Source organism: Micromonospora sp. CB01531, from assembly GCF_001905095.1.
Lineage (GTDB): Bacteria > Actinomycetota > Actinomycetes > Mycobacteriales > Micromonosporaceae > Micromonospora.
In genome coordinates this window covers 1-56,970 of record NZ_LWLS01000083.1, presented here as the reverse complement: position 1 = coordinate 56,970, position 56,970 = coordinate 1, and the positions used below count along the sequence as shown (strand labels likewise).

The window sequence follows — 56,970 nt, the reverse complement described above, 5'->3', positions numbered from 1 at the left end:
CCCGCCCAGGCCTCTCGCCACACGCTCGGCCGTCCCGGCGCCGGGCGGTGCCGGTGCTCGCCGGACGGCGAGACGGGGCGCAGGGTGAGGACGAGGAGGGCGGCTGCCGCGAAGGTGACGGCGTCGAGGGTGAACGGGAGTGTCGCCGAGATCGCGAAGAGGACCCCGGCCAGCGGGGCGCCGAGGAACCCACCGGCGACCGCGGCGCCGGCCTGGAGGCGGCCGTTGGCGGTGGGCAGCGCGGCCGGCGCGACCACCGACGGGAGCAGTGCGAAGGAGGCCGCGTCGAAGACCGTGCCCAGGGCGGCGAGCAGGAAGGCGGCGACCACCAGCGCGGCCACCCCGGCCCGGCCGGTGGCGACCAGTCCGGCCAGGGCGGCCACCACGGCGGCCCGCAGCCCGTCCACCACCGCCATCGTCCGGCGGCGGTCCCACCGGTCCGCGTACGCGCCGCCGAGCAGGCCGAGGAGCAGCGGCGGGAGTTGGGCGGCGACGGTCACCGCGGCGATGGCCCGGGGATCGCGGGTGAGCGTGGCGGCCAGCAGGGCCAGCGCCGGCGTACGCAGGGCATCGCCGAACCGGGAGGAGACGGCGGCGGACCAGAGCAGCCGGTAGTCGCGGCCGAGGACGGAAGCGGTCATGTCGCCGGAGCCTGTGGCCTGAAGCGGGTCGAGGGTCAAGCAAACGTGAGGCAACCGACGGGTAACCGAGCCTCCACCTCGCCGCGCCTGAGGTCTAGGCTGGCCCGGTGGCGGTGGAACAGCAGGCGCGGGGCGCGGCGAACGGCGCGACGGGTGCGGGCCGACGCCGGTCCCGGCGGGACGAGATCCTGGAGATCGCGGTGGGCCTCTTCGCCTCCCGCGGCTATCACGGTGTGTCGATGGACGACATCGGCGCCGCTGCGGGGGTCACCGGTCCGGCCCTCTACCACCACTTCGCCGGCAAGGAGGCGATGCTCGTCGCCGCGCTGATCCCGGTCAGCGAGGGGCTGCTCGCCGGTGGCCGGGAGCGCGCCGCCCACCCGGACGACCCGCGCGGGACCCTGGAATCGTTGATCGACTTCCACGTGGACTTCGCGCTGGCCAACCCAGCGGTGATCGCCCTGCACCTGCACGAACTGGACCGCCTCCCAGACGAGCCGCGCCGACGGATCCGCCGGCTGCAGCGGCTCTACGTCGAGGAGTGGGTGACCGTGCTCACCACACTGCACCCGGGGCTGCCGGACGGTGAGGCCCGGGTGCTCGCCCACGCCGCCTTCGGTCTGATGAACTCCACCCCGTTCCTCGCCGGCGAGGTGGACCGCCGCCGCCGTGCCGAGCTGCTGCGCGGCGCCACCCTCGCCGCCCTCCTGGCCCCCACCGACCCCGCCTGATCCCGGTCCGCGGGGTGGGTCGGGGTAACTCGTGGGTAACCCGGAGGGCGTGGTTGGCTGACAGCGTCCCCACCCCTGGACGCTGGAGGAGAGCATGATCGAGTCGCTGCTGGTCGCCAATCGGGGCGAGATCGCCCGCCGGATCATCCGTACCGCCAAGCGGCTCGGGATCCGTGCGATCGCGGTGCACTCGGAGGCGGACGCCGGCCTGCCGTTCGTGACCGAGGCGGACGAGGCGGTCTGCGTCGGCCCGGCCAACCCGGCGCAGAGCTACCGGAACGTCGAGGCGATCCTCGCCGCGGCCAAGTCGACCGGCGCCCAGGCGATCCATCCCGGCTACGGCTTCCTGTCCGAGAACGCGGACTTCGCCCGTACCGTCGAGGCCAGCGGCCTGATCTGGGTCGGACCCGGCGCGGACGCGATCACCGCGATGGGCGACAAGATCAATGCGCGGAACCTGATGGCGGCGGCCGGGGTGCCGGTCGCGCCCGGCACCACCGACCCGGCGGCCGACCTGGCCGCGGCGGTGGCCGCCGCCGCTGAGATCGGCTACCCGGTGATGGTCAAGGCCGCGGCCGGCGGAGGCGGCATGGGCATGGGCGTGGCCACCGACGAGGCCGCGCTGCGCACGGAGTACGACAAGGTCCGCTCGTTCGCCGAGCGGATGTTCGGTGACGGCTCGGTGCTGATCGAGCGCTACTTCCCCCGGGTACGCCACGTCGAGGTGCAGATCCTCGGCCTGGCCGACGGCCGGGTGGTGGCCCTCGGCGAGCGCGAGTGCTCGGTGCAGCGGCGCAACCAGAAGCTGGTCGAGGAGTCCCCGTCCCCGGCGGTCTCCGCCGAGTTGCGCGAGCGGTTCCTGGCCGCCGCCGTGCGGGCCGGCGAGGCGGTCGGCTACCGCAACGCCGGCACGGTGGAGTGCCTGTTGGTCCCGCGCCAGCGGGACTTCGATGGTGACGGCTCCGGCTCCGAGGAATTTTTCTTCCTGGAGATGAACACGCGGCTGCAGGTCGAGCACCCGGTGACCGAGTACGTCTACGGCGTCGACCTGGTCGAGGAGCAGCTGCGGGTGGCCGCCGGCCTGGCCCCGACCTTCGACCCGGACGCGCTCGCGCCGCGCGGGCACGCCATCGAGCTGCGGATCAACGCGGAGGACCCGAAACGCTTCCTTCCCGGCCCGGGCGCGATCACCACCTGGAACGAGCCGGCCGGCGAGGGTGTCCGGGTCGACTCCGGCTACGTCGCCGGCAACACCGTCACCCCGTTCTACGACAGCCTGATGGCCAAGCTGATCGTCAGCGGGGCGACGCGCGAGGAGGCCGTCGAGCGGGCCAGGGCGGCGGTGTCCCAGTTCGAGATCGCCGGCCCGAAGAACAACCTGCCCTTCTTCGCCGAGCTGCTGGAGAACCCGGAGTTCCTCTCCGGCGACTACGACACCGGCATCGTCTCCCGCATGCGCTGATCCCGGTGCTTCTCGTTGACCAAGGAGTTTGCGTCAGCCCGGGTCGGATTTTGACGCTAACTCCTTGATCAACCCCGGCTGACGGCTGGGGTGACATGCTGGAGGGCACCCATCACGTAAGACCGTCACAGTGAGGTGACCCCTTATGGCGGAACTGCCGGACTTCGTCTCCATCCGGGAGGTCGGGCCCCGGGACGGACTCCAGAACGAGGAGCCCATCCCCACCGACCCCAAGGTACGGCTGCTCGACGCGCTGTCGCGTACCGGAGTGCAACGGATCGAGGCCGTCTCCTTCGTGCATCCCAAGGCGATCCCACAGATGGCCGACGTCGACGAGGTGTGGCAGCGGGCCACCAAGGTCGACGGGGTGCGCTACTCCGCCCTGGTGCCGAACACGCGGGGCGCCCAGCGGGCCCTGGCCGCCGGCTTCACCGAGATCGAGGTGGTGGTCTCGGCCAGCGACACGCACAACCGGCGCAACGTCAACCGCTCCACGGAGGAGTCCCTCGACGACATCGCCGAGCTGATCGACCTGCTGCACGGCGCGGGCGCGCGGGCCGAGGTGATCATCGCGACCAGCTTCGGCTGCCCGTACGAGGGGGACGTCGACGCCCAGCGGGTCGCCGGCATCGTCGACCGCGTCGTCCGCGACGGCGCCGATCGGGTGGCCTTCGGCGACACCACCGGCATGGGTACGCCCCGGCGGGTCCGCGAGCTGATCACCGCGGTACGTGACCGCAACGCCCACATCCCCGTGCTGCTGCACTTCCACAACACCCGGGGCACCGCGCTGGCGAACCTGCTGACCGCGATGGAGTTGGGCGTCACCGAGTTCGACGCCAGCGTGGGCGGCCTCGGTGGCTGCCCGTACGCCCCGGGGGCCAGCGGCAACCTGGCCACCGAGGAGGCCGTGCACATGCTGCACGACATGGGCATCGACACCGGGATCGACCTGGCCGCCCTGATCGAGGCCGCCGAGTTGGCCGAGGAACTGGTCGGCAAGAAGCTCCCCTCCGGCGTCCTCCGCGCCGGCCCCCGCACCCGCCTGACCCCCCTCCCCGCCTGAGCAACGCGTTGATCAAGGAGTTTGCGCCTGGATCCGGGCCCGGACAGACGCAAACTCCTTGATCAACCATGCCGGCGCAGTGCGGTCGGCCGGCTGCCGGCGGGGCGGGTGGCTGCCGTGGGCTGGGTCGCCGGAGCTGGTCAGCGTGCGCTACCCTAACGATCGTTCAGGTCGGTCGACGCGCCCAACGAGGCGCGGGTGGGCGAGGGAGTCGGCGTGACGCTCGACGGTGAGGCTCTGGAGCAGCTGCGCAAGCGCGCCAAGGCCGGCGGTGCGGACAAGTACCACGCGGCGAACGCCGCCAAGGGCAAGCTCTTCGCCCGGGAGCGGGTCGCGCTCCTGGTCGACGAGGGCTCCTTCGTCGAGGACGGCCTCTACGCCAACGCGCTGGCCGAGGGGCTGCCCGCCGACGGCGTCGTCACCGGCACCGCCACCATCGACGGCCGCCAGGTCTGCCTGATGGCGAACGACTCCACGGTCAAGGCCGGCAGCTGGGGCGCGCGTACCGTCGAGAAGATCATCCGGACCATCGAGCGGGCGTACAACACCGGCGTGCCGATGGTGTATCTGGTCGACTCGGCCGGGGCCCGGATCACCGACCAGGTCGAACTCTTCCCCGGCCGGCGCGGTGCCGGGAAGATCTTCTGGAACCAGGTCCGAGCCTCCGGCTCGATCCCGCAGGTCTGCGCCCTCTTCGGGCCGAGCGCGGCGGGCGGGGCGTACATCCCGGCGTTCTGTGACGTGGTGGCCATGGTGGACGGCAACGCCAGCATGTACCTCGGCTCCGACCGGATGGTCGAGATGGTCACCGGCGAGAAGACCACGCTGGAGGCGATGGGCGGGGCCAAGGTGCACTGCGCCGAGTCCGGCGTCGGGCACTTCCTCTGCAAGACCGAGGCCGAGGCGCTCGACGTGGTCCGCCGCTACCTGTCCTACCTGCCGGCCAACTGGACGCAGCAGCCGCCCACGGCGCCCGCGGTGGAAGCCTCCGAGAAGGCCGACCTGGCCGCGCTGGTCCCAGCCAGCGAGCGGCAGGCGTTCGACATGCGCCGGTACGTCAAGGGCGTGCTCGACGAGGGCAGCTTCTTCGAGATCCAGGCGCTCTGGGCCAAGGAGCTGACCATCGGCTTCGGCCGGCTGGACGGCGAGGTCGTCGGCGTGGTCGGCAACAACTCGATGTTCAAGGGCGGCGTGCTCTTCGTCGACTCGGCCGACAAGGCGACCCGGTTCGTGCAGCTCTGCGACGCGTTCAACGTGCCGCTGCTGTTCCTCTCCGACGTGCCCGGGTTCATGGTCGGCAGCGCCGTGGAGAAGCAGGGCATCATCCGGCACGGCGCCAAGATGATCACCGCGATCAGTGAGGCGACCGTACCCAAGATCTGCGTGGTGGTCCGGAAGGCGTACGGCGCCGGGCTCTACGCGATGGCCGGCCCCGGCTTCGAGCCGGACGCGACGATCGCGCTGCCCACCGCCAAGATCGCGGTGATGGGCGCGGAGGCCGCAGTCAACGCGGTCTACGCCAACAAGATCGCCGCGATCGAGGACGAGGCCGAGCGGGCCGCCTTCGTCAGCGCGAAGCGCGAGGAGTACGAGCGGGACATCGACATCGTCCGGCTCGCCAGCGAGCTGGTCGTGGACGCCATCGTCGAGCCGCACGAGTTGCGCGCCGAGCTAGTCCGCCGGTTCGCCGCCGCGCGCGGCAAGGACCGGCACTTCTCGAAGCGCCGCCACGGCGTCACCCCGGTCTGACACCCGCGCCGGGTGCGGTCACCTCCGCACGTGGCCCCGCACGACCCGTCCCGGCGTCACGAGCGCCCGGCGGCCCATCCACACAGGAGGATCAGATGGACTTCCGCCTCAGCGAGGAACAAGAGGCGCTGCGGGAGAGCGTGCGGGACTTCGCCCGCGAGGTGGTGGCGCCGGCCATCGCGGAGCACTACGAGCAGCACACCTTCCCGTACGAGATCGTCCGGCAGATGGGCAAGATGGGCCTGTTCGGCCTGCCGTTCCCGGAGGAGCACGGCGGCATGGGCGGCGACTACTTCGCGCTCTGCCTCGCCCTGGAGGAGTTGGCCCGGGTCGACTCCAGCGTGGCGATCACCCTGGAGGCGGCCGTCTCCCTCGGCGCGATGCCGATCTACCGGTTCGGTACGGACGAGCAGCAGGCGCGGTGGCTGCCGAAGCTGCTCAGCGGCGAGGCGCTCGCCGGCTTCGGGCTGACCGAGCCGGGCACCGGATCGGACGCCGGCGGCACCCAGACGCGGGCGGTGCTGGACGGCGACGAGTGGGTGATCAACGGCTCGAAGGCGTTCATCACCAACTCGGGCACCGACATCACCTCGCTGGTCACGGTCACCGCAGTCACCGGGACGAAGCCGGACGGCTCGAAGGAACTGTCCAGCATCATCGTCCCGTCGGGTACGCCCGGCTTCACCGTCGCCCCCGCCTACTCCAAGGTCGGCTGGACCGCCTCGGACACCCATGAATTGACCTTCGACGACTGCCGGGTCCCGGCAGCCAACCTGCTCGGCCAGCGCGGCCGGGGCTTCGCCCAGTTCCTGCGTACCCTCGACGAGGGCCGGATCGCCATCGCCGCGCTCGCCGTCGGCCTCGCACAGGGCTGCGTCGACGAGTCGATCAAGTACGCGAAGGAGCGCCACGCCTTCGGCCAGCCGATCGGCAACTACCAGGCGATCCAGTTCAAGATCGCGGACATGGAGCTGAAGGCGCACACCGCCCGGCTGGCGTACTACGACGCGGCCGCCCGGATGCTCGCCGGCGAGCCGTTCAAGCGCCAGGCCGCGATCGCCAAGCTGCACGCCAGCACCATCGCGGTGGACAACGCCCGCGAGGCCACCCAGATCCACGGCGGCTACGGCTTCATGAACGAGTATCCGGTGGCCCGCTTCTGGCGGGACGCCAAGATCCTGGAGATCGGCGAGGGCACCAGCGAGGTGCAGCGCATGGTCATCGCCCGCGACCTGGGCATCTGACGGCGGGCCGGCCCCGGCTTGCTGGCTTCGCACGCTCCGCGAAAGCGTGGTCCTTCCGCCTCGGATGACCACGCTTTCCGGTGAAGCTGCGCGCTCGGCCGGCTGTCGGATATCGGCACCCGACGGTCGGTTGGGCGACGATCTGGTGTGGCGGGTCGTACCCCGTCCGTAGTCTTCGTCCCCATGACCCCGGATCATGATCGCTCGCCGGGCACGGGTGGTCGTACCGGCCTGTCCGATCTGCTGCGCGGGCACCGGCTCGCCGCCGGCCTCACCCAGGCCGAGCTGGCCACGCGGGCCGGCGTCGGAGTGCGGACGGTCCGTGATCTGGAGCGGGGCCGGTCCGCGCGGCCCCAGCGCACCACCGTCGACCTGCTCGCCGGCGCGCTCGGCCTGACCGGCACCCGCCGGCAGGCGTTCCTCGCCGCGGCCCGGCCGGCCCCGCCCGCCGCGCCGCATCCGGCCGCACGGCACCTCCCGCTTACCGGCTCCGGCATCACCGGAAGCGGTACGCCGGTCGCGCTGCCGCAGCCGGTGCCGCTGATCGGCCGGGACCGGGACGTCGTCGAGGTGGCCGCCCTGCTCGCCGCCGACCATCCGGTGGTGAGCCTGGTCGGCCTGGCCGGCGTCGGCAAGACCGCGCTCGCCCTCACCGTCGCGTACGCCGTGGCCGCCGACCACACGGCCGGCGTGGCCGGTGTGCTGGTCGGCGAGGGCTCCGACGCGACCGACGTGCTGGCCGCCTCGGTCGCGGTGCTCGGCGTGAACCGGCCGGCCGACCTCCCCGGGCGGCTCGCCGGCCGGCCGGCGCTGCTGCTCGTGGACGCGGTCGAACGGGCACCCGGGCCGGTGGCCGAGGCGCTGCGGACGATGGTCGCCGCGGCACCCGGGCTGCGGGTGCTGGTGACCGGCCGGCGTCCGGTCGGCCTCCCGGGCGAGCTGGTCCGGCCGGTCGCGCCGCTCGACGTCCCGCCGGCCGGGGCGCTGCTGGCGGACCCGGCGGCGCTGGCCCGCTGGCCGGCGGCGGCGCTGCTCAGCGCCCGGCTCGCCCAGGCGCGCCGCGAACCGCCCACTCCGGCCGAGCTGCCGGCGATCGCCGCGCTGGTCCGGCGGCTCGGCGGTCTCCCGCTCGCCATCGAGCTGATGGCCGCGCGTGGCCGGATCCTCGACGTCACCGAGCTGCTCGACCGGTACGGCGACCGCGTCCTCGACCTCGCCACCAGCGGCCCTGCGGGCTGGGGGCCGGTCGACCGCGCCACCGGCACGGTGACCCTGCGCGAGGCGGTGGCGACCAGCTACCACCTGCTCGCGTCGGCCGACCGGGCGGCGCTGCGCCGGCTCTCCGCCTTCCGCAACCGGTGGTCGGTGGAGCTGGCCGAGGACCTGCTGGCCGACGGCGGACCGCGGGCGGACGCCGTCCCGCTGCTGGACCGGCTGCTCGAACTCGGCCTGCTCAGCGTCCGGGGCACCGGCCCGTTCCGGTTCCGCCTGCTGGACGCGGTACGCGACTTCGCCGCCGAGCAGGCCGCGGCCGAGGGCGAGCTGGCCCGAATCCGGCGCCGGCACGCGCTCGTCGTCACCGGGCTGGTGGTCCGCAACGCACCGGACCTGCTCGGCGTGGAGCCCTCCGCCGCCGTGCACCTGCTGGACGAGGCGACCAGCGACGTCACCGTCGCCCTGGCGCACGCCGCCGACGACGATCCGGTGACCGCGCTGCGACTGGCGGCGGCCCTGCCCCGGTGGTGGCGGCTGCGCGGGCGGGACGTCTCCGGGCGGCGGTGGCTGCGCCGGTTGCTGGACGACCCGCGTACCGCCGACGCCGACCCGGTGCTGCGGGCCTGGGCGCTGATCGGCTCGGCCCGGCTGGCCGCCGAGCACGGCGCGGGCGCGGAGGAGGTGCCGGCGGCACGGACCGCGTTGGCCGCCTTTCGCGAGGCCGGTGAGGTGACCGGGGAGCTGTGGAGCCGCTTGCTGCTCGGCATGCTGCTGCCCGTGGCGGGCGCACACGACGAGGCCCGGGAGCAGGCCGAGGCGGTGCTGGAGCTGGCCACCCGGCACGGCCGGGTACGCGAGACGGCGTTCGCCCAGACGTGCCTGACCTGGCACGACGTACGCGTGGGCGACCTGGCCGGGGCGCGCCGCCGGCTGGCTGCCGTGGACCGGCTGGCCGCGCAGGCCGGTGAGCAGCGGCTGCGGCTGCTGGCCCGGGCCAACCTCGCCGAGGTATCCCGCCTGGAGGGCCGGTACGCCGACGCCGTGGAGCAGGGGCGGCGGGTGGCGGCGGCGCTGACCGAGCTGGGCGACCCGGGGCGGCGCCGCCGGGTGCTCGGCACGGTCGGGCTGGCGCTAGCCCAGGCGGGACGCGGAGACGAGGCGTTGGCGGTGCTCGCCGAACTGCGGCCCGCGGTTCCGGTGCCGGCGCAGCGGCGGCCGTCCGGTGCCGGGCACCCGGACCGGGCCGGTGTCGCGGCGGAGCACATTCGGCCGGAGGATGCCGTCTGCGCGCTGATCGAGGGCCAGCTCGCGCTGCACCGGGGTGACCGTGAGCTGGCGGCGGAATGGTTCGCCGCGGCGGCCGAGGCGGCCGCTCCCGGCCAGCGCCGGCGGGACGTGATCGAGGCACTGGTGGGGCTGGCGGCGAGCACGGCCGACGTGACCGTACTGGACCGGCTCGACCAGGCTCGCCGAGCCAACGGGATCAGCCTGCTGCCCCCGGAAGAGGACCTGCTGTACGCGTTGGTGGCCGGCCGGGACCGCGGCACCCGCCGGCGTTGACCGACGGTCGACCGCTGGGGTTGCGCCGCCGGGTTGCTCGCACGGGAGGGCGCGGGGGTGGCGCGAGCGAAGTAGCCCCCTGGTGTTGCCCCTCGCTCATCCGCTCGCGCCGGCACCCCCCGGTGCGCCCCCGCTGCATCGGAACCCTATCCGTGACACGTGGGGGATTTGTGGCCGCTTGAGGGGTATGTTCGGTCGCTTAGCCGGTTCTGCCGGTCTTTCTGCCGGTGATCGCCCGGGCCGGCTCAGCAGCCGGCCGGAGCGGGTGCGGGCTCGCTGCTCCCAGCGGTCGCCCCCGGGTGGACCGCGTCGCGCACCCGGCGCAGCCCGTCCAGGAGGGCCTCCAGCTTTACCGGTTCGAGCTGGCCGGTGAACCACTGCTCGATGATCTGCAGGTGCCCGGGCAGGGTCTCGTCCAGCCGGGCCAGGCCGGCGGCGGTGACCACCGCGTACGAACTGCGCCGGTCGGAGGGGCAGGCCCGGCGGCGGATCAGGCCGTCGCGCTCCATCCGGTCGACCACCCGGGTCACGCCGCTGGTGGACAGGGAGGTCTGGGCCGCGAGGTCGGTCATCCGGAGCTGGTTGCTGGGTGAGCGGGCGAGTCGGGTGAGCACCTCGAACTCGACCGGGGAGAGGCCGTGCTCCTCGAACTGGGCGGCGAACCGGGCCGACAGCCCGGCGTGCGCCTCGACGAGGAGGCCGACGGCGGTGATCCGGGGATCGTCGAACACGTTCTGGTCCACGCCACCATCCTAGCAGTACTTGACATAGGGAATGTTGTCGTGCCTATAGTTGCTTAGTCAGTCGTTGGACTACTCAACAATCTCCCTGGAGGACAGCACCATGACCAGCAGCACCGAAGCGGTTACCCGCGACTGGGAGGGTCTCACCATCCCGGCTGCCGGCACCTACCTGCTGGACGCGGCTCACAAGCGGGTCGGCTTCGTCGCCCGCCACATGATGGTGAGCAAGGTACGCGGTGAGTTCGGCGACGCGACCGCCACGATCACCGTGGCCGAGGACCCGACGCAGTCCGCGGTGACCGCCACCATTCAGGCGGCCAGCATCGACACCACGCAGGCCGACCGGGACGCGCACCTGCGCAGCGGCGACTTCCTCGATGTCGAGAAGTTCCCGACCCTGGAGTTCCGCAGCACCGGCGTGAAGTCGCAGAACGGCAACGAGTTCGTGCTCTCCGGCGAGCTGACCATCCGCGATGTCACCCGCCCGGTGGAGCTGGAGGTCGAGTTCGAGGGCGTCGGCCGCAGCCCCTTCGGCCAGGACATCTTCGGCTTCTCCGCCAGCACTGAGATCGACCGCGAGGACTTCGGTCTCACCTGGAACGTCGCCCTGGAGACCGGCGGCGTGCTGGTCGGCAAGAAGATCAAGATCGAGATCGAGGGCGAGGCCGTTCGCCAGGCCTGATCTCCCCGTACGACCCCACGGGCCCGTGCCGTCATCCGACGGCACGGGCCCGTTCGTCGTCGGCCGAAGAGGTGCGATTTGTCACGTCCCGTTCACAGGTTGCCGGCGATGCGGCGGGGTGTGACCTGGGTAGGAGTCTTGACCTGGACCCCGCCCCTGGCTCCGTCGGCCGGGGCGCACTTAACGTGAATGGTTCACAATGCGTTTCGGGACGGTACGGTTCCGTTGCGCCTCGCGCCGGGAGGACAAATGGGCAGAGACGTCGAGCAGGGCGCCTTCTCCCGGGAGGACCGGGTCCGCTACCGGCAGAAGGTCCGGCGGTGCCTGGACGTCTTCGCGCTGATGCTGGACGACTTCGGCTTCGACGCCGACCGGCCGATGACCGGGCTGGAGATCGAGCTCAACCTGGTCGACTCCGCCGCCGAGCCGGCGATGCGCAACGAGAAGATCCTCGCCGACATCGCCGACCCGCTCTTCCAGACCGAGCTGGGCCAGTTCAACCTTGAGCTGAACGCCCCGCCGCGGCTCATCGAGGGCACCGGCTTCGGCGACTACGAGCGGGACCTGCGCAACAGCCTGGCCCGCGCCGACGAGCGGGCCAGCCGGTCGGACGCCAAGATAGTTCTGGTCGGCATCCTGCCCACGCTCACCGAGCGGCACCTGATCGCCGACAACCTCTCCACCGACGAGCGCTACCGGGCGCTCAACGACCAGATCGTGGGCGCGCGGGGCGAGGACTTCGAGCTGGACATCCACGGTGTCGAGCGGCTGCAGACGCACAATGACTCGATCGCCCCCGAAGCGGCCTGCACCAGCCTTCAGTTCCACCTCCAGGTCGCGCCGGACAGCTTCGCCGACTACTGGAACGCGTCCCAGGCCATCGCCGGCCCACAGACCGCGGTCGGCGCGAACTCGCCGTTCCTCTACGGCCGGCAGCTCTGGGCGGAGACCCGGATCGCCCTCTTCCAGCAGGCCACCGACACCCGGCCCGACGAGCTCAAGGCTCAGGGCGTACGCCCCCGGGTGTGGTTCGGGGAACGCTGGATCACCTCGATCTTCGACCTGTTCGAGGAGAACGTCCGCTACTTCCCGCCGCTGCTGCCCATCTGCGAAAGCGAGGACCCGGTCGAGGTGCTGCACGCCGGCGGGGTGCCCAGACTGGGCGAGCTGCGGCTGCACAACGGCACGGTCTACCGGTGGAACCGGCCGGTCTACGACATCATGGACGGCCGTCCCCACCTACGGGTGGAGAACCGCGTACTCCCGGCCGGGCCGACCGTGGTGGACATGCTCGCCAACGCTGCCTTCTACTTCGGACTCGCCCGCAGCCTCGCCGAGGCCGACCGTCCCATCTGGAGCCAGCTCACCTTCAGTTCGGCCGAGGAGAACTTCCACGCCGCCGCGCGGCGGGGGATGGACGCCGTCCTGCACTGGCCCCGGCTCGGCGAGGTGCCGGTGACCAAGCTCGTGCTCGACGTCCTGCTGCCCAAGGCGGCGCAGGGCTTGGACCGGTTCGGCGTCGCCCCGGTCGAGCGCGACCGCCTCCTCGGCGTGATCGAGCAGCGCTGCCGTACCGGGCGTAACGGTGCCGCCTGGCAGACGGAGACGGTGTGGGCGGCCGAGCGGCGCCGGGGCATGGACCGGGAGGCGGCGCTGCGCCACATGCTCCAGCGCTACGCCGAACTCCAGCGCAGCAACGAGCCCGTACACACCTGGCCGGTCGACTGACACCCCCGGCGCGGGCCCGCGTCCCGGGTCTGTCGAACGCGGGCCGGTACCCGGCCCGGCCGGCGGCGGGCCGGCCAGCAGGTCGCGGTGAGAATCAGCGGCTGCGGCGGCGGGACTTGGCCGCGGCGGTCAGCGAGGCGCCCTCCGCGCTGCCGTTCGTGACCTCGCCCGTCGCGGGGCCGTCTCCGGCGTCCATGCGGGCGGCCCCCGGCTCGCTCCCTCCGGCGGGCGCCGGCGTCCGCTGCGGCGGGACCGCCCGGCCACGGCGGGTCGCGCCGGGAGCCGGCGCCGAGGTGGCGTCCTCCGGTGGCCCGGCCGGCTGCCCGTCCCCGGGCGTCGCCTCGGCGGATCCCGTCACGTCGGCGGGGACCACCGGGACGGCCGGGCCCGCCTCGACGGCCGAGCCCGCCTCGACGGCCGGCGGGGCGAGGTCGCCCGGCTCACCGGTGCGCTGCCGGGGCACGATCGCCGCGGAGCGCGCGTCGGCCCGGCGGTCGGCCCGCTGGGCCAGCGCGGCCACCAGGGCCGAACCCCCGACTCCCGCGATCACGGCGTACGGGGCGATCAGGTGGGCGGACATCTGCTCGGCGGCGATCGCCGCGAGCCTCGGCACGGCCAGCAGGTACACCAGCGCCACCAGGAGCGGTCCGGCCGCCCCGGAAGCTGCCGCGCCGACCCGCTGCTCCGCCACCTGGGCGGTACGTCGGGCCGCCAGCGCGCCGATCACCAGGGCGGAGCCCAGCGCGAGCAGGGCACCGGGCCAGTAGAAGTAGTCCCGGATCCAGAAGCGTTCGCTGTCCGCGCTGATCTGCCAGATGCCGAGCTGGGCGGTGCCCAGGCCGCGGCCGGACAGCACCCCGTCCAGCACCGACACCACGGCGAGCAGCCAGAGCCAGCTCGTGGTGGCGACGAGGTTGGCGGCAGCGGCCCGGGTGTGCAACGCCCAGGTCGCGAGCAGCAGGCCGAGCAGCAGCCCGGCGAGGGCGTACCCGGCGGCGACGGCCTGCGGCGACGAGGTGTCCGGCACCCGGGCCGCCCGGGCCGGTATCGCGACCAGCAGCACGGTGATCAGCGCGCCGACCGCGGCGGCGAGGGCCAGGCCGAACTTCCGCGGCGTCCCGTCCGGCTCCTCGTCGGCCGTCCCGCGCAGCCGGTGCGCGCAGACCGCCCCGGCGATCACCGAGGTGGCGGAGATCCAGGTGGCCCAGGCGAGGCTCGCCACCCAGGCCGCCTCGACCCGGCCGGTCGCGGCCGGCGCCCAGTTGATGATGCCGAGCCCGTAGCCGAAGCCCAGCTGAGCCGCCCCGGTACCGGCGGCGACGCCGAGCGCGGTGGCGGTCGATCCTCCCCAGCCCCGTCTGGCCATGTCGGGGAGCGTAGCGTCCCAAGGTCGACGCGGCGAGTCGTGACGGAGCTCGATCTGCCGTAGGCGGGCTTGGCGACGCCGGATACGGTCGCCGTGATTGAGGCGGTGGAGGCGATGACGGACGACGGGTACCCGGGTCGGCAGCCCGGGGTGGCCGGCGACCCCGGACCGGACCGGACGAGGTTGTTCCTCGGTGGTGGCCTGGCGGTGGTCCTGCTGGCGGTGATCGGGGCGAGCGGCGGATGGATCCTCGCCGGGGACGCCGATCCGCCCCCTCCACCGGTCACGGCCGGCACCAGCGCACCCGCGCCGAGCGACCGTACGCCGACCGAGGCCACGCCCAGCAAGCCCGAGCGGAGCCCGACCGGCACCCGCACCACCACCCCGTCCGGACTGACCGTCCCCGATCTGGTGGGCACCGACTTCGTGCAGGCCCGGCGGGAACTGCACGACCGGAAGCTCGGCTGGCGGCTGGTCTTCGGCACCGGCTCCGGCCGCAACGTCGAGCGCACCAGCCCCGCGCCCGGTACGCCGGTCCGGCGCGGCGTCACCGTCACCCTCTGGGTCGCCGGTCCGCCGCCGCCGGTGCCCGTGCCCGACCTGATCGCCCAGGACTGCGGCGACGCGGCGAACGACCTGGTCGCGGCGGGACTGTATCCGCAGTACCGCACCGGTCGCCGGGGCCCGGTCACCGCCCAGGACCCGGCCGCCGGCAGCTCGGCCCGGTGGAACGATCAGGTCGCCCTCACCTGCGGCGACGACCCGTCGGCGGGGCCGACCGTCACCCCGCCCCCGGCACCGTGACGGCCGGCTCGCCGCGCTGATCCCGGCCGATGGTGCGGCCGACCGTTACCGTGGACGATCGAGGGCCAGGGCGCCCGTCCCGGTGGGGAAAGGACGTGCCGATGAGCGACGACCGCCAGGAGCCACCCGCCGGGAACGACGACGCCACCCGTCCCCTGCCGCCGGATCGGAGCGGTGGCGCGGACGCGACCGCCCGGCAGGAGCCGGTCGCCGCCGCGCCGGCCTGGTCCGGCCGGGCCGGGGTGCCCCCGCCGCGCCCCGCCGGCTACCCCGAGCTCGGCACCGAGTGGTACGCCGAGGAGCAGTCCGGGCGCCGCTGGTGGATGCCGATCCTGCTCGGCATCCTGGCGCTGGTGCTGATCGCGCTGATCGGGTTGGGTGTCTGGCTGGCGCTCACCGCGGCGGAGCGGAACTCCGGGCCGCCTCCCGTACCCTCGGCCACATCGAGCAGCGCGCCGGAGACCAGCGCGGCACCGACCACCACCGCGCCGAGCACGTCGCCACCGACCACTCCGCCCACCACCGCTCCCGCCCGGGTGCCGGTGCCGCCGCTGGTCGGGCTGCCGGAGGACGCCGCCCGGGCGGCCCTCGACCGGCTGAAAGTGGACTACCGCGTGGTGCGCCGGACGTCGGACCGGCCCGCCGGCACAGTGATCGAGACCGACCCGGCCGCCGGTGAGCTGGTCTCCGAGGACGATCAGGTTACGGTCGTGGTGGCGAGGGCCGGCGCGCCGACCACGGCCGCCGCGACCCCGACACCCGGCCCGACGGCCACCCCCACGCCCTGAGCGTCACCACTGCCGGCGTCTGGTGCAGATCAGGCCCAGGCCGGCCAGTGAGATGCCGAGGCCCAGCAGCCCCGAGTAGAACAGCGACCGGCTGAGGTCTCTCGCGTTCCGCATGCCGTCCGCGCCGGCCAGTACGCCCTCGCCGCCGCCCCCCGCCCGATCCGGGGTGGTCGGCGCACCGGCGCCGGTCCCCGAGGCGCCGGCCCGGGGCGTACCGGCCCAGCCCGGCTCCGCCTCCGGGTCGGCGGGCGGTGCGCTGCCCTCCCCGATCACCGTGATCTCCGGAGCCGGTTGCGGCTCGGTCAACTGGTCGGTGGAGGAGAAGGCGGGGTGGCGGACCACGAGCGCGAGTACGGTCGCGGCGCCGAGGAGCGTCAGGAGTCCGAAGGTGAAGCCGATACGGGACCGGTGGTGCCGCCGCGCGGCGGGCAGATTGACCATGACCATCCCAGGTTCAGGGTCCGGGACGCGCGGGGTGGAGACTTCGCCGGGGTGGGCGTACCGATTCTATGGCGGCGGCAGCTGCCGCGACCCGGCAATCGGGAGGTCAGCCGACCCGGACCGGAGTCCGGACGACCGGCCGTCGGGTCCGTACGGTGTGGGGACGTGGCGTCGGCGCGGCCTGGAGCTGCCGCAGCCCCGCCTGCTGTACGAAGATCGACCTTCGGTTGACCGCGTCCCCCGCCGCGTTCAACTCGTAGCCGTCGAGCCAGAGCCAACCGTCGTAGGTCGGCCAGTCGAGCACCCGGATCACCCGGAACATGATCGGTCGGAGGAACTGGACACTCGCCGCGCGAGTCACCTGCAGTACGTCACCGGAGCGGGGAAGCACATGGGCTCCTGGGAGGATCGGCCGGCGGGGAGCCGGCGGGGAAGCTGATCTGGGGGACAAGTCCGGCCCGGTGACGGGGTCCTGCCGCGTGGGCCGGCTGATCAGGTGGTGGTGTTGGTCGGGTCGTACCCGCGGTCACGGGCCGACGCCCGACCATCACCCGGCTGCTTCCGGTTACCGCTCCCACCGCCGCAGCCAAGCTGGCGTGCAGCGGCGGGGTCTTCATCCCGGGGCAGGTCGCGAGGCGCGGGACGGCTCCCCTCCCGCCGTCCCACCCCTCGTGGGATCACCACGCCGGGAGATCATGCGAAGACGGTGAGTAACCCGTGCCATATCGACAGAGTGCACCAGTGGCGTGCTTCATGCAAGTTGCACGTCGAGTTTTGCCGATACGCGAGCAGGACACGTGAACGGGACGCTTGAAGCGCGGGCCATCCAAACGGCACACTGGACGCCGGTTTCGCCCGTCGCGGCCGGTCGACGACCGGCATCACCCCCCTGCCGCGAACGACCGCCCGCCGTACGACGGCCGCGCCTCAGGCGGGTGTCGCACCGGGCGCGATCGACCGGAGGTGGTCGGGTGAGCGAGCGGATCGAGCGAGCCGTGACGCTCGGCGGCGCGGTGCGTCGCGACGCCGCGGAGTGGACCGAGGCGGCAGCGTGAGCACGAGCAGGCAGCATCCCCGTCCAGCGGGCCGCGGAGCGGCGTCGTGAGCGAGCGGCGCAGCCCGACCATCCGGCGTCGACGGCTGGGGGCGGAACTCCGCCGCCAGCGGGAGGCCGCCGGCATCACCATCGAGGTGGTCGCCGAGCAGTTGGAGTGTTCGGCCTCCAAGATCTCCCGGATCGAGACCGGCCACACCACGGCCACGCCCCGCGACGTGCGGGACATGCTCCGCATCTACGGGGTGGTCGGTGCCGAGAGCGACGAGCTGGTGCAGATCGCTCGCGAGGCGCGGCAGAAAGGGTGGTGGCACCCGTACAGCACGGTGCTGGTCGGGGCGTACGTGGGGCTGGAGGCGGCGGCCAGCTCGATCCGGGCGTATGAGCAGCAGGTCGTGCCGGGCCTGCTGGAGACCGAGGAGTACGCCTCGGCGATGATTCGGGCCGCCCGGCCCGACTTCACCGCCGAGGAGGTCGCACAACGTGTCCGTGTCCGCCTCGGTCGTCAGTCGTTGCTGACTCAGGACGATCCGGTCGATCTGTGGGTGGTGCTCGATGAGGCGGTGCTGAGCCGGCCGGTCGGCGGCGACGCGGTGATGCGTGGCCAACTGACCCGGCTGGTGGAGGTGGCCGAACTGCCGAACGTGACGTTGCAGGTCCTGCCCTTCGAGGCGGGCGCACACGCCGGCATGGACGGGACCTTCACGATCCTCAGCTTCCCCGAACCGAGTGATCCCGATGTCGTGTACGCGGAGAACGCCACGGGCGGGCTCTTCCTGGAGAAGAGCGACGAACTGCAGAAGTACAGCTTCATCTTCGATCACATCCGAGCAGCTGCCATTCGCCCGGAGGAATCCATCGCACACATCGCAAAACTGGCAGAGGAGCCACTGTGGAAATGGCGACCAAGGAGTTCCCCGTGGACCTGACGCAGGCGACCTGGTTCAAGAGCTCCAAGAGCGGGCCGAATTGTGACAACTGCGTGGAGGTCGCGTACGTGACCGGAGCGGTCGGCGTCCGGGACTCGAAGGACAAGAGGGGCCCCGCCCTGGTCTTCGCCCCGGGCGACTGGCACGCCTTCGTCGCCGGCGCCAGGAACGGTGTGTTCGTCCGGGACTGATCCGGCGACCGGACCGCGTGCATGGTCCCGCCCGGCAGCGTCGCCGGGCGGGACCATTCCGTGTTCCCGGCCGGCCCGCTCCGGCCACCCGTCGCCAGCTCCGTTCCGCCTCGTTGAACCGCACGGATCGGCAACCGAACGAGGCAGGCGAGACGGATGACGACGATCGGTTCAGAGAACCTCACCAACGGCCCCGGCAAGCCGGAGCGGTTCGGTGGCAAGTACCGCGGGGCGCGTCGGGACACCGTCCTCACCGAGGTGGTCTCCACCGACACCGAGATCGGGGGCCGGGAAGGCGACGCCCCGGAGCAGAGCTCCCCGCCGCTCTCCCTGCCGTCGCTGGATCCGAACCCGCTCACCGAACCGTCGTTCCCGCCGGCCGGCTGGCCGTTGGAGCCGGCCGAGTCCCTGGCGGACCATCCGCTGCTGCGCGGCCTGCTGATGGAACTGCCCCCGCGGGGCAGCGTGCCGCCGCCCGGTTGGCTGGACCGCTGGTTCGAGGCGACCCGGGCGATCCTCGAACTGCTATACGTGCAGGGGGCCAGCCGCTCGCGCTGACCTCGGGGCCGCCGGCGGCTGCGCCGGCATCGTGGCCAGCGGCTGCGCCCGCTCGGCGAGCCGGTTGTGTCGCAACGCGTGGCGTACCCCGATCGCGAGGACGCCGAGCACGCCGACGGTGATCGCCGGGCCGGCCACGGCGGGGGTCGCGAGCAGGTCGACGCCCGCGGCCGAGACCACGGCCGAGACGACGGCGAGCGCGGTCACCTGAAGCGGAAGCCCGATCAGCGGGTGCGCCGCGGCGGCGCGCAGCCCGTGCGGGGCCGGGGTGTCCGGTGCGGCGGTGAAGGCACCCGCGCCGGCCCGTAGCCGCCGTACCCGCCGGACCGTGCAGACCGCGACGACCAGCGCCGGGGCCGCGGCGAGGGTGAGGGCGCCGGCGGCGCGGTCGATTGGCGTCGTCCCGGCGCTCTGCAGGCCCAGGATCAGCACCGTCGCCGTCAGCACCAGGCCGGCCAGGGTCAGCCCGGACAACCATCCGGTACGTCGGCGCAGGGCGCGGGCGCGGTCCAGCCGGGGCAGTCCGTCCGCGACGACCCCGGCGGCCAGCCAGACGGCGGCGACGGGGAGCAGCACGGCGAGATGGTCGTCCATGTCTCTCAGCCTTGCCCAGTTCGGCCGGCATCGAATCGGGGCACGACCCCGGTTGGCCCCGTACCTCGTCCCGTAGGGGCCATCCCATCAGCGTTATTGAGAATTCGACATCTTCACATTGGCGACTCCTCGATCTAGCCTCTTCTCGATCGGTCGACGTCGATCTGCCTGTCCCCGGCGGGCCGACCTGCGCCGGTCGGAGGGAGGTAGGGAGATGGGTCTCCCACACAGGTCCGTACTCGTCGGCGTAACCGCCTTGGCAATGATCACGGTGGCCACCCCCGCACTGGCCGCCGAACCCAGCGGAGTGATCCGGAACGCTGGCGGTGCCACCGCAGTGGCCGACAGCTACCTCGTCGTTCTCAAGGACAGCGTCGTCGCGGCCACGGGCGTCGGCGACACCGCGCAGCGGCTGACCGCCCGGCACGGCGGCAGCGTCGCGCGGACCTGGACGGCCGCGCTGCGCGGCTTCGAGATCCGGGTCGGTGCACCGGCCGCCGCGCGGATCGCTGCCGATTCGGCCGTGGCGTACGTGGAACAGAATCACGTCATCTCGATCGCCGGCACCCAGACCAACCCGCCGTCCTGGGGCCTGGACCGGATCGACCAGCGGAACCTGCCGCTGAACAGCTCATACACCTACCCGAACACGGCCACCAACGTCCGGGCGTACATCATCGACACCGGCATCCGGACCACGCACAGCGACTTCGGCGGCCGGGCCAGCTGGGGCACCAACACCGTCGACAGCAACAACACCGACTGCAACGGCCACGGCACCCACGTCGCGGGCACCGTCGGCGGTTCGTCGTACGGGGTGGCCAAGGGCGTGCAGCTGATCGCGGTCAAGGTGCTCAACTGCGCCGGCAGCGGCACTACCGCCGGGGTCGTCTCCGGTGTCAACTGGGTGACTCAGAACGCGGTCAAGCCCGCGGTGGCCAACATGAGCCTCGGCGGCGGTGTGGACACGACCCTCGACACGGCGGTGCGCAACTCGATCAACGCCGGCATCACCTACGGCCTGGCGGCCGGCAACGACAACGGTGCGAACGCCTGCAACACCTCGCCGGCGCGGGTCACCGAGGCGATCACGGTCGGCTCGACGACCAGTACCGACGCCCGCTCGTCGTTCTCCAACATCGGCACCTGCCTGGACATCTTCGCGCCGGGCTCGTCGATCACCTCCGCCTGGAACACCAGCGACACCGCCAGCAACACGATCAGCGGTACGTCGATGGCGACCCCGCACGTGGTCGGCGCGGCGGCGCTGGTGGCCAGCGCCAACCCGTCCTGGACGCCCCAGCAGGTCCGCGACTACCTGGTGAACAACGCCACCAGTGGCGTGGTGACCAACCCGGGGACCGGCTCACCCAACAAGCTGCTCTACGTGGTCAACGGCACGCCGACCAACGACTTCTCCGTCTCGGTGTCGCCGACGTCCGGCTCCACCGCACCGGGCGGCTCGTTGACGGCCACCGTCAGCACCGCCACCACCAGCGGCTCGGCCCAGTCGGTCAGCCTCTCCGCGAGCGGCCTGCCGACCGGCGCCAGCGCCTCGTTCAACCCGGCCACGGTGACCTCCGGCGGCTCCTCCACCCTCACCATCACCACGTCGACCAGCACCCCGGCCGGCAGCTACCCGGTGACGATCAGCGGTACGGCCGCGTCGGGCACGAAAACGGCGACCTACACGCTCACCGTGGGCAGCGGTGGTGGCTGCACGGGTGCCGGGCAGAAGCTGGGCAACCCCGGCTTCGAGTCGGGTAACACGGTCTGGGCGGCCTCGTCCGGCGTCATCGGCCAGTACGGCGCCAGTGGCCAGCCGACCCACGGCGGGACCTGGAACGCGTGGCTGGACGGTTACGGCACCACACACACCGACACGCTGTCGCAGGCGGTGAGCCTGCCGGCCGGCTGCTCGTCGTACAACTTCAGCTTCTGGCTGCACATCGACAGCGCCGAGTCGACCACCACCACGGCGTACGACACGCTGCGGGTGCAGGTGCTCAACTCGTCCGGGACGGTGCTGGCGACCCTGGCGACCTACTCGAACCTGAACAAGGCCACCGGGTACAGCCAGAAGTCGTTCTCCCTGGCCGCGTACGCCGGGCAGACTGTCACGCTGAAGTTCACCGGCAGCGAGGACATCTCCCTGCAGACGTCCTTCGTGATCGACGACACCGCGGTCAACGTCTCCTGAGCCAACCTTCCCACCGGCGTCCGGCGGTCACCTCTCGGTGGCCGCCGGACGTCGTTGCCGGCTCCTGCTTGAGGTGCCGGCGGACTGATTCCGGCGTCAGACGTCGAAGCCGGCGGGGCGCTGGGTGGCCGGTGCCGGCGGGGCCGCCTTCCACAGGCCGGTCTTCTGCGCGGTCAGCCGGGCCAGGTAGGCCGGGTTGAGGATCACGTACCGGCGCCAGAGCCGCTTCGGCTCCAGCCCGAGCCGCCAGAACCACTCCAGCCCGACCCGCTGCATCCACGGCGGCGGGTTGCGGAGCAGGCCGGCGTGGTAGTCGAACGCCGCGCCGACCGCCATCAGCGGCATGTCCAGCAGCGGGCGCATGGCGTACGTGAAGACCTCCTGGCGCGGGCAGCCCAGCCCGACCAGGACCAGCCGGGCGCCGCTGGCCTTGATCCGGTCGGCGATCTCGGCATCCTCGCCCGGCTGCAGGGACCGGAACTTGGACGGCTCGACTCCGGCGATCTTCAGCGCCGGAAACTTCCGCTCGAGGGCCGGGACCAGCCGGGACAGGGTTGCCTCGGTGGAGCCGTACAGGTAGACCGGCAGTCCCTCGTCGGCGAACCGGGCGAGCACCCGGAGGGTGAGCTCCGGGCCGTAGACCCGGTCGGTGAGACCGGCGCCGTACAGCAGGTTGAGCGCCCAGCGGACCGGCTGCCCGTCCGGGGTGACCACGTCGAACGCGTTGAGCCGGGCGTTGTGCGCCGGGTCGAGCACCCCGGTCATCACGCCGTGCACGGCCAGCGCGGTCAGCGCCAGCGGACGACGCTCCTGCGCCGCCACAACCACCGCCTCGGTCGCCCGGGCGTAGTCGGTCGCGTCGACGAGTACGCCGAGCACGTTCCGCTTGGTGCTGCCAGTGGTCATGCCTTCGGCACCCACTTGTCGACGTTCGCGTCGTAGATCTCGCGGAGGATCATCGGCACGTCGTAGGTGATCTTCCAGTTCGGGTAGTGCTCCTCGAACCGGGCCATGCTACTGACATACCACTGGTGGTCGCCGGTGCGGGCCTGTTCGACATAGTTGATCTTCGCCTCGTGGCCGGTGATCTCCTCGGCGATCCGGAACGCCTCGATGTGCGAGGTGTTCGAGTGCCGGCCGCCACCCAGGTTGTAGACCTGGGCCGACCGTGGCTCGCGGAAGAACGCCTCGAATGCGGTCAGCACGTCCCGGGAGTGGATCGCGTCCCGGACCATCTTGCCCTTGTAGCCGAAGAGGTTGTACGTCCGGCCCTCCATGACGCAGCGCATCAGGTAGGCCAGGAAGCCGTGCAGCTCGGCCGCCGAGTGGGCCGGGCCGGTTAGCGTGCCGCCCCGGAAGCAGGCGGTCCTCATGTCGAAGTACCGGCCGTACTCCTGGACCATCACGTCGGCGGCCACCTTCGAGGCGCCGAAGACCGAATGCAGCGACTCGTCGATCGACATGTCCTCGGTGATGCCCTGGTGGTAGGGGTGGTCCTCGGGCAGTTCGTACCGGGTCTCCAGCTCGACCAGGGGCAGGCTGTTCGGGCGGTCGCCGTAGACCTTGTTGGTCGAGCAGTGGATGAAGGGCGCCTCGATGGCGTGCCGGCGGGTGTTCTCCAGCACATTGAGGGTGCCGCCGGCGTTCACGTCGAAGTCGGTGTACGGCTCCTTGGCGGCCCAGTCGTGGCTCGGCTGTGCGGCGCTGTGGATCACGACGCCGATGTCCGAGCCGTACTTCTTGAAGACCTGCTCCAGGCCGTCCCGGTCCCGGATGTCCACCGCGTAGTGGGTGTAGGCGCTGCCCAGTTCGGCGGCAAGCCGGTCCAGGCTCCAGGATGTCGAGCCGTCCTCGCCGAAGAAGTACCGCCGCATGTCGTTGTCGATACCGACCACATCGAGACCGAGGCCCGCGAAGTGCCGGGCCGCCTCAGAGCCGATCAGACCGCCGGAACCGGTCACCAACGCGACAGTCACACGCCACTCCTGATCGATAGGGGGCAGGGAAACCATCGGAGCATAGCGTGACGCCCGGCACGCCCCGATATGGCGCGAGGGCCCCGCTATGTGCGGAGCCCTCGTGATGGTGGGGAAGGGGGGAGTTGAACCCCCACGCCCTTTCGGGCACACGGACCTGAACCGTGCGCGTCTGCCATTCCGCCACTTCCCCGTGGCCTTGACCTGGAACACCGTAACTCATCCCGGTCCCGCCGACTGCGGCAGGTGCCGAGACATATTACGCTGTTCCCGGTCATCGCCACGAGCGATCACCGTTCGTGGCGGACGAAACTGTAGCACGACCGCAGGGCAGGCCACGAACGGGCCGCCGGCTGCCGGCCGAGCGGCGTGTGAGCTGCGGAGGCGGTGTCCGGATACCATCATTGCCTCGGAACCCGAGGAGGAGCCGGTGAGCGTGCTGCAACGCTTCGAGAAGCGTCTGGAAGGCCTGGTCGAGGGGGCCTTCGCCAAGGTCTTCAAAGGGGTGGTCCACCCCGTGGAGATCCTCAACGCCATGCAGCGGGAGGCCGAGGCGCACAAGGCGATCCTGGCCGGTGGGCGCACGTTGGTGCCCAACCGCTACGTGATCGATCTCTCGCCGTACGACCACAGTCGGCTGGCGCCGTACGCCGCCGCGCTGGCCCAGGAGCTGGCCCAGTCGCAGGCGGAGTTCATCGGCGAGCAGGCCTGGACGGTCTACGGCGACGTGATCGTCGAGGTCGAGCGTGGCGAAGGGCTGGACACCGGGATGTTCCGGGTCACCGCCGAGGTCTACACCGGCGGCGACGTCGCCCCGGTCTCCGCGCCCGGCGGCTACGACGCCGGCCCGGCCTACCCGTCGTACGACCAGGGTGGCGGCTACGGCCCGCCGCCGGGGCACGGCGGCGGCCGCAACGTCCGGCTGGTCTCCGGTGACGGCCGCACGTACCCGCTCCAGATGGGCTCGACCGTGATCGGCCGCGGCGACCAGGCCAACCTGCGCCTGCCCGACGTCGGCATCTCGCGGCGGCACGCCCGGCTCGACTTCGACGGCGGCCAGGTCGTGCTGACCGACCTCGGCTCCACCAACGGCACGATGGTCAACGGCCAGCGCGTCTCCGCGGTCGCCCTCAACCCGGGCGACATGATCCAGTTGGGCACGACCACCCTGACCTTCCGCGTGGACGGCTGATCCGCCTTGCCGGAACTCGTCATCACCGTCGCCCGGTTCGGGTTCCTCATCCTGCTGTGGATCTTCGTGTTCACGGTGGTCGGGGTGATCCGCCGAGATCTCTTCGCGGGGGCCCGGTCGGGTCGGCTGGTGGCCGCGCCGCGCACGGTCGGGGCCTCGACCGGGCAGGCGGCGAGGCCGGCGAAGGTGAAGCGGGGCAGAGCCGCGCACCAGCTGGTGGTCACCGCCGGCCAGCTGGCCGGCACCCGGATCACCCTCGGCGAGTCGCAGATCACCATCGGTCGGGCCGAGGATTCGACGCTGGTCATCACCGACGACTACGCGTCGGCGCGACACGCCCGGCTGGTGCCGCGCGACGGGCAGTGGTTCGTCGAGGACCTCGGATCGACTAACGGCACCTACCTGGATCGCGCTAAGGTCACCGGACCAACCCCCGTCCCCCTCGGCGTGCCGATCCGGATCGGCCGCACCTCCCTCGAATTACGGCCATGACTTTGACCCTGCGCTATGCGGCCCACAGCGACCGCGGTCTGATCCGAGACGGTAACCAGGATTCCGTCTACGCCGGGCCGCGGCTGCTCGCCGTCGCCGACGGCATGGGCGGCATGGCCGCCGGTGACGTCGCCAGCAACATCGTCATCGGTGCCATGGCGCCCCTCGACGAGGACGTCCCGGGGGACGCCCTCGTCGACGCGCTGCGTTCCGCCGTGGGCACCGCCAACCAACAGCTCCGCGAGACCGTCGACGCCAACCCGCAGCTGGAGGGGATGGGCACCACGCTCACCGCCACCCTCTTCTCGGGCAGCAAGCTCGGCATGGTCCACATCGGCGACTCGCGCGCCTATCTCCTGCGGAACGGCGAGTTCGCGCAGATCACCAAGGACGACACGTACGTCCAGATGCTCGTCGACGAGGGCCGGATCAGCGCGGAGGAGGCGAGCAGCCACCCCCAGCGGTCGCTGCTCACCCGGGCGCTGGACGGCCGCGACATCGACCCGGAGTACAGCGTCCGCCAGGTGCTCCCCGGCGACCGCTACCTGATCTGCTCCGACGGGCTGTCCGGCGTGGTCAGCGCGGACACCATCGCCGACACGATGCGCGAGTACGCCGATCCGCAGCAGTGCGTCGAGCGCCTGGTGCAGCTCGCCCTGCGCGGCGGCGGCCCGGACAACATCACGGTGATCATCGCCGACGCCACCGACCAGGACATCGTCGAGGCATCCCCGATCGTCGGCGGCGCCGCCGCCCGGGACCGGGGCATGGCGACCTCTGCGGACGGGTCCACCCCGGCGGCCCGCGCCTCGGCCCTGTCCGCGCCGCGGCCGGCCGCGCCGGAGGATCCGGTGGACCGCGAGGACGAGCCGGAACGCCGTCGGCACCGCCCGGTGCGTACCGCGGCGATGCTGCTGGCGCTGCTGGTCATCCTCGGCGGTGGCCTCTTCGGCGGGTGGAGCTACACCCAGCGCCAGTACTACGTCGGCGCCACCGAGGACGGCAAGCTCGCGGTCTTCCGTGGGGTGCCGGGCCAGATCGCCGGGCTCGACCTGTCGAGCGTGCACGCCACCAGCCCGGCCAAGCTGGACGACCTCACCCTGGCTGCGCAGGAGCAGGTGAAGCAGGGCATCCAGGCGAAGAGCGAGCCGGACGCCGAGCGCCGGCTGGCCGAGCTGACCAGCGACGACCCGGCCAACCCGAACCTCAAGCCGACCTGCCCGCCGAGCCCGACGGCGGCCGCGGTCAGCCCGACGCCGTCCGTCTCCCCGACCGCTGTCCCGACCGGGACGGCCAGCCCGCTGGCCCCGGCCGTCAGCGCCACCGCCAGCGCGCCGGCCACCGCCCCGACCGCGTCCACCACCACGCCCGACGTCGCCCCCTCCGACACGGTCCCGCCGGTCGACCCGGCAGGCTGCCGGTCGCCGGAGTGACCGTCGGCTTGAGCCCGAGGACTCATCCGTGACCGCAGCCGCCGTACCGGCAACCTCGCCCGTCTCGACGGGCGAGCAGCCTGGCGTGCGCCTGGCCCGGTCCCGGCGTAACGCCGAGCTGTCCCTGCTCCTGCTCGCCATGGTGCTGGTGGCGGCATACTCGGCGACGGTCGAGGCGACCGTGCTGGACACGGTCACCCCGGATTTCTGGATCCCGGCCGCCGCGCTGGGGCTGGTCTTCCTCGGCCTGCACCTGATCATCCGATGGCTGGCGCCCTTCGCCGACCCGGCGTTGCTGCCGGCGGTCGCCCTGCTCAACGGCATCGGCGTGGGCTTCCTGCGCCGTTACGACCTGGCCCAGGCCGCCCCGGCCGACCGGGAGCACCTCGCCATCTTCGCCGGCACGGGCGGCCGGCAGCTCGCCTGGACGCTCGCTGCGGTGATCCTCGCCGCCGCCCTGCTGGCGATCATGCGGGACCACCGGTCGCTCTCCCGGTACGCGTACACCCTGGGGCTGGCCGGCATCGTGCTGGTGATGATCCCGGCGGTGCTGCCGGCCCGGTTCTCCGAGATCAACAACGCCAAGCTGTGGATCCGGATCGGTGGGTTCTCGATCCAGCCGGGTGAGTTCGCCAAGCTCGCCCTGCTCGCCTTCTTCGCCTACTACCTGGTCCGCAAGCGGGAGGTGCTGTCGCTGGCCAGCCGGCGGGTGCTCGGCATCGACTTCCCGCGCGGGCGGGACCTCGGGCCGGTCCTGGTGGTCTGGATCATCAGCCTCCTGGTCCTGGTCTTCGAGAAGGACCTGGGCACCTCGCTGCTCTACTTCGGCATGTTCGTGGTGACGCTCTACATCGCCACCGAACGGGTCAGTTGGCTGCTCATCGGTCTGATCCTGTTCTTCGGCGGCGCCTACCTGGCCTACCTGCTGGGCGGCACGGTGGGCGGTCCGTTCGCCAACTTCTACCTGCGGGCGGAGATCTGGCTGGACCCGTTCGGTGACCCGTACGACAAGGGTTACCAGCTCGTCCAGGGTCTGCTCACGCTCGGCACCGGCGGCCTCTTCGGGGCTGGACCGGGCGGTGGCCAACCGACCCTGCTGCCCGAGGTGCAGACGGACTTCATCTTCGCCGGCATCGGCGAGGAGATCGGGCTCTTCGGCCTCTCCGCGCTGCTCGTGGTCTACCTGCTGATCGTCGAGCGGGGGCTGCGGGCCGCCCTCGCGGTGCGGGACTCGTTCGGCAAGCTGCTCGCCGGCGGCCTGGCCTTCACCCTGGGCCTGCAGGTCTTCGTCATCGTCGGCGGGATCAGCAAGCTCATCCCGCTGACCGGTCAGACCACCCCGTTCCTCTCCGCCGGTGGCTCGTCGCTGATGGCGAACTGGCTGCTCATCGCGGTCCTGCTCCGGGTCTCCGACGGCGCTCGCCGGCCGGTGGGGCCCGGTGGCCCGGCGGTCCGGCCGTCCGGCGGCCCGCCCGAGCAGCTGCACGGTGCTCCCACGGAGGTGATCCGGCCGTGAACGCACCCCTGCGCCGCGTCGGCGTGGTCGTGATGATCCTTTTCGGGCTGCTCTTCGCGAACCTGAACTGGATTCAGGCCTACAAGGCCGACGAATACCGCAACAGCGACTACAACGGCCGGGTCCAGGTCGCCGAGTACGACCGCAAGCGCGGCAACATCGAGGTCGGCGGCACCGCGTACGCCCTCAGCAAGGAGACCGGCGGCAAGCTGAAGTTCCAGCGCAGCTACCCGGACGGCGAGGTGTACGCGCACGTGCTCGGCTACAAGCCGGTCAACCTGGGCGACATCGGCATCGAGCAGGTCGAGAACGACTTCCTCGCCGGCACCAGCGACCAGCTCATCGGCGACCGGGTGAAGGACATGTTCACCGGTAACAAGACCGGTGGCGGCAACGTGCTGCTGACCCTTTCCAAGGGTGCGCAGGCGACGGCCTTCAAGGAGCTGCAGAACAACCGGGTCGGGGCCACCCGGGGCGCGGCGATCGCGATCGACCCGCGTTCCGGGGCCGTGCAGGCGCTGGTCTCCATGCCGAGCTTCGACCCGAACCCGCTGGTCAGCCACGACACCGAGGCGGCCCAGACGGCGTACAACAAGCTCAACAGGGATCCGGACCGCCCGCTGGCCAACCGGGCCCTGTCCGAAACCCTGCCCCCCGGCTCCACCTTCAAGATCGTGATGGCCGCGGCGGCCCTGGAAAGCGGCATCGGCCCGCAGACCGAGATCCCGGCCGGGTCGAGCTACACCCCGCCGACCTCGGGCTCGCCGATCAAGAACGCCGCCGCGACCATCTGCCCCGGGCCCACCGGCACCCCGGTGACCCTCAAGGACGCCGTCACCTTCTCCTGCAACACCGGCTTCGCACAGCTCGGCGTGAAGCTCGGAGCCGACAAGGTCAAGGAGAAGGCCCGCCAGTTCGGCTTCGAGCAGGACGACCTCACCGTCGGGCAGCTCAACGAGGGCGGCCTGCCGGTGGCGGCCAGCCGGACCGGTGACATGCAGAACCCGGACGGGGGCACCGACCCGGCCGCGTTGGCCCAGTCCTCGATCGGGCAGAACAACGTGCGGATGACGCCGCTGCAGGGCGCGCTGATCGCCGCCTCGGTCGCCAACGGCGGCAGCCAGATGCGGCCGTACCTGGTCAAGCAGCTGCTCGCCCCGGACCGCACCACCAGCTACTACACCGCCAAGCCGCGCGAGCTGCGCCGGCCGGTGAGCGGCCAGGTGGCTGCCGACCTGCAGGACATGATGGTCAGCGTCGTCAAGAAGGGCACCGGCGAGAACGCCGCCATCAAGGGCTACACGGTCGGCGGCAAGACCGGTACCGCCCAGTCCGGCCCGGACACGCCCGACCACGGCTGGTTCATCGGCTTCGCGCTCGACAAGAACGGCACCCCGATCTCCGCCGTCTGCGTGGAGCTGGAGCGGGCCGGCAAGGGCGGCAGCGCCGAGGCGGCCCGGATCGCCGGCCGGATCATGGAGGCGGCCATCGCCGGCTCCGGAGGCCGCTGACATGCTCAGCCCAGGGGTGCAGCTCGGCAACCGCTACCGCCTCGACGAGCGGATCGCCAGCGGTGGCATGGGCGACGTCTGGCGCGGCACCGACCAGGTGCTGGGTCGTACGGTCGCCGTGAAGAGCCTGCTCCCCGCCCTGCTGGACGAGCCCGGCTTCGCCGAGCGGTTCCGCGGCGAGGCGCGGACCATGGCCACCATCAACCACCCCGGCGTGGTGGACGTCTACGACTTCGGCAGCGACCAGCAGATCGCCTTCCTGGTCATGGAGTACGTCGAGGGCGACGCGCTCTCCGCCACGCTCAGCCGGGTCGGGCGGCTCACCCCCGCCCGGACGATGGCCCTGCTGGCGCAGGCCGCCGACGCGCTCCACGCGGCCCACGAGAAGGGCATCGTGCACCGCGACGTGAAGCCGGGCAACCTGCTGGTCCGGCCGAACGGCACGCTGGTGCTCACCGACTTCGGGATCGCCCGTTCCGACCTGGTCGGCCAGCTCACCGCCGCTGGCTCGGTGCTCGGCACGGCCTCGTACATCTCCCCGGAGCAGGCCACCGGCGCCGTCGCCACCCCCGCCTCCGACGTGTACGCGCTCGGCGTGGTCGCGTACCAGTGCCTCGCCGGCCGGCGGCCGTTCGAGGGGGACAACCCCCTCGAAATCGCCATGAAGCACGTCCGGGAGGCTCCCCGGCCGCTCCCCGCCGACATCCCGCCCCAGGTCCGCGCCGTCGTCGAGCGGGCCCTGGCGAAGGACCCTGCGGCCCGTTGGCCCAGCGCCGCCGCCCTGGCCAGCGTGGCCCGGCAGGCCAAGCTCGCCCTGTCGCAGCAGGCGCGCGCCGGCGGACGTCCGGGGCCCGTCTCCGCCGTACCCTCCTCATCGGCGGCGCCGGCGGCCCGGGCGCAGGTCCCGGCCGCGCCGCGACCGCAGCCCCACCCCCCCACGGTGGCCGGCCGCCCACCGGTCGCCGCCCGGCCGGCCGCGGTGGCGCCGCCCGCCCCGCAGCCCCGCCCGCCGCTGGCCCCACGCGGCGCGGCGACCGTCCCGCCGCCCCGGCAGCCCAACCCCCTCAGGTACGCCAGCCCGCCGGCCGCCCCGGCTCCCCGCGGGTCCCGGTCCGGGCGGTGGGTGATCGCGATCGTGGTGGCCATACTGGTCGTGCTCTGCTCGGGCGTGATTTCGTACAAGTACAAGAAGGGCAGCTTGGCCGGGGACCCCGGCGCGCTTGCCCCGGTGAGCGTGACCTCCGGCGCGGTGCGGGCCCACGGAGGGGACGATCTGGCCCGGACGTCGTACCGTCGTGAGGTACGGCTCCAGCCGGCTGGCGGCGACACGACGACGAGCGAAGGACGAGAGACGCGATGACAGCGCAGGCCCGCCTGCTCGGTGGCAGGTACCAGGTCGGCGAGCTGCTCGGCTACGGCGGCATGGCGGAGGTGCACCGCGGTCGCGATCTCCGGCTCGGTCGGGATGTCGCGATCAAGATGCTCCGGGCAGACCTGGCCCGGGACGCCACTTTCCAGATGCGGTTCCGGCGTGAGGCGCAGAACGCCGCCTCGCTCAACCACCCGGCCATCGTCGCCGTGTACGACACCGGCGAGGAGACCGCGCCGACCGGCGAGACGCTGCCCTTCATCGTGATGGAGTTCGTCAACGGGCGGACCCTCAAGGAGGTGCTGGGCGCCGAAGGTCGGCTGCAGCCGCGGCGGGCGCTGGAGATCTGCGCCGACATGTGCGCGGCGCTCGAGTTCAGCCACCGCCACGGGATCATCCACCGGGACATCAAGCCCGGCAACGTCATGCTCACCCAGACCGGCCAGGTCAAGGTGATGGACTTCGGCATCGCCCGGGCGCTGGCCAGCGGGGCCACCACGATGACGCAGACCAGCGCCGTCATCGGCACCGCGCAGTACCTCTCCCCCGAGCAGGCCCGCGGTGAGGCGGTCGACGCGCGCTCCGACGTCTACGCGGCCGGCTGCGTGCTGTTCGAGCTGCTCTGCGGGCACCCGCCGTTCGTCGGGGACAGCCCGGTCAGCGTCGCGTACCAGCACGTGCGGGAGGCCCCGCCGACGCCGAGCAGCATCAACCCGGAGGTCAACCCCGCGGTCGACGCCATCGTGCTCAAGGCGCTGTCCAAGAACCCGCTGAACCGCTACCAGAGCGCCGGCGAGATGCGGGCGGACCTGCTCCGCGCCGCCGCCGGCCGGCCGGTCCTGGCCACCCCGGTCATGCCGGCCGACGAGACCGCCCCGATGGCCCCGGCCGGGGCGGGGGGCTACCAGACGCAGGTGATGGGGCCGCAGACCCGGCAGCAGATCCCGGCCCGGGTCGGCGACCCGCGCAAGCGCAAGAGCTCCGCCTGGGTGATCGCCACCTTCGCCGCGCTCGGCGTACTCGCGGTGATCGCCCTGGCCGCCGCCCTCTGGCTCAACCAGACCGGCGCCGACAAGGTCCAGGTCCCGGGGGTGCAGGGCAAGAGCCAGGCGGTCGCGACGAGTGAGATCCAGCAGGCTGGCCTCCGCTGGGAGCCCGGCGACCCGGTGCAGAACGCGACCTGCGAGAAGGGCACCGTGGTCGGCCAGAGCCCGGCTCCGGGCACGGAAGCGGCCAAGAACGACGTCGTGACGCTCCAGATCTGCGGCGGCCCGAAGATGGTCACCATTCCCAGCGTGGAAGGCAACCGGTTCGACAACGTCAGGCAGCAGTTGGAGGGCATGGGCCTGAAGGTCGATCCGGACTACGTCGACAACAGCGCGACGAAGGACACGGTTCTCGACACCGATCCCAAGCAGGGCAGCTCGGTTCCGGAGAACACCACCATCAAGGTGAAGGTCTCCAAGGGCAACCTCAACGAGGTTCCGGACGTCACCGGCTTTCCCAAGGACCAGGCCGTCAAGGTGCTGAAGCAGGCTGGGTACAAGGTGAATGTCCGGGACGGTGACGAGGTGGCGGCGGACCAGGCCGGCAAGGTGAGCTTCCAGGACCCGAAGGGGGGCAGCCGCCTGGCCAAGGACAAGACGGTCACCATCTACGTCGACTTCGCGGCGCCTGAGCCGTCCGACAGCGCGACCCCGACGCCGACACCCACCGGTTCGCCGACCGGGGGCGGCGGTGGGTTCCCCTTCCCGACCCCGCCGACGGCCCACGACAGCAGGCAGTGACGAATCGAGGCCCCGACGTGCGTCGGGGCCTCGATTCGGTCGGGCCTTCCCGCCCTGCCCCGCCATGATCGACTCAATGTCGCCGACATGGCGCCACCCGGGTGCATGCGACACCGCGATGTCGCGCGAGCGGAGTGGATCAAGCCGGGCGGCGGCGCCCAGGTCGGGGAGATGACCGTCAGGCGGCGGCGAAGGCGGCCCGGCGGCGGGCGTCCACCTCGGCGGCGAGTTCCGGAGCCCGCTCCAGCGCCTCCGGGAAGCCGCACGCGGCCAGCCAGTTCGCCAGCATGAGGTGCCCGCCCTCGGTCAGCACCGACTCGGGGTGGAACTGGACCCCCTCGATCGGCAGGGTCCGGTGCCGCATCGCCATGACCACACCGGAGCCGGTCCAGCCGGTGACCTCCAGCTCCTCCGGCAGCGTCTCGGGCAGCACGGCGAGTGAGTGGTACCGGGTGGCGGTGAACGGGTCGGGCAGGCCGGCGAGCACCCCGACCCCGTGGTGGCTCACCTCGGAGGTCTTGCCGTGCAGCAGCTCCGGCGCCCGGGTCACGGTCGCGCCGAACGCCTCACCGATGGCCTGGTGGCCGAGGCAGACCCCGAAGAGGGGCAGTTTGCCGGCGTACTCCTTGATGACGTCGAGGCAGATGCCGGCGCGGTCCGGGCTCCCCGGGCCGGGCGACAGCAGCACGCCGGCCGCGCCCACCCGGCCTACCTCGGCGACGTCGATCTCGTCGTTGCGCCGGACCTCGCAGTCCACGCCGAGCTGGCCGAGGTACTGCACCAGATTGAAGACGAACGAGTCGTAGTTGTCGATCACCAGGATGCGCATCGGAGTCACCTGTTCGGGGTGGTGGGCGGGGCGTTGTTCGTCTCCGTGCTGTACGGGATCTCCTCGTGGCTCGGGGTCACCCCCGGCTCGTTGAGCCCGCCGCCCGAATCGTCACCCGGTACGCCGGACTCCTGGGTGACCTGCACGTCGTCGAAGGGGAGCAGGGGCTCCGCCCACGGGAAGACCACGAACCAGAGCAGGGCGACCGCCGCCGCGGTGAGCAGCACCGAGCCGGCCAGCTTGCCCACCAGCCCGAAGGGGAGTTTGCGCCAGATCCACCCGTACATCGTCAACCTTCCAGCTCGGCCGGGCGGCCCGCCGACTTCGCCTGCACGTGGTCCAGCCGGGCATGGATGATCAGCCGCTGGTAGTTGTCGAACTTGGGGTTGCAGGTGGTCAGGGTGAGCAACTTCTCGGTCGGCTTCGCGCCCGGTTTGCCCGGCACCGGGGCCACCACTTCGACCTGGTTCGGTCGGACGATGCGCTGCTCGTAGACCTTGTAGACGAACCAGTCGGTCTTGGACTCCACCACGATGTTGTCACCGGCGCGGAGCTCGTCCAGGCGCCAGAAGGTGGCCCGGATGCGGTGCCCGGCCACGGAGAAGTTGCCCACCTGGCCCGGCAGGGCGCTCTTCGGATAGTGGCCGGGGGCGTAGCGGATGTCGGCCGGGCTAACCCCCTCGACCACCACCCAGTGCTTGTCGAACTTCGGGATGTAGAGCCCGGCGACCGGCTTACCCTCCGCCGGTGGCGTGGGCTTCGCGGCGGGCGCGCTCGGGCTGACCGTCGGGTCCCCGGTCGGCCCCCACTCCTGGGCGAGCTGGTTGTTCAGGTCGTTCTGGTGGGCGTCGACGATCACCGTCTTGCCCCAGATCTCGTACCCGGCGAAGAGCAGCACCACCAGGCCGAAGGTGATCAGCAATTCGCCGGTGCCCCGCACGACGGTACGCAGGCGGGAACCGACGGTGGGCCGGGTCAGCTCCGAGTAGACGCTCTTGTAGCCCTCGCCGGTCTGCTCGGGGCGTAGCTGCACCACCCGCTCGCCCCGACGGGGCGTGGGCGGCGCGGCGGGGGTGTCGGGCTCGTTGCCGGAGTCCTGGACGGGGGGCACCGCCCCCATCAGCGCGGTCGAGTCCAGGGCCGGGTTCCGGGCCGGCCGGTTCGGGACAGCGGGGATCAGGGCGGTCGCGGCCGGGTCCGCCGGGTCGCCGGGCGGTCCACCCGGGCCGCTCCCGGTCGGACCCGCCGCCCGGGGGACGCCGGCGGCCGATGACCCGCCCCGAGGGGCGGTGCCGGCTGGGTCTCGGCCGGGCCGTCCGGCCGGCGGAACGCCATGGCCCTCGTACGGGTGCCCGGCGGAGCGGCGCGCGGATCGGTCGCCGACCGGGGGGATGAACGTGGTCGGCCCGTCGCCCGGCGCGGCCGGTCGTACCGCCGCGGGGTCGAACCCGCGGGCGACTGGCTCGTCGGGGGCGCGGTGGCCCGGTACGTGCGTAGGGAGCCCGGACGCGCCGGTGGGGCCCTCTGCCCGGCGGGTGCCGGGGCCGTCGAAGGCGCGGTGGCCAGGCGCGCCGGTGGGACCCTCCGCCCGGCGGGCGTCGGGGCCGCCGGGCGCGCGGTGGCCGGGCCCGGGGGCTCCAGGCGCGGCGGTGTGGCCCTCCAGCCGGCGTGCGCTCGGCTCGTCGGCGGCGCGGTGGCCCGGCGTGTGGGTGCTGAGCCCTGGCCGGGCGGTGGGGTCGTCGCCACTCCAGCGGCCCGGCACGGTGCCCTCCGGGCCCGGCGGCCCCGGCCGGCGGTAGAACCGGTCGTCGGCTGTGTTGGTGCGTGGACCCGCGGTCGCCGGGTCCGTCGACCAGCGGCTGGCCGGCTCGGCGGGGCCGCCGGGCTGGGTGTCCGCCCAACTGCCCGAGGCCGGCTGGCGGGGGTCGTGGTGGCGGCGCTCCGGGCCGGCGGCGGGCGCCGGCGGGAGGGCCTGCGGGTTACCGGTCCAGGGCGGGGGCGGGGACGGGAACCGGGCGGCCGGCCGGGCGCCCGGCGCACCGGGCGCCTCCTCCTCCGGCCAGGGCAGGTCGAGCGCGGGCCGGGCCGGGGGCGGTGCGGGCCGGTCGACCTTCGGAATGAACGCGGTCGGCCCCTCGCGGTCGTCGTGGCGCTCCCGCGGGTCCTCCGGCCTCACTGCAGCACCTTCGCGGACTGGAGCGCGGTCGAGTCCTCGAACGCCGGCACGGTGACCGTGGAGGCGGTCTCCTTGTACCCGAGCTGGTAGTGGTCGACCGCTTCCCTGAACAACCGGACTCCCTCGGAGGCGGCGAGCGCGCGCTGGAGAGCGGCGGGGTCGCCGATTGCCACGATCTTGAACGGAGGGGAGTACACCCGGCCGTGCAGCAGCAGGGTGTTACCGACGCAGCGTACCGCGCTGGTGCTGAGGACGCGGACGTCCATGATTGACATCGCCTCGGCTCCACCCGCCCAGAGCGCGTTCACGACCGCCTGGACATCGCCCTGGTGGACGACCAGGTCGTCATTGCTGGCACCTTTGGGCAGGGGCTGGTCGGCCCGCCGGGGCGCGTCGTCCAGCTCGATGGTGACCCCGGTGCCGGTGAGCGCGGTGAACCCGGCGGCCTGCCGGCTGGCGGCCGCCCGGTCGCGCTGGGCCTTGATCGGGCCGTCGGTGTCGGCCAGCGCGGCGGTCTGCTCCTCGACCTCGGCGCGCAGCTCGGCGGCCTGCTTCTCGCTCGCCGCAACCTCTTCCCGCCGGTCCTCGATCAACTGGGTGAGCTGGGGCCGGCGGTCCTCCCGCAGCGGGGTGCCGCCGGCGGTGGTCGCGGTCGTGGTGAACAGCAGCCCCGCCGCGGCGGCGATCAGGGGTACGCCGATCGACCAGCCCGGGCGGCGCTGCCGCGGCCGTCGGGGCAGCAGGCCGGCGACCGCCCGCCGGAGGACCTTCTGCCAGGAGGCGGCGCCGGACGTGTACTCCACCGGGCGTTCCCTTTCCCGTCGTCTCGTTCCGGTCCGCGTCGACCCGGACCGGTGTGTTCGACCCGAAAAGTCACGCCTTTTCGGTCACTCCGCGCACTGGCCTGACCCCATTCGTGGCCTGGACGGTCCGTCGGGACTACGCTAGCTGTCGAACCATTATTGGCCATGGACCGTCGCCCCCGCGCCCGGTTGTCAGGCCGGACGAGGTCGTACCCCCCTCTGGAGAGCGTCGTGCCCAAGTCTCAGGTCCGCAAGAAGAAGGTGTACACCCCGCCGACGGACGTTCGTCCCACGGCAACGGCGGCGACGCGCAAGCCGAGCCCCATCTGGCTGCCGATCACAGCGGTGACGCTGATCGTCGTCGGCATCGGCTGGCTGGTCGTGTACTACCTCTCCGAGCAGGCGTACCCGGTCATGTCGTGGGGTTACTGGAACCTCGCGGTGGGCTTCGGCGGGATGGTCGCCTCGCTGATCCTGCTCTCCCGCTGGCGCTGACCGGTCGACGTCCGGCCCGCCCCCCGCGACACCTTCAGTTCGGCGCGTCTGACGCCGCACAGCGACCTGAAGCCGTCGTACCGGGGCGGGCCGTCGGCCCTGTCCTGCCCTGGGCGGTCGCCGCTGACCGGTTCCAACACCCGCTCCATGGGGTTACGTCACGCCGCGACGCCCCTGCCCGGCGGGCGGCGCCCGGTCCCCCTAAGGTGTCGGCAGGGCGGCGTGGCCGGATGCGAGATGACTCACGTTACTGCTGGGTAACCTTGCGCGTAGGCTGCACTGCATGACCGAGCGGAGCGAGGTCATCGGCCGGTCGGGTCGGGGTGGTGGGAGCGGCGCAACGCCGGCCCAGCCCTGAGCCCCGCACGGTCGCCGAGCCGCTCGACAGGCAGCAGACCGGGAGGCCAACTCGATGGGCAGCGTCCAGATCGTCACCACGATCCTCGCGGCCGCCATCACCGCCGTGGCGGTGGGGCTTGCGGTGCGCGCGGTCATGCAGATGGTGGCCGTCATCCGGCTCGGGCAACCGGCCCCTGAGCGGTTCGCCGACAAGGGCGCCCGCACGACGAAGATGCTGGTGGAGACCGCCGGTCACACCCGCATGCTCAAGTGGAGCGTGGTGGGCGCCGCGCACTGGTTCGTGATGGTCGGGTTCATCGTGCTGTCGCTGCTGGTGCTCGAGGCGTACTTCGAGGTGGTCACGCCCGGCGGCGGCCTGCCGATCATCGGAGACTGGACGATTTTCGGCCTGGTCACCGAGCTGATCGGCATCTTCGGCCTGCTCGGCATCCTGGTGCTGATGGCGATCCGGCTGCGCAATCGGCCGAACCGGCCCGGCAACCGGTCCCGGTTCACCGGCTCCACCATGTGGCAGGGCTACTTCGTGGAGTGGGTCGTCCTGCTGGTCCTGATCTTCGGCTTCGTGATCCGGGGCTTCAAGGTCGCCACCGACCACTTCGAGTTCCCGGTCTGGGCCACCCCGCTCAGCCACGCGGTCGGCGCGGCGCTCCCGGCTTGGACCGCCGGCGTGAGCATCGCCGCGCTCATCAAGATCGTCATCTCGATGACCTGGCTCATCGTGATCTCGCTGAACGTCACCATGGGCGTCGCCTGGCACCGCTTCCTCGCGTTCCCCAACATCTTCTTCAAGCGCGACCCGGAGAAGCCGGCCGGCTCCGGCCTCGGCCCGCTGCGGCCGATGACGAGCGACGGCAAGCCGCTCGACTTCGAGGAGGCCGACCCGGAGAAGGACCAGTTCGGCGTCGCCCAGGTCGAGCAGTTCACCTGGAAGGGCCTGCTGGACTTCAGCACCTGCACCGAGTGCGGCCGCTGCCAGTCGCAGTGCCCGGCGTGGAACACCGGCAAGCCGCTCTCGCCGAAGCTGCTGGTGCTGAGCCTGCGCGACCACGCGTACGCCAAGGCGCCGTACCTGCTGGCCGGCGGCGGCAAGGACCTGGCCGGTGAGGAGAAGGCCACCCAGGAGCAACTGGCGAACGTCGACGCGCTGGCCCTGGCCGAGGCCGACCGGCCGCTGATCGGCACCGCCGCCGACGGCGGCGTCATCGATCCGGACGTGCTCTGGTCCTGCACCACCTGCGGCGCCTGCGTCGAGCAGTGCCCGGTGGACATCGAGCACGTCGACCACATCGTCGACATGCGCCGCTACCAGGTGCTGATCGAGTCGAGCTTCCCGTCCGAGGCCGGCGTCATGCTCCGCAACCTGGAGAACAAGGGCAACCCGTGGGGCGCTCCGCAGAACACCCGGGAGGACTGGACCAAGGGCCTCGGCTTCGAGGTGCCCCGGGTCGGCGAGGTCGAGGACTTCGAGTACCTGTTCTGGGTCGGCTGTGCCGGCGCGTTCGAGGACCGGGCCAAGAAGACCACCCGCGCGGTCGCCACGCTGCTGCACGAGGCCGGCGTCCCCTTCGCCATCCTCGGTGAGGGCGAGACCTGCACCGGTGACCCGGCCCGCCGGATCGGCAACGAGTTCGTCTTCCAGATGCTCGCCCAGCAGAACGTCGAGACGCTGAACGAGGCGTTCGAGGGCCGGGAGCGGAGCAAGCGCAAGATCGTCGCGACCTGCCCGCACTGCTTTAACACCCTCGGCAACGAGTACGGCCAGCTCGGCGGCGAGTTCGAGGTGGTTCACCACACCCAACTCCTGGCACACCTGGTCGCCACCGGCAAGCTCACCCCGGTGCAGCCCGTGGATGGCGGCCTCACCTACCACGACCCCTGCTACCTGGGCCGGCACAACCGGGTCTTCACCCCGCCGCGCGAGGTGTTGGGCGCCGCCCTCGGCGGCGGCCAGGGTGGCGCTTCCGGTGCAGGCGGCGACAGCGGCCTCATCGAGATGCCGCGGAACAGCGAGCGCTCCTTCTGCTGCGGCGCCGGCGGTGCCCGGATGTGGATGGAGGAGAAGATCGGCAAGCGGATCAACGTGGACCGGGTCGAGGAGGCCATGTCCACCGGGGCGAGGACCATCGCGGTCGGCTGCCCGTTCTGCTCGACGATGCTCAACGACGGGGTCAACGGCAAGGGCGCCGGGGAGCAGGTCGAGGTGGTCGACGTCGCCAGCGTGCTGCTCCGTTCGGTCAAGCCGGAGAGCACCCGGGGCGGCAAGGAAGCCGAGCCGGTCGCCGGCTGAGGCGTACGTCGGGACGGCCGGCACTCGACGGCGGTGGCCCCGGTGGTGCCACCGCCGTCGTGGTGCCTAGGTGGTGGCGATGACGGCGGCCGTGATGGCCGTGAGCACCGCTGCCTGGGTCTCCTCGATCGCCTTCCGGGTCGCCGCGGACGCCCAGTCGCCGGCCGTGATCTCGGCCAGCCGGGCCTTGACCCGGTCCTTCGGCAGGTCCGGGAAGAGCTTGCGGTCCAGCCCGACCGACCGGCTCAGGGCGATCAGCGCGGCGGTCCGCGCGTCGACCGGTCCGTCGGCCACGACCGCGGCGTGCATCCGCCGCCGGGCCTCGGTCTCCGGCGCCGGCTCGCCGCCGATGGACGAGGGATACCGGGTACGCGGGAAGAGCCCGAGCACCCGGTCCGACTCGCGTCGGAGCACACCGGCCTCGACCAGCCCGGCCAGCACCCGGTCGGAGAGCTGCCGGGATAGCCGCCCGACCCAGTCCTTGGGCCGGCGGCGCTTGCCCTCCGCGCCGACCCTGGCCAGGGCCTCGTCCAGCACCGGGTGCCCGACCGGGGTCGGGTCGACGACGGCCAGCCGGCCCTCGACCACCTCGACGCGGCCGGCGAGGGTCAGCTCCAGCAGCACCGCCCCGGCGAGCCCGTAGTCCAGGTGCGGGCGGCCCAGCCGGTTGGTGCCGGCGTCGTCGTAGGCGAGGAGGACGAGTTCGTCGGCGAGAGTGAGCCCGTTCATGGCCGCCACGCTAGCCCGGCCGGGCCACCCCGGGCTCGCGTCCACTCGTGCCGCTGGCCGGGCCGTGGAAGAATCGCGCCGAGGTGAGCCGATCATCGATGCCCTGTTGGTCACCACGCTGTTGCCCCTGGTCGGCTTCGTCCTGCTGACCGCCGGCAACGCGTTCTTCGTCGCGGCCGAGTTCGCCCTGGTCACGGTGGACCGCGCGGAGATCGACCGGCGGGCCGGCGAGGGCGACGGCCGGGCCGCCACGGTACGCCGGGCGCTGCGCGAGCTCTCCTTCCAGCTCTCCGGCGCGCAGCTCGGCATCACCATCACCGCGCTGCTAACCGGCTACCTGGCCGAACCCGCCCTGGCCCGGCTCTTCGCCCCGCTGCTGCGCCCGCTCAACGGGGCGGAGCGGTTCAGCACGCTGCTCGCCCTCGCGCTGGCCACGCTGATCTCGATGCTCTTCGGCGAGTTGGTGCCGAAGAACCTCGCGCTGGCCCGACCGATGCCGGCCGCGCTCGCCACCGCCGGGCCGATGCGGACCTTCGCCCGGACCTTCGGCTGGCTGATCCGGTTGCTGAACGACTCGGCGAACCGGCTGGTCCGCCGGCTCGGGGTGGAGCCGCAGGAGGAGCTGGCCAGCGCCCGGTCGCCGGAGGAACTGGGCCTGCTCGCCGCGATCTCGGCCCGGGCCGGTGCGCTGCCGCCCGACACCGCGATGCTGCTGCGTCGCACCATCCGCTTCGGCGACAAGCGGGCCGCGGAGGCGATGACGCCCCGGGTGGACGTGATCGCGCTGCGGGCCACCGCGACCGTCGCCGAGCTGCTGGACCTGTCCCGGCAGACCGGCCGGACCCGGTTCCCCGTCTACGAGGAGACGCTGGACCTCGTCACCGGCGTCGCTGGGGTGCCGGACGCGCTCGGCGTACCGCTGGCGCAGCGGACGAGGACGACGGTCGCCGCGGTCGCCCGCGAACCGGTGTACGTGCCGGAGAGCCTCGACCTGGACGGCGTGCTCGCCGCCCTCAAGTCGGCCGGCGCCGACCTGGCCATCGTGGTCGACGAGTACGGCGGCACCGACGGCGTGGTGACCGTGGAGGACCTGGTCGAGGAGCTGGTCGGGGAGATCGCCGACGAGTTCGACCCGGACGCGGTGGACGAGCTCGGGCCGGTGGAGCTGACCGTGCCAGGTGGGGAGCGGACCGTCCTGGTGGACGGCGTGCTGCGCGCGGACGAGCTGGTCGAGCAGACCGGATTCCGGCTGCCCGAGGGCCCGTACGAGACCCTCGCCGGCTTCCTGATGGCCCGCCTCGGGCACATTCCCGTACCCGGCGAGACCGTCGAGGCGGGCGGGTACGAGTTCACCGTGGTCGAGGTTGAGCGGCACCGGATCGAGCAGGTCCGGGTGGTTCGCCCCGAGGAGCCGGACGACGATGAGTGAGCTGGCCGTCGCCGTCCTGCTGCTGTTCGGCAACGCCTTCTTCGTGGGTAGCGAGTTCGCGCTGATCGCCTCCCGCCGTACGGTGATCGAGCCGCTCGCGGCGACCTCGAAACGTGCCCGGTGGGCGCTCGCCGCGATGAACCAGATCCCGCTGATGATCGCCGGAGCGCAGCTCGGCATCACGGTCTGCTCTCTCGGCCTCGGCGCGATCGCCGAGCCGGCGCTGGCCCACCTGCTGGAGACGCCGTTCGAGGCGCTCGGGCTGCCCGCCTCCGGGGTGCACCCGGTGGCCTTCGTGATCGCCCTGGGCGTGGTGGTCTACCTGCACACCGTGGTCGGCGAGATGGTGCCGAAGAACATCACCCTGGCCGGTCCGGAGCTGTCGGCGCTCTGGCTCGGCCCGGCGATGCTGGCGTTCTGCCTGGCCACCAAGCCGCTGCTGCTGGCCATGAAGTGGTCGGCCCGGCAGGTGCTGCGGTGGTGGCGGGTCGAGGCGACGGACGCCGTGAAGACCGTGTTCACGGCGGAGGAGCTGGCCGGGCTGGTGTCCCAGGCGCGGACCGAGGGGCTGCTGGACGCCGAGGAGCATGCCCGGATCACCGGCGCGCTGGCCCTGCACAGCCGTACCGCGGCGGACGCGCTGCAACCCTGGTCGACGGTGACCACGGTGGCCGAGGACGTGTCACCGGCCTCGCTGGAGGTGCTGGCGACCCGTACCGGCCGGTCCCGGTTCCCGGTGGTGCAACGGTCCACCCGGCGGGTGCTCGGCTTCGTTCACGTGAAGGACGTGCTCGGGTACGCGGGCGCGAGTCGCCGCGCACCGGTGCCCGCCGAGGTCTATCGGCCGTTGGCGGTGGTGCCACCCGACCGTACGCTGGCCGACCTGTTGCTCTCGATGCGGCGCGAGCGGCGGCACATGGTCCTGGTGAGTGACGGACGTCGACCTCTGGGTGTGGTGACGCTCGACGACGTATTGACGGCAATCGTTGGGAAGTGATTGAACACTGGTTGTGTGCAAGCGGTTGCGCATACGTGATATAGCGATACGCCGCCTTGATTCCACCCCGTCGCCTTCCCTAATGTGGGGCACCGACCGCTGTGGTCGTCTGCCTCGACTTCCCCTCTCGCGAGGCGCCCGGCGGTCGGTTGCAAAGGAGTCCGTGCCGGTGGCAACCATGCCCCCTCATCGTCACGCCCCGAGCCAGCCGCCCGCCCCACCGGTCGGGGCGCGCCGGGTCGTACGCCGTCTCCTCACCCTGGTCGCGGCCGTCGCGGTCGGTGCCGGGCTGCTGGCGGCTCCGGCGCACGCGGCGCCGTCCGTGGATGAGATCGACGCGCAGATCGACAAGCAGTGGGAACAGCTCGAGCCCACCATTGAGAACTACAACAAGGTCCGCGCCCAGCTCAAGGTCAACAAGAAGAAGTCGGACGACCTCGAGAAGAAGATGGTGCCGCTGCAGCTGCAATCGGACCTGGCGATGAACCAGGTTGGCGACATGGCGGCCCGCTACTACATGCGCGGGCCCTCGCAGGAGATCGGTGCCCTGCTGACGAGCACCAAGCCGGGCATCCTCGGCGAGCAGCTCGTCATCCTCGATCACCTGGCTGCCGAGCAGAAGAAGCAGGTCGCCAGCGTGCTCGCCGTCCGGGACAAGTACAACCGGCAGAAGCGGAAGCTGGACGAGCTGATCGCCACCCAGACGAAGCAGAGCAACGATCTGGCGGCGAAGAAGAAGCAGATCGACAGCGAGATCAAGCGGCTGACCGCGATGCTGCCGGTGACCTCGATCCGTCCGGCGGGCTGCCCGTCCATCGACGGAGTGGTGAGCAGCGCCGCGCGGACCGCGATCAAGACCGCCTGTGCCCAGGTCGGCGACCCGTACGTGTGGGGCGCCACCGGCCCGAACGCCTTCGACTGCTCCGGCCTCACCCAGTACGCGTACAAGGCCGCGGGTATCTCTCTCACCCACTTCACCGGAGCGCAGTGGAACGAGGGCAGGGCCGTGTCCCGCAGCGACGCGCGCCCCGGTGACCTGGTCTTCTTCTACAGCGACCTGCACCATGTCGGCCTGTATCTCGGCAACGGCATGATGGTGCACGCGCCACGGACCGGCAAACCGGTCCAGGTAACCAAGATCAGCTACATGCCGGTCGCCGGCTTCCGCCGCGTCAGCTGACCCTCTCGAGCAGCACGAAGGCCCCCGGTCCACGCGGCTGACCGGGGGCCTTCGTCGTGTCCGTACGTCAGGTCGTGCCGGTCACCGTCTGCACGTCCACGCGCTCGTGGGCCTCGGCCGGCAACGGCTGCTGGAGTTCGACCAGGATGTCGTACTCGCCGATCATGGGTACGTTCGTCAGGGCGCTGTAGGTGCCCCGTTTGCCCGGGACCTCCATCAGCGTGATCGGCCCTTGTCGATGGGATGTCGGCATGGCGATCATGTCCGTCCAGGCGACCATCCGACCCATGGTGATCGGCTGGTAAGCCCCGGGGCTCACCGCCCGCACCTCGATCTGCACCTGCAGATCCCCGACGTGCCGGGCCTTGACGTCCAGGACTGCGGCGGTCGAGCCGGTCGGACGGGCTGGTGCCGGGTGCGTGGTGGTCGCCGCGGCCGGCCGCCCCTGCGGTCGGCTGGTCAGCAGGGCCACACCGCTGATCGCGACCGCGATGGTCATGCCGGTGGCGACTCCGGCCAGGAAGCCGGGCCGGCGCCTCGGCGGTGCCTTGGGGGGCCGGCGGTTCCGCCGCCGGCCGCCCGGCACTTGCTCGACCAGCCGCCATTTGGAGGTGGTTGTCATGGAGATTCCGGTTCCTCTCCGGGTGCGGGCGGCCGACCGGCCGCCCGCACCCGTGCTCGGTCAGCCGACGGGATGGTCCGGAAGCTGGATCAATCCGGAGCGGGGTGCTCCGTGTACCCGGAAGATCCCCCACTGCCCGCCGGTGAGATGCGGGGAGAGGGTGTTGGACCGGTAGAGGTAGTCCCCGGGTACGGCACCCGGGCCCCCGGCGCCGCCGGTCACGTCCGGGTCGAGCACCACCGGGTACACGACGCCCGGATTGAACTCGCCCTGGAACGCCTTGACCTGCGACTGCGGATCCTTGGGTGCGGCCCGCCAGGTGTGGCCGTGCAACGTGAACCCGGTCGAGCGGGGTTTGCCGACCGCCTGACCGACCCACAGCACGGTTTTGTCGCCCGCGTACGCCTCCAGCAGCGGCGTGCTCGGGTCGCCGTGCGGGTAGCTGCTGAAGATGGTCGCCACGTCGCCGGTGGCCGCGTACCGGTGGTTCCAGGGCTCGTTGCGGTAGTTCACCGCCACCTCGCCGGAGTCCTCGGTGTCGTCGGTCTCCCGGCTCGGCGCGATCGCCAGGTCGACGTTGTCGGGGACGTCCGTGCCGCCGGCCCGGAACAGGGCCAGGTCGCTGTTGAGCAGGACCACGTTCTCCCGGTAGTCCTTGCCGTTCGGATCGACGATGACGGCCTGGGTTCCGGACTTCAAGGCAGTGCCGTCCTGCGGGTTGAGCCAACTGGTGCCCTTGGGTTCGATCACCAGGCCGCCGAAGAGCCCGTGGTGCCCGTGGTGCAGCGGATCGGCCTGGTCCTGCAGCAGGGCCAGCCCGGTGATGTTCTCGGGCACCGGCCAACCGAACGTCCGCTCCTCGCCTACGCCGACCGTCAGGTCACCGAGTCCGTACGTGTCATCGCCGGTGTTGGTGCCTCGCGAGCCCAGGTTGTATTCGAGCAGGGTGGGAGTCAGCGACACGCGGGAGCTGACCGGGTACGGCTTGAAACCGGGCACGTTTCGCTCGTCCTTGGGCGGTTGGTCGAGGCAACCGGGGAGCGTGCTGCCATGACCCCGTCGCCATCCGAGTTGGCCGGGCTCGGTGGCCTCGAAGCAGGTCGGTTGCATCTTGGCCGGATCGAGCCGGTTCTTCAGCGTCAGGTTGACGCAGTCGCCGGCATGTGCCCGGAGCACAAGTGGTTCCGGTGGCTTCTGCCCGGATTTGATGGCGTCGACATCTTCTTCGAGAGCGAACATCGCCCCGTTCGGATCGTGGTCGCCGGCCTCGTTGTAAACGATGTCGTGGTTGAAAGCGACGACAGTGAAATGTTGGTACTTCCCCGTGCCGTCGTCGGAGCAGATGCTGTCGGGCCAGCCTATGTTGCCGGTGCAGGGGTTGGGGCTGTCCGGTAGTGGCGTCACCTCATAACGGCCCTTGCCGGATGGATCGTCGCAGTCCGTCACCTGCAGTTGGCCCCAGGCGCCCAGGAAGCGGTCGTCGGATCCGGTTAATCCGTACACGTAGTGTCTTCGATCGACGAAGTCACGCCACGGTAGTTCGGCGCCGACGTCCACGGTCATGTCGAAGTATTCGAGCACGCCGAGGTGTTGAGCCTGGACGACGTTCGACTCCGGGTCTCGCGTCTCCGACTTCCACGGGAATCGATCGATGCTGAACCCGTGAGATTCCTCCTGAGAGAGCTGGAAGACGCGCCATTTCACGCGGTCACCTTCGTGTGCCCTGAAGACCGGGGTGTACGGATCGCCGTGGACGCTGGTGTCGTACACCCGGGACGGGTCCGCGTTCCGCCGCCCTTCAAACGGCTCAAGCCGGTAGCTCAGGCCGACCACACCCTGGTCGTCCGGGCTGGAGGGGAACTTTGCCGGATAGATGGGCACGCCGTCCGGGGTGACGAACTGGTCGTCGTTCGGGTCGTTCGGATCCTCCGGCTTGAACATCGGCACGTGGTCCTCGATGAACAGCGAGAAGTTCCGGTAGTCCCGGTCGTCGATGGCCTTGCCGTGATAGTCGGTGCCCGGTTGGCAGTAGATATCCACAATGGTCCCGACCCTGACCGAGGCGTTTGTCTGCGGGTTGTGGTACGTGCACCCGGCCGGGTGCACACTCGCCCCGCCCAGCAGGCCGTTGTCCTGGTGCACGTTTGGGAAGAAGTGGTCGTGGAAGCTGCTGGTGGCAAGGTCTTCATGGACGAAAGACCGGTAGGTGATGGTCTGGCCGTGGTCGGCGCCCTGGTCGTAGTTCCAGCCGTTGGCGGCACCGTCGGAGGTCAGCACGTCGAACTGGACGAGGTGCTGGTGGATGCCGGCCTCGTTGGTGATCTGGGCCCGGTCGAAGACGTTGCCGCCGAAGTTCTCCGGCAACTCGTTGGTGAAGTTGTAGACCACGCAGTCACCGACGTTGAACAGCGGCGCGAACGGCTCCGGCTTCTGCCCGCCGAGGACCGCCTGTTTGTGTTCCTGTAGGACGTAGACCCGGGCCTGCGGGTTTTTCCATCTCAGCTTCTCGTTGTAGTACTGCGCGACCTGGATGGCTGCTACGTCGAAGGTCTTCACCGGGGTCGGCTGACCATCCGACCGGGTGGCCGGGCACGGGTTCTGGAAGAAACCGCCGGGGGTCTGCCCGCCCGGATCCGCCGCGTCCTTCTCCTTCTGGGTCGGCGGGAACACCCCGCCGGCCTGCCGGCTCGCCACCCCGAGCGGCGGTTTCGGCGCCTTGAAGCCGAACTTGCCGGGCACGAAGTGCGGGTAGCCCGGCTTGGCCTCCGTCGGCGGGGGCGGTGGGTTCACCCCGGCGACCCCCGGCTGGTAGTCGAAGTCCTCGAGTGGCAGCAGGGCTGGCACGGTGGTGCCGTCCGGGAGCATGCGGCTGCCGTCCTCCAGCTTGTCGTGGGTGCGGTTCAACGCCCACATGCCGTTGGCGAAGTGCGGATAGAGGTGGCAGTGGAAGATCACGTCACCGAAGGTCGCCGGCTTGTTGTCGTGCGACGAGCCGGCGCCGCCTTCCGGGATGAGCGCGTAGTGCGCGCCCGGGGAGACGGCCTGCACGTCGAGGATGTTGGTGATGCCGATGTGGTGCGTCGGCTTGCTCACCTCGGCCAGCCCGCCCTCGTCCTTCGGGTCGAACGGCCACCGGTTGACGTGCCAGTGGAACGTGTGGGTCTCGCGCTCGGCCGCGTGCAGCAGCCGGATCTGCATCGGCTCGCCGCGGTAGTTCGCGAAGACGAGGTCGCCGCCACCCGGGTCGCCGTACGCCCAGGAGGACAGGGCTGTCTCCTCGCCATGGCACTTCGGGGCGTCGAACCCCTGGGCGCCCTGCGTCGCCGCCGGGCAGCCGACCTCCTCCCGGTTGAAGCCCGGCTCGGCCCGGTAGTTGAAGGCGAACCACTCCAGCTTCACCGGTACCTCGCCCTGGACGAGGGCGTCCGCGTCCCCGCCGGACAGCCCGGGCAGGGTGCCCTTCTTCAGCTTGGCTAGCTCGTCGGCCGTCGGGTCCACGCACTCCCCGTTGGCCCGGTCCTCGGCCACCCCGTCCTGCCCGTCCCTGCAGAACCGGGTGAGGATGCCGGCGGCGGCCTCCACCTCGTCATGCATGAAGATGACGTGTTCCCGGTGGTCGGGAGCGCCGGGCGCCGGGTCCTTGATGACCGCGCGCGTCCCGGACGGGAGCGGCTCGCCGGTACGGGCATTGACCCAGCTGGTGCCGGGTTTCTCCACCACGATCGCGCCGAAGGCCCCGAACGAGTGCGAGCCGATGGCGTTGCCGGCGCCGGTCTCCACCGAGGTGAGGTCGGCGCCGTCGTTGAAGTGGAACTCACCCTCGACCGCCGCCGAGTACCGGTAGGTGCCGGTGGCGCCGGGGAGTACGGTCGAGTCGGGGTTCTTGCCCGCCGCCGTACCGTCGGAACCCTTCGGATCGAAGGCCAGGCCCTCCATGTGGATCGACGCCGGAGGCGCCGCGTTCGGGTCGAAGTCGTTGTGCGGGTTGGTGCGGGCCGGCGCGAAGCGACGGGGCTCCGGCGTCACGGTCCCGGGAGCGGCCAACTGCTCGCCGGGCAGCAGGAAGATCGAGTCGTTGCGGACGAACGACGGCGCTTCTTCATGCAGTCGGTTGGTGAAGTGGATCGTCACGCAGTCGCCCCGGTGCGCCCGCAGCACCAGGGGCTCGATCAGGTCCGGCTGGTCGTTCGGGTCGGCCGCCTTGGCGAAGTCGGCCCGAACGGTGGCGATGTTCTCATCGAGGACGTACATCCGCCCCTCGGGAACCAGGTCGCCGAAGCGGTTGAGGAAGATCGGAATGTTGATCAGTGAGACGTTGAAGCTGCGTGCCGGTGCCCCGGACACACACGGATTACCCGGGTCGGCGGCCTTCGGCGGCAGGTCCGCAGCCATGGAACTGGACATCGCCCACACCGCGCCGCCGGTCACCGCCAGCCACGCTCCGGCCAGCAGGCCGCCGGCGAGGTAGGTCCAGCGACGTCTCCGCTTTGCCCGGATGAACACGGCCATCGCCACCACGCCCAGCAGGGCTAGTGGGACGACCTCCACCACTCCTGTACGCACCGCATCTCCCTTCGTCGACTGTGCCGTGCACGTCGGATCGCGGGAGAACGCAGCTGTCCCCAGGTGTCGAAGATGTACGCCCCCGTGATCTATCGACACATAGGAATCTACCGAATGGGAGACGCCCTGTAAACGAATTACCATGTTCGGTCACTGGTTGAAGCCTTTTGCCGTCAGAACGGAGGAAGGGTTCCCGGTGACCGGGAACCCTTCCTCCGTCGATGACAAGTGGTTCTGGTCAGGAGGTCCGCGTAGCGGCTGGGACGATGTCCACGTCGTCGAGGTTCACGTACATGACCCGGTGGCCGAACTGCACCTGGACGTACTTGTTCTCGCCGCGGACCACCGTCCGGTCACCCGGCGCCGAACCGTCGAACGAGACGGCCCGGTAGTACTCGCCCGGCAGGACGCCGCCGACCGCGTACCGCTGGCCGGCCGAGAAGGTGTACTGCAGCGGCGAGATGGCCTGGTACGGGATGGTGGCCGGGTATGCCGCCCGCTCGGGGTAGGCCCGCCCGTACACCGGGATGCTGGTCTTGCCCGGCTTGGGGGTCACCACGAAGCCGTTCGCCCACTTCGCCGTCGGCGCCGAGGCCGGGTTGTAGAACCAGGCCTTCTGGCCGAGGTACCAGATCGCGGTCCAGTCGCCCTGGATGCCCGCGAGGGCGTACGTCTGCCCGGCCGAGGCGCGGGCGCCGTGATCCTTGATGTACATGGTGTTCGGCGTACCGTTCGGGCGCAGCCCCAGGTCGTTGACCAGCGACGCGGTCGGGCTCGGGGCGGTGCGCAGGATGACGGAGGAGGAGCCGCGCAACGGGCATGGCTCGGCCGTCGGCGGCACCGGTCCCGGTGGCAACGGGGGCTGTTGGTTGCAGCCGGTGAAGGCTGGCTGGTTGCTGGCGTAGTCCGGGTCGATGGTGACCAGGCCGGTGTTCGGCGTGCCGGTCGAGTGGAACGGCGCCTTCAGCAGGTCGAAGTAGTGCGACCAGTCCCAGTACGGACCCGGATCCCAGTGCATCCCGGCGACGTTCCCGGCGGTGATGCCGGGGACGTTGTCGTGGCCGAGGATGTGCTGCCGGTCCAGCGGGATCTGGAACCGCAGCGCCAGGTGCCGGACCAGCTTTGCCGAGGCCCGGTACATCGCCTCGGTGTACCAGGTGCCGTGGCCGGCGTAGCCCTCGTGTTCGACGCCGATGGACTTGGCGTTGACATACCAGTTGCCGGCCTGCCAGCCGACATCCTTGGCCTTGATGTGCTGGGCCACGTAGCCGTCCACCGAGCGCAACGTGTAGTGCCAGCCCAGGTAGGTTACGTCCTGGACCGCGTTCACGCTGCCCCGGAAAGAGCCCTCGGTGTCGTGGATGATGATGTATTCGAGCTTCTGCTGGGCCGGCCGGTTGCCGATGTCGTAGTTGCCGTAGTCCACGATGTTCGTCTTGGGGATCGTGTACTCCCCGTACGGTGCGGGGATCCACTCGCAGGCGAGGCGGACCGGGCACTCCAGGCCGTCCGGCCGCTCGGCGCGGCGCAGGCCGAGCTTGTGCAGCCCGGACTGGTCCGGCGTCACCGCGGCGGCGGCGAGGGTCACCCGCTGGCCGTCGTCGGTGGTCCGGCTGGCGCCCTGGCCGATCTGGTCGTACACCTCGTCGGCGAAGGCCGCCGCCGCGTCCTCGGTGTCCGCGCCGGAATACCGGGCCACCGCGCCGTACCAGGCCGCCGGGTCGCTGCCGGCGCCGACCGGCCCGCCCAGGTCCTGCTGGTACGAGGCCAGCAGCGCCGCGCCGCCCCGGATGTTGGCCGCCGCGTCGTCGCGCAGCGTCTCCTTCGACACGCCGGTGAGGTCGGCGGCGGCGTCGAGGGTCTGCAGCGAGGCCACGGGCAGGGTGTTCCCGGCCGGCGCGGCGGCGGCGGTCAGGTCGACGGTGAGCGGGCGGGAGTCGTCGCCGCGGGGGTCCTCGTTCTCGTCCACGTGTGCGCTGGACGGGGTCGAGGCGACCTGCTCGGCGTCGGTGAGGTGCATCGGGCCGTAGCCGCCGCTGGTGCTGGGCTGGCCGGAGTGGGTGTCCCAGCGGGACTCCAGGTAGGAGACGCCGAGCAGGACGCTCTGCGGCACGCCGTACTCCGCTGCCGCGGCGGAGTACTGCTGCTGGCGGTCCGGGCTGTCGGTGGTGCCGGCGGCGGTGAGGGGCGCCGCCGCGGTGGGACCGCTGGTCGCGAGAGCGGTGGCCGCCGCGACGGCGGCGGCCAGCAGTATCCGTCTGCGCGGGGGCAGTGCTGAGAGGTGCATCGAACCTCCAGATGTGGATGGGGGTGACTGCGTCCCCACCCTCACTCCGCAGATGGCCGTAGGTCAATACCTTTCCAGGTAGTGATGGTGGGCGTAAAAAACCTTCACCGCATGCAGAGTTGCGGATCTGCGTACGGAGTGTCACGGCGGATCGGGTTGCGGATTGATAACGACGGCCCCTACTCTGGTCAGTTGTCGACCGGTAGGTTCACCGTCCATCCCGGGTGGTGACGGTCCGACACCGCCGAGTCGCCGCCAGGCGAGCCGGGGACCCAGGTACCTGGGGTGAATCCGCAGCCACTGCGGTAGGGCGGCTCCCTTCCCGCCCGAACCCGTCAGCTAACCCGGTAGGCGGGCAGGAAGAAGGAGTACGGAGCCCGGTGGCAAACCATGCCCCGCGGCCACCGTCGGACCGGTCAGTCGACCGGTCGACGGCTGCGCCGCGTTCACGCTGGTCCCGCTTCACCACCGCCCTCGCCGCCCTGGTCGGCACCGCCGTCGTCCTGACCGGCGGCGCCACGGCGGCCCACGCCGAACCGTCGGTCACCGAGATCGAGCGCCAGATCGACCAGGACTGGAACAAGCTCGAACCGATCATCGAACAGGTCAACTCCACCCGCGAGAAGCTCGCCGTCCGGCGCAAGCAGGCCGACGCGCTGGCGAAGCAGATCGCCCCGCTCGAGGCCCAGGTCGACGCCGCCCTCGGGCAGGTCGGCGGGCTGGCTGCCGACGCGTACAAGGGCAACAACCTCAGCACCGTCAACGCCCTGCTGGGCAGCCGGTCGCCGAGCGAGGTGGTCAACAGCCTCGAACTGCTTGACCGCTACGCGCACCACCAGCACGAGCAGGTACAGGCCGTCATGGAGCTGCGCGACCAGCTGGCCGCGAAGAAGAAGCCGCTGGACGCGATGGTCGCCCAGCTGGCCCGTACCGAAGCTCAGCTCGCGGCCCAGAAGAAGCAGATCGACGCCGAGATCGCCCGGCTCCAGAAGCTCCGGCTCAAGGTGTACGGCAACGGCGGCGGCGGACCGCTGCGCCCCGCGCCCTGCCCAGCCGGCTACCCGGGCGGCCCGGCCGGTGTCGCGGTCAAGTTCGCCTGCGCCCAGATCGGCAAGATCTACGTCTGGGGCGCCGCCGGCCCAGACCACTACGACTGCTCCGGCCTGACCATGGCGGCCTGGGCCAAGGCCGGGGTCTCCCTGCCGCACAACGCCCGGGAGCAGCACGACGTCACCCGGCGGGTGAGCCGCAGCGAGCTACGCCCCGGTGACCTGGTCTTCTACTACAGCGACCTGCACCATGTCGGGATGTACGTCGGCGGCGGCTGGGTGGTGCACGCCTCCCAGTCCGGCAAGCCGATCACGATGAAACGCGTCGACGACGGCCAGATCAACAGTTACGGCCGCCCGGGCTGACGGGTACGCAGGGGCTCCCGCGTCGCGGGAGCCCCTGCGTCGTGCTCAGCGGGTCGGCCAGGTGCGCCAGTTCTGCCAGGACCGGCTCGGGGTCGGCCCGCGCTGCCCCTGGTAGCGCGAGCCGTAGACCGCCGAGCCGTACGGGTGCTCGGCCGGCGACGAGAGCCGGAAGATGCAGAGCTGACCGATCTTCATGCCGGGCCAGAGCGTGATCGGCAGGTTGGCCACGTTGGAGAGTTCCAGCGTGACGTGCCCGGAGAAGCCCGGGTCGATGAAGCCGGCGGTGGAGTGGGTGAGCAGCCCGAGCCGGCCCAGGCTGGACTTGCCCTCGAGCCGGCCGGCGAGCTGGTCGCCCAGCGAGATCACCTCGAGCGTCGAGGCGAGCACGAACTCGCCCGGGTGCAGCACGAACGGCTCGCCCTCGGGCACCTCCACCATCGAGGTCAGGTCGTCCTGCTGCTGGGACGGGTCGATGTGCGTGTAGAGGTGGTTGTTGAAGACCCGGAAGAGCCGGTCCAGGCGTACGTCGATGCTGGACGGCTGCACCAGCGTAGGCTCGAAGGGCTCCAGCGCGAGTGCGCCCGCCTTGATCTCGGAGACCAGGTCGCGGTCGGAGAGCAGCATCGGAACACCATAGCGACCGGTACGGGCGACCTGCGTGTCGGACTACATCTTCGTACACGTGTTCGATAGAATGTCCGCATGGCTTCCTGGTCCGAATTCGCCGCCGACGAGCCCCGACTCGCCGACGAGATCCGCCTTCTCCTGCAGCAGTACGGGCCGGGCTTCGGCTACCTCGCCACGGTCCGCGCCGACGGCGGCCCCCGAGTCCACCCGGTCTCCCCGGTCATCACCGACGACGGGCTCTACTGCTTCGTCATCGACTCGCCCAAACGCCGCGACCTTGAACGCGACGGCCGCTACGCGCTGCACTCGTTCCCGCCGGAGGAGAGCGACGACGAGGCGTACGTCGCCGGTCGGGCCCACCCGGTGACCGACCCGGCGACCGTGGCCCGGGTGGCCGGGATCGGCCGGGCGGCGCCGCACGTCGACTGGCGGCTGTTCGAGTTCACCGTCGACGTGGCGATGCTGACCCGGCGCGACCAGGCGGCCCACCTCGGCGCGGGTCGGCCGCAGGTGCGGGTCTGGCTCGACCCGCAGGCGACCGCTCCCGCGCGCCGTGGCCCGGCCGTCCCCGAGGGGCGGCGCGGCCGCCACGGCTTCGACACCCGCCGCCCGGCCGCCTGACCGTATGAACACCGGTGCCGGCCCCGTCCGAGGACGGGACCGGCACCGGTTCGCTGTGCTCGGCGGTTACGCCGCGCGGTAGGCGTTCCACGCGGTCAGCATCCGGCTCGCCTGGCCAGGGGTGAACTGGTACATGCACGAGTCGTAGGTGTAGTCCATGAAGTTGGTGATCGGGTCCAGGCCCGGCGCGGTGCAGGTGTCCCGACCGGTCGGGCACTGGTACGCCGGCGAGGCCTCGGCCGGGGTGTCGCTGACGCTGTCGCCCGAGCCCGAGCAGCCGCCCTGGAAGGTGTGGTAGAGGTTCAGCCAGTGGCCGATCTCGTGGGTGCCCGTGTCGCCCTGGTTGTAGTTGGTGGCGGTCCCACCCGGCAGCGACTCGCCCAGCACGACGACGCCGTCCATCTTGTCCAGCGTCTTCTTCGGGAAGGTGGCCCAGCCGAGCAGGCCGTTGCTCAGCTCACCGAGGTACATGTTCAGCGTGTTCTTGCCGCCCTCGCGCAGGGTGGTCTTCATCGACCGCTCCGCCTGCGAGCCCGAGATGATCGGGTACCAGGACGGGTTGGTGACCCGGTTGATCTTCTGGAGCTGGAAGCCGAAGGCGGTGGCCGCGCCGCCGGTGCCGCCGCTGTAGGCCTGGTTGAGCACGCTGATCTGCTGGTTGATCATCGAGTCCGGGATGTTGCCGCCGGCCCGGGTGCTGTCCCGCTGGATGACGTGCACCACGACCGGAATGGTCACGGTCGCCAGGGGTGCGGCCCCGGCGCCGGCCCGGAACCTGGACCGCTCGGCCAGGGCGGCGGCGAGGTCCGCCTCGCGCTCACGGACCTGTGCGGCGGTCAGTTCGTTCGGCTCGTGCTTGGCGTGCGCGCCGGCCTTGACCCGGGCGTCCGTGTGGACGTCGGCCGGCTCGACGCAGCCGCCCGCCGGGGCGGCCGAGAAGGCCGAAGCGGCCGGGACGACGCCCACCGCGGCGGTGCTGAGCAGCAGCGCGAGCGTCGTCGACGCGACACCGGCGGTACGCCGGGTCAGCAGGTTGGGACGAAGTCCCATGGGCCCACCTCTTTCTGGCGGCGTGACCGGGGGTGTGTCACGCCGTGGCTGGAACGTTGGGGAGACGTTACAACTGATCGACAGATTTGAAAATGGCCATGTGCTGCCATCGTGAAACTTTCTCCTGCTCCAGCCGGACGCGGAGGTTGCAAGATCGTTTCGAGCCGGTTTGCGGCGCGTGGGAGCCGCCATGTGGGTACCTGGGTGCACGGAGGCGGTGACCTCAGGTACAGTGGTGCCGCCTGCGGGTGTAGTTCAATGGCAGAACATCAGCTTCCCAAGCTGACAGTGCGGGTTCGATTCCCGTCACCCGCTCCAACGTGAGGCCCCAGCTCAGGACAGGTTTCCTGGCTGGGGTCTCGATCGTTCCTACCGCTTCTTGCGCTGGCCGTGCCCGCTACGTGCCCGATCGCGGCCCTTCTTGATCTGCTCGCTGAGGCCATCGGCGATGTGCTCGTCACGCTCTCGGGCCGTGTGCCGGTAGATCAGCGCGGCCCGGGTGGAGGCGTGGCCCATCCGGGCCATGAGGTCGGCGAGGCTGGCCCCGGTGCGCGAGGCGAGGGCGTTCCCGGTGTGCCGCAGATCGTGGAAGTGGAAGCCGGGCAGGCCGGCCGCAGCCACCGAGTCGCGCCACTGGGCGTGGCACGGGACCTCACCAAGCACGAGGACGAGATCACCTGGCGGATGCCGAGCGCGGAGGAGGCTACGAAGCTTCACCGCATCGGGATGGCTACTGGCTCAGCGATGGGCTTTGCTCGCCGAGAGCTGAGGCGGGATCGCCGTCATGATTCCTCTTCCGGAGCTGCGCCGCGCCAAGGGCGTTCAGACTCACACCCCAGATGAGCAGAACGGCAAGCCACTGGACCCAGCTCAGTGCATTCATCTGGCCGGAGAGCAGGTGTCGGACGGAGGAATACGGAGTCAAGGCTTGGGCCGGCCTGAGGACATCGATGGCACCCAGCAGGAGCCACAGGCCGAGCGGCAGGACGATGCTGGCGACGAACGCGATGGCGGGATGCCGCATCAGCAGGCCGAGTCCTGTGCCCACAAGCTGGGCCACCACCTGGACTAGAACGCTACCTACCGCGATGGTTCCGACGTGTCGCCACGGGTCCTGAGCACCCGTCGTGGTGACCTAGAGGGCCACGACGCATACCAGGAAGCCGAACAGAGCCACGACGGCGGCGAGCAGCGCCGCGGCCAGCAGGGTAGGCGTGAGGCGAGTAAGCCCGGACGCCCGCTTCAGATCGCGGACGAGCAGGATGCCGAAGGCCGGCACGATGACGGACGTCAGGCTCTGTACCGCGTCGGAAAGCTTGGCGAAAGTGCGATCACCAGGCGGTCCACCCAGCGCAAGCCCTGCGGCGGCTAGCAGTCCCAGCAGCAGGGTGACCGCGAGTAGGAACCGGCGCGCCCGCGTACCGAGAGAGCGGCGGAGGGCATTAAGAGCGACCGGCGATAGGTGTCACTTGAGCCTG

The 56,970-nt window shown here is 71.5% G+C and carries 49 protein-coding genes, 2 tRNA genes and 1 riboswitch (1 of these 52 only partly in view); of the genes, 29 read left to right on the top strand and 22 right to left on the bottom strand.

Going from position 1 to position 56,970, the window contains the following annotated elements; translation table 11 throughout:
* Positions 1-641: the 5' portion of an MFS transporter gene (locus A6A27_RS24110; protein WP_073837114.1), read on the bottom strand. It extends 607 nt beyond the left edge of the window; 641 of the gene's 1,248 nt are visible here — the first part of the coding sequence; the start codon lies at positions 639-641; its stop codon lies off the left edge, out of view.
* A gap of 107 nt (positions 642-748) precedes the next feature.
* Between A6A27_RS24110 and A6A27_RS24105 the strand changes: the two genes are divergently transcribed.
* The 6 genes from A6A27_RS24105 (at position 749) to A6A27_RS24080 (ending at position 9,668) form a co-directional block, all read left to right on the top strand.
* Positions 749-1,372: a TetR/AcrR family transcriptional regulator gene (locus A6A27_RS24105; protein ID WP_073836926.1), complete on the top strand. Its 624-nt coding sequence runs from the start codon at positions 749-751 to the stop codon at positions 1,370-1,372.
* Between the two features lie 94 nt (positions 1,373-1,466).
* Positions 1,467-2,834, top strand: a complete 1,368-nt coding sequence (locus A6A27_RS24100; protein ID WP_073836925.1) for an acetyl-CoA carboxylase biotin carboxylase subunit — start codon at positions 1,467-1,469, stop codon at positions 2,832-2,834.
* Positions 2,835-2,979: 145 nt separating this feature from the next.
* Positions 2,980-3,900: a hydroxymethylglutaryl-CoA lyase gene (locus A6A27_RS24095; RefSeq protein WP_073836924.1), complete on the top strand. Its 921-nt coding sequence runs from the start codon at positions 2,980-2,982 to the stop codon at positions 3,898-3,900.
* 216 nt (positions 3,901-4,116) lie between these two features.
* Complete coding sequence (locus tag A6A27_RS24090) at positions 4,117-5,649, top strand: acyl-CoA carboxylase subunit beta (RefSeq protein WP_073837113.1); 1,533 nt, start codon at positions 4,117-4,119, stop codon at positions 5,647-5,649.
* A gap of 95 nt (positions 5,650-5,744) precedes the next feature.
* Positions 5,745-6,893, top strand: a complete 1,149-nt coding sequence (locus A6A27_RS24085) for an acyl-CoA dehydrogenase family protein (protein ID WP_073836923.1) — start codon at positions 5,745-5,747, stop codon at positions 6,891-6,893.
* Positions 6,894-7,076: 183 nt separating this feature from the next.
* A complete protein-coding gene (locus A6A27_RS24080) occupies positions 7,077-9,668 on the top strand; it encodes an ATP-binding protein (protein ID WP_073836922.1) in 2,592 nt (863 codons plus the stop codon).
* A 245-nt stretch (positions 9,669-9,913) separates the two neighbouring features.
* On the opposite strand, the gene A6A27_RS24075 is transcribed toward A6A27_RS24080, so the two are convergent.
* The gene (locus tag A6A27_RS24075) at positions 9,914-10,411 is read right to left on the bottom strand and encodes a MarR family winged helix-turn-helix transcriptional regulator (RefSeq protein ID WP_073836921.1); all 498 of its coding nucleotides are present in this window, start codon (positions 10,409-10,411) and stop codon (positions 9,914-9,916) included.
* Positions 10,412-10,511: 100 nt separating this feature from the next.
* Between A6A27_RS24075 and A6A27_RS24070 the strand changes: the two genes are divergently transcribed.
* A complete protein-coding gene (locus tag A6A27_RS24070; RefSeq protein WP_073836920.1) occupies positions 10,512-11,093 on the top strand; it encodes a YceI family protein in 582 nt (193 codons plus the stop codon).
* A gap of 249 nt (positions 11,094-11,342) precedes the next feature.
* The gene (locus tag A6A27_RS24065; protein WP_073836919.1) at positions 11,343-12,821 is read left to right on the top strand and encodes a glutamate--cysteine ligase; all 1,479 of its coding nucleotides are present in this window, start codon (positions 11,343-11,345) and stop codon (positions 12,819-12,821) included.
* Positions 12,822-12,915: 94 nt separating this feature from the next.
* On the opposite strand, the gene A6A27_RS24060 is transcribed toward A6A27_RS24065, so the two are convergent.
* Entirely contained in the window at positions 12,916-14,187 is a 1,272-nt protein-coding gene (locus A6A27_RS24060) for a hypothetical protein (RefSeq protein ID WP_073836918.1), read from the bottom strand.
* Between the two features lie 114 nt (positions 14,188-14,301).
* Between A6A27_RS24060 and A6A27_RS24055 the strand changes: the two genes are divergently transcribed.
* Both A6A27_RS24055 and A6A27_RS24050 read left to right on the top strand, forming a co-directional pair.
* Positions 14,302-14,991 carry a PASTA domain-containing protein gene (locus A6A27_RS24055; RefSeq protein ID WP_073837112.1) on the top strand — a complete coding sequence of 230 codons (690 nt, stop codon included), beginning with the start codon at positions 14,302-14,304 and terminating at the stop codon, positions 14,989-14,991.
* Between the two features lie 101 nt (positions 14,992-15,092).
* The gene (locus A6A27_RS24050; protein WP_073836917.1) at positions 15,093-15,779 is read left to right on the top strand and encodes a PASTA domain-containing protein; all 687 of its coding nucleotides are present in this window, start codon (positions 15,093-15,095) and stop codon (positions 15,777-15,779) included.
* A 3-nt stretch (positions 15,780-15,782) separates the two neighbouring features.
* Here A6A27_RS24050 and A6A27_RS24045 read toward each other — a convergent pair whose 3' ends face one another.
* Both A6A27_RS24045 and A6A27_RS24040 read right to left on the bottom strand, forming a co-directional pair.
* The gene (locus A6A27_RS24045; RefSeq protein WP_143194135.1) at positions 15,783-16,226 is read right to left on the bottom strand and encodes a hypothetical protein; all 444 of its coding nucleotides are present in this window, start codon (positions 16,224-16,226) and stop codon (positions 15,783-15,785) included.
* A gap of 100 nt (positions 16,227-16,326) precedes the next feature.
* A complete protein-coding gene (locus tag A6A27_RS24040; protein WP_073836916.1) occupies positions 16,327-16,611 on the bottom strand; it encodes a hypothetical protein in 285 nt (94 codons plus the stop codon).
* A gap of 710 nt (positions 16,612-17,321) precedes the next feature.
* Here A6A27_RS24040 and A6A27_RS24035 point away from each other — a divergent pair.
* The 3 genes from A6A27_RS24035 to A6A27_RS24025 all read left to right on the top strand — a co-directional run bounded on the left by A6A27_RS24035 (position 17,322) and on the right by A6A27_RS24025 (position 18,952).
* Positions 17,322-18,203 (top strand): helix-turn-helix domain-containing protein, encoded by an 882-nt coding sequence (locus A6A27_RS24035; protein WP_073836915.1) that lies wholly within the window; start codon positions 17,322-17,324, stop codon positions 18,201-18,203.
* Positions 18,173-18,394: a DUF397 domain-containing protein gene (locus tag A6A27_RS24030; RefSeq protein ID WP_073836914.1), complete on the top strand. Its 222-nt coding sequence runs from the start codon at positions 18,173-18,175 to the stop codon at positions 18,392-18,394. The genes A6A27_RS24035 and A6A27_RS24030 overlap by 31 nt, the downstream gene beginning before the upstream one ends.
* 156 nt (positions 18,395-18,550) lie before the next feature.
* Positions 18,551-18,952 (top strand): hypothetical protein, encoded by a 402-nt coding sequence (locus A6A27_RS24025; RefSeq protein WP_073836913.1) that lies wholly within the window; start codon positions 18,551-18,553, stop codon positions 18,950-18,952.
* Here the strand turns inward: A6A27_RS24025 and A6A27_RS24020 are convergent.
* Positions 18,920-19,546 (bottom strand): hypothetical protein, encoded by a 627-nt coding sequence (locus A6A27_RS24020; RefSeq protein ID WP_073836912.1) that lies wholly within the window; start codon positions 19,544-19,546, stop codon positions 18,920-18,922. The genes A6A27_RS24025 and A6A27_RS24020 overlap by 33 nt on opposite strands.
* Positions 19,547-19,760: 214 nt before the next feature.
* On the opposite strand from A6A27_RS24020, the gene A6A27_RS24015 reads away from it, so the two are divergent.
* Positions 19,761-21,746, top strand: a complete 1,986-nt coding sequence (locus A6A27_RS24015; protein ID WP_083672808.1) for a S8 family peptidase — start codon at positions 19,761-19,763, stop codon at positions 21,744-21,746.
* Positions 21,747-21,842: 96 nt separating this feature from the next.
* On the opposite strand, the gene A6A27_RS24010 is transcribed toward A6A27_RS24015, so the two are convergent.
* From A6A27_RS24010 to A6A27_RS24000, 3 genes are all read right to left on the bottom strand, one after another.
* Complete coding sequence (locus tag A6A27_RS24010; RefSeq protein WP_073837109.1) at positions 21,843-22,652, bottom strand: WecB/TagA/CpsF family glycosyltransferase; 810 nt, start codon at positions 22,650-22,652, stop codon at positions 21,843-21,845.
* Positions 22,649-23,722, bottom strand: a complete 1,074-nt coding sequence (locus A6A27_RS24005; RefSeq protein WP_073836911.1) for an NAD-dependent epimerase/dehydratase family protein — start codon at positions 23,720-23,722, stop codon at positions 22,649-22,651. The genes A6A27_RS24010 and A6A27_RS24005 overlap by 4 nt, the downstream gene beginning before the upstream one ends.
* A 107-nt stretch (positions 23,723-23,829) precedes the next feature.
* A tRNA-Leu gene (locus A6A27_RS24000) sits at positions 23,830-23,915 on the bottom strand.
* A 237-nt stretch (positions 23,916-24,152) separates the two neighbouring features.
* Here A6A27_RS24000 and A6A27_RS44380 point away from each other — a divergent pair.
* The 7 genes from A6A27_RS44380 to pknB all read left to right on the top strand — a co-directional run bounded on the left by A6A27_RS44380 (position 24,153) and on the right by pknB (position 33,022).
* On the top strand, positions 24,153-24,914 hold the full coding sequence (locus A6A27_RS44380; protein ID WP_073836910.1) for an FhaA domain-containing protein: 762 nt from the start codon (positions 24,153-24,155) through the stop codon (positions 24,912-24,914).
* Positions 24,915-24,920: 6 nt separating this feature from the next.
* Positions 24,921-25,406, top strand: coding sequence for an FHA domain-containing protein FhaB/FipA (locus A6A27_RS23990; RefSeq protein WP_073836909.1), 486 nt, complete (start codon positions 24,921-24,923; stop codon positions 25,404-25,406).
* Positions 25,403-26,839, top strand: coding sequence for a PP2C family protein-serine/threonine phosphatase (locus tag A6A27_RS23985; protein WP_073836908.1), 1,437 nt, complete (start codon positions 25,403-25,405; stop codon positions 26,837-26,839). The genes A6A27_RS23990 and A6A27_RS23985 overlap by 4 nt, the downstream gene beginning before the upstream one ends.
* 85 nt (positions 26,840-26,924) lie before the next feature.
* Entirely contained in the window at positions 26,925-28,355 is a 1,431-nt protein-coding gene (locus A6A27_RS23980; RefSeq protein WP_198940434.1) for an FtsW/RodA/SpoVE family cell cycle protein, read from the top strand.
* The gene (locus tag A6A27_RS23975; RefSeq protein ID WP_073836906.1) at positions 28,352-29,866 is read left to right on the top strand and encodes a peptidoglycan D,D-transpeptidase FtsI family protein; all 1,515 of its coding nucleotides are present in this window, start codon (positions 28,352-28,354) and stop codon (positions 29,864-29,866) included. Before A6A27_RS23980 ends, A6A27_RS23975 begins: the two co-directional genes overlap by 4 nt.
* Position 29,867: 1 nt before the next feature.
* Positions 29,868-31,226 (top strand): serine/threonine-protein kinase, encoded by a 1,359-nt coding sequence (locus A6A27_RS23970; RefSeq protein WP_073836905.1) that lies wholly within the window; start codon positions 29,868-29,870, stop codon positions 31,224-31,226.
* Positions 31,223-33,022: a Stk1 family PASTA domain-containing Ser/Thr kinase gene (pknB, locus tag A6A27_RS23965; protein ID WP_073836904.1), complete on the top strand. Its 1,800-nt coding sequence runs from the start codon at positions 31,223-31,225 to the stop codon at positions 33,020-33,022. Before A6A27_RS23970 ends, pknB begins: the two co-directional genes overlap by 4 nt.
* A gap of 178 nt (positions 33,023-33,200) precedes the next feature.
* Here the strand turns inward: pknB and A6A27_RS23960 are convergent, their stop codons facing one another.
* The 4 genes from A6A27_RS23960 to A6A27_RS23945 are packed head-to-tail and all read right to left on the bottom strand — an operon-like array spanning position 33,201 to position 36,830.
* On the bottom strand, positions 33,201-33,851 hold the full coding sequence (locus A6A27_RS23960) for an aminodeoxychorismate/anthranilate synthase component II (protein ID WP_073836903.1): 651 nt from the start codon (positions 33,849-33,851) through the stop codon (positions 33,201-33,203).
* Positions 33,852-33,856: 5 nt separating this feature from the next.
* Entirely contained in the window at positions 33,857-34,138 is a 282-nt protein-coding gene (locus A6A27_RS23955) for a hypothetical protein (protein WP_073836902.1), read from the bottom strand.
* Between the two features lie 2 nt (positions 34,139-34,140).
* Positions 34,141-36,027 carry a class E sortase gene (locus A6A27_RS46160; RefSeq protein ID WP_241825425.1) on the bottom strand — a complete coding sequence of 629 codons (1,887 nt, stop codon included), beginning with the start codon at positions 36,025-36,027 and terminating at the stop codon, positions 34,141-34,143.
* Complete coding sequence (locus tag A6A27_RS23945; RefSeq protein ID WP_073836901.1) at positions 36,024-36,830, bottom strand: DUF881 domain-containing protein; 807 nt, start codon at positions 36,828-36,830, stop codon at positions 36,024-36,026. Before A6A27_RS23945 ends, A6A27_RS46160 begins: the two co-directional genes overlap by 4 nt.
* A 231-nt stretch (positions 36,831-37,061) precedes the next feature.
* Between A6A27_RS23945 and A6A27_RS23940 the strand changes: the two genes are divergently transcribed.
* Together A6A27_RS23940 and A6A27_RS23935 are read left to right on the top strand one after the other, a co-directional pair.
* On the top strand, positions 37,062-37,325 hold the full coding sequence (locus A6A27_RS23940; RefSeq protein ID WP_073836900.1) for a cell division protein CrgA: 264 nt from the start codon (positions 37,062-37,064) through the stop codon (positions 37,323-37,325).
* A gap of 412 nt (positions 37,326-37,737) precedes the next feature.
* On the top strand, positions 37,738-39,972 hold the full coding sequence (locus tag A6A27_RS23935; protein ID WP_073836899.1) for a (Fe-S)-binding protein: 2,235 nt from the start codon (positions 37,738-37,740) through the stop codon (positions 39,970-39,972).
* 66 nt (positions 39,973-40,038) lie between these two features.
* On the opposite strand, the gene A6A27_RS23930 is transcribed toward A6A27_RS23935, so the two are convergent.
* Positions 40,039-40,701 carry a GOLPH3/VPS74 family protein gene (locus A6A27_RS23930; protein WP_073837107.1) on the bottom strand — a complete coding sequence of 221 codons (663 nt, stop codon included), beginning with the start codon at positions 40,699-40,701 and terminating at the stop codon, positions 40,039-40,041.
* 121 nt (positions 40,702-40,822) lie between these two features.
* On the opposite strand from A6A27_RS23930, the gene A6A27_RS23925 reads away from it, so the two are divergent.
* The 3 genes from A6A27_RS23925 (at position 40,823) to A6A27_RS23915 (ending at position 44,307) form a co-directional block, all read left to right on the top strand.
* Positions 40,823-42,130, top strand: a complete 1,308-nt coding sequence (locus tag A6A27_RS23925) for a hemolysin family protein (protein WP_073837106.1) — start codon at positions 40,823-40,825, stop codon at positions 42,128-42,130.
* Positions 42,123-43,127 carry a hemolysin family protein gene (locus A6A27_RS23920; protein WP_073836898.1) on the top strand — a complete coding sequence of 335 codons (1,005 nt, stop codon included), beginning with the start codon at positions 42,123-42,125 and terminating at the stop codon, positions 43,125-43,127. The genes A6A27_RS23925 and A6A27_RS23920 overlap by 8 nt, the downstream gene beginning before the upstream one ends.
* Positions 43,128-43,305: 178 nt before the next feature.
* Positions 43,306-44,307 carry a C40 family peptidase gene (locus A6A27_RS23915; protein ID WP_198940425.1) on the top strand — a complete coding sequence of 334 codons (1,002 nt, stop codon included), beginning with the start codon at positions 43,306-43,308 and terminating at the stop codon, positions 44,305-44,307.
* Positions 44,308-44,374: 67 nt separating this feature from the next.
* On the opposite strand, the gene A6A27_RS23910 is transcribed toward A6A27_RS23915, so the two are convergent.
* From A6A27_RS23910 to A6A27_RS23900, 3 genes are all read right to left on the bottom strand, one after another.
* Positions 44,375-44,929, bottom strand: a complete 555-nt coding sequence (locus tag A6A27_RS23910) for a hypothetical protein (protein ID WP_073836897.1) — start codon at positions 44,927-44,929, stop codon at positions 44,375-44,377.
* Between the two features lie 60 nt (positions 44,930-44,989).
* The gene (locus A6A27_RS23905; RefSeq protein WP_143194134.1) at positions 44,990-49,492 is read right to left on the bottom strand and encodes a hypothetical protein; all 4,503 of its coding nucleotides are present in this window, start codon (positions 49,490-49,492) and stop codon (positions 44,990-44,992) included.
* A gap of 238 nt (positions 49,493-49,730) precedes the next feature.
* A complete protein-coding gene (locus A6A27_RS23900) occupies positions 49,731-51,779 on the bottom strand; it encodes an N-acetylmuramoyl-L-alanine amidase (RefSeq protein WP_073836895.1) in 2,049 nt (682 codons plus the stop codon).
* A gap of 232 nt (positions 51,780-52,011) precedes the next feature.
* A riboswitch (cyclic di-AMP (ydaO/yuaA leader) is annotated at positions 52,012-52,147 on the top strand.
* A 12-nt stretch (positions 52,148-52,159) separates the two neighbouring features.
* On the opposite strand from A6A27_RS23900, the gene A6A27_RS23895 reads away from it, so the two are divergent.
* On the top strand, positions 52,160-53,194 hold the full coding sequence (locus A6A27_RS23895) for a C40 family peptidase (protein ID WP_073836894.1): 1,035 nt from the start codon (positions 52,160-52,162) through the stop codon (positions 53,192-53,194).
* A gap of 45 nt (positions 53,195-53,239) precedes the next feature.
* Here A6A27_RS23895 and dcd read toward each other — a convergent pair whose 3' ends face one another.
* Positions 53,240-53,818: a dCTP deaminase gene (gene dcd, locus A6A27_RS23890; RefSeq protein ID WP_073836893.1), complete on the bottom strand. Its 579-nt coding sequence runs from the start codon at positions 53,816-53,818 to the stop codon at positions 53,240-53,242.
* A 78-nt stretch (positions 53,819-53,896) separates the two neighbouring features.
* Here dcd and A6A27_RS23885 point away from each other — a divergent pair, with 78 nt between their 5' ends.
* Positions 53,897-54,442: a pyridoxamine 5'-phosphate oxidase family protein gene (locus tag A6A27_RS23885; RefSeq protein ID WP_073836892.1), complete on the top strand. Its 546-nt coding sequence runs from the start codon at positions 53,897-53,899 to the stop codon at positions 54,440-54,442.
* Between the two features lie 66 nt (positions 54,443-54,508).
* Here A6A27_RS23885 and A6A27_RS23880 read toward each other — a convergent pair whose 3' ends face one another.
* A complete protein-coding gene (locus tag A6A27_RS23880; protein WP_073836891.1) occupies positions 54,509-55,492 on the bottom strand; it encodes a zinc metalloprotease in 984 nt (327 codons plus the stop codon).
* A 244-nt stretch (positions 55,493-55,736) separates the two neighbouring features.
* Here A6A27_RS23880 and A6A27_RS23875 point away from each other — a divergent pair.
* A tRNA-Gly gene (locus A6A27_RS23875) sits at positions 55,737-55,810 on the top strand.
* 51 nt (positions 55,811-55,861) lie between these two features.
* Here A6A27_RS23875 and A6A27_RS23870 read toward each other — a convergent pair.
* The 3 genes from A6A27_RS23870 to A6A27_RS44375 form a co-directional block, all read right to left on the bottom strand.
* Complete coding sequence (locus A6A27_RS23870; RefSeq protein ID WP_443189997.1) at positions 55,862-56,155, bottom strand: tyrosine-type recombinase/integrase; 294 nt, start codon at positions 56,153-56,155, stop codon at positions 55,862-55,864.
* A 67-nt stretch (positions 56,156-56,222) separates the two neighbouring features.
* Positions 56,223-56,552 (bottom strand): hypothetical protein, encoded by a 330-nt coding sequence (locus tag A6A27_RS23865; protein WP_143194133.1) that lies wholly within the window; start codon positions 56,550-56,552, stop codon positions 56,223-56,225.
* 75 nt (positions 56,553-56,627) lie between these two features.
* Positions 56,628-56,771, bottom strand: coding sequence for a hypothetical protein (locus tag A6A27_RS44375; RefSeq protein WP_158074037.1), 144 nt, complete (start codon positions 56,769-56,771; stop codon positions 56,628-56,630).
* Between the last annotated feature and the right edge of the window lie 199 nt (positions 56,772-56,970).

Coding starts and splice junctions, on each gene's coding strand:
- A6A27_RS24100 (WP_073836925.1), top strand. CDS start 1,467: ATGATCGAGTCGCTGCTGGTCGCCAATCGGGGCGAGATCGCCCGCCGG.
- A6A27_RS24095 (WP_073836924.1), top strand. CDS start 2,980: ATGGCGGAACTGCCGGACTTCGTCTCCATCCGGGAGGTCGGGCCCCGG.
- A6A27_RS24085 (WP_073836923.1), top strand. CDS start 5,745: ATGGACTTCCGCCTCAGCGAGGAACAAGAGGCGCTGCGGGAGAGCGTG.
- A6A27_RS24080 (WP_073836922.1), top strand. CDS start 7,077: ATGACCCCGGATCATGATCGCTCGCCGGGCACGGGTGGTCGTACCGGC.
- A6A27_RS24070 (WP_073836920.1), top strand. CDS start 10,512: ATGACCAGCAGCACCGAAGCGGTTACCCGCGACTGGGAGGGTCTCACC.
- A6A27_RS24065 (WP_073836919.1), top strand. CDS start 11,343: ATGGGCAGAGACGTCGAGCAGGGCGCCTTCTCCCGGGAGGACCGGGTC.
- A6A27_RS24060 (WP_073836918.1), bottom strand. CDS start 14,187: ATGGCCAGACGGGGCTGGGGAGGATCGACCGCCACCGCGCTCGGCGTC.
- A6A27_RS24055 (WP_073837112.1), top strand. CDS start 14,302: ATGACGGACGACGGGTACCCGGGTCGGCAGCCCGGGGTGGCCGGCGAC.
- A6A27_RS24050 (WP_073836917.1), top strand. CDS start 15,093: ATGAGCGACGACCGCCAGGAGCCACCCGCCGGGAACGACGACGCCACC.
- A6A27_RS24045 (WP_143194135.1), bottom strand. CDS start 16,226: ATGGTCATGGTCAATCTGCCCGCCGCGCGGCGGCACCACCGGTCCCGT.
- A6A27_RS24030 (WP_073836914.1), top strand. CDS start 18,173: ATGGCGACCAAGGAGTTCCCCGTGGACCTGACGCAGGCGACCTGGTTC.
- A6A27_RS24025 (WP_073836913.1), top strand. CDS start 18,551: ATGACGACGATCGGTTCAGAGAACCTCACCAACGGCCCCGGCAAGCCG.
- A6A27_RS24020 (WP_073836912.1), bottom strand. CDS start 19,546: ATGGACGACCATCTCGCCGTGCTGCTCCCCGTCGCCGCCGTCTGGCTG.
- A6A27_RS24015 (WP_083672808.1), top strand. CDS start 19,761: ATGGGTCTCCCACACAGGTCCGTACTCGTCGGCGTAACCGCCTTGGCA.
- A6A27_RS24010 (WP_073837109.1), bottom strand. CDS start 22,652: ATGACCACTGGCAGCACCAAGCGGAACGTGCTCGGCGTACTCGTCGAC.
- A6A27_RS23985 (WP_073836908.1), top strand. CDS start 25,403: ATGACTTTGACCCTGCGCTATGCGGCCCACAGCGACCGCGGTCTGATC.
- A6A27_RS23970 (WP_073836905.1), top strand. CDS start 29,868: ATGCTCAGCCCAGGGGTGCAGCTCGGCAACCGCTACCGCCTCGACGAG.
- pknB (WP_073836904.1), top strand. CDS start 31,223: ATGACAGCGCAGGCCCGCCTGCTCGGTGGCAGGTACCAGGTCGGCGAG.
- A6A27_RS23960 (WP_073836903.1), bottom strand. CDS start 33,851: ATGCGCATCCTGGTGATCGACAACTACGACTCGTTCGTCTTCAATCTG.
- A6A27_RS23955 (WP_073836902.1), bottom strand. CDS start 34,138: ATGTACGGGTGGATCTGGCGCAAACTCCCCTTCGGGCTGGTGGGCAAG.
- A6A27_RS23935 (WP_073836899.1), top strand. CDS start 37,738: ATGGGCAGCGTCCAGATCGTCACCACGATCCTCGCGGCCGCCATCACC.
- A6A27_RS23930 (WP_073837107.1), bottom strand. CDS start 40,701: ATGAACGGGCTCACTCTCGCCGACGAACTCGTCCTCCTCGCCTACGAC.
- A6A27_RS23920 (WP_073836898.1), top strand. CDS start 42,123: ATGAGTGAGCTGGCCGTCGCCGTCCTGCTGCTGTTCGGCAACGCCTTC.
- A6A27_RS23915 (WP_198940425.1), top strand. CDS start 43,306: ATGCCCCCTCATCGTCACGCCCCGAGCCAGCCGCCCGCCCCACCGGTC.
- A6A27_RS23910 (WP_073836897.1), bottom strand. CDS start 44,929: ATGACAACCACCTCCAAATGGCGGCTGGTCGAGCAAGTGCCGGGCGGC.
- A6A27_RS23900 (WP_073836895.1), bottom strand. CDS start 51,779: ATGCACCTCTCAGCACTGCCCCCGCGCAGACGGATACTGCTGGCCGCC.
- dcd (WP_073836893.1), bottom strand. CDS start 53,818: ATGCTGCTCTCCGACCGCGACCTGGTCTCCGAGATCAAGGCGGGCGCA.
- A6A27_RS23885 (WP_073836892.1), top strand. CDS start 53,897: ATGGCTTCCTGGTCCGAATTCGCCGCCGACGAGCCCCGACTCGCCGAC.
- A6A27_RS23880 (WP_073836891.1), bottom strand. CDS start 55,492: ATGGGACTTCGTCCCAACCTGCTGACCCGGCGTACCGCCGGTGTCGCG.